The organism is Polyangium sp. 6x1, assembly GCF_029946515.1.
Lineage (GTDB): Bacteria > Myxococcota_A > Polyangia > Polyangiales > Polyangiaceae > Polyangium.
On record NZ_JARZHH010000060.1, the window covers coordinates 1 to 57,671 of the forward strand.

The 57,671-nt window shown below is 68.9% G+C and carries 44 protein-coding genes and 2 pseudogenes (1 of these 46 running past the window's edge); 20 read left to right on the forward strand and 26 right to left on the reverse strand.

The window, feature by feature from the left end:
• On the forward strand, positions 1 to 1,005 hold a 1,005-nt coding region (locus QHF85_RS37790), incomplete at its 5' end, for a hypothetical protein (protein WP_281332277.1).
• A gap of 355 nt (positions 1,006 to 1,360) precedes the next feature.
• On the opposite strand, the gene QHF85_RS37795 is transcribed toward QHF85_RS37790, so the two are convergent.
• Positions 1,361 to 2,542, reverse strand: coding sequence for a saccharopine dehydrogenase NADP-binding domain-containing protein (locus QHF85_RS37795; RefSeq protein WP_281332278.1), 1,182 nt, complete (start codon positions 2,540 to 2,542; stop codon positions 1,361 to 1,363).
• Positions 2,543 to 2,726: 184 nt separating this feature from the next.
• Here QHF85_RS37795 and QHF85_RS37800 point away from each other — a divergent pair, with 184 nt between their 5' ends.
• The gene (locus QHF85_RS37800) at positions 2,727 to 3,488 is read left to right on the forward strand and encodes an NAD-dependent deacylase (RefSeq protein ID WP_281332279.1); all 762 of its coding nucleotides are present in this window, start codon (positions 2,727 to 2,729) and stop codon (positions 3,486 to 3,488) included.
• Positions 3,489 to 3,871: 383 nt separating this feature from the next.
• Positions 3,872 to 4,681 carry a hypothetical protein gene (locus QHF85_RS37805; RefSeq protein WP_281332280.1) on the forward strand — a complete coding sequence of 270 codons (810 nt, stop codon included), beginning with the start codon at positions 3,872 to 3,874 and terminating at the stop codon, positions 4,679 to 4,681.
• A 9-nt stretch (positions 4,682 to 4,690) separates the two neighbouring features.
• Here QHF85_RS37805 and QHF85_RS37810 read toward each other — a convergent pair whose 3' ends face one another.
• The 10 genes from QHF85_RS37810 to QHF85_RS37855 form a co-directional block, all read right to left on the reverse strand.
• Complete coding sequence (locus QHF85_RS37810; RefSeq protein WP_281332281.1) at positions 4,691 to 6,361, reverse strand: protein kinase; 1,671 nt, start codon at positions 6,359 to 6,361, stop codon at positions 4,691 to 4,693.
• Between the two features lie 83 nt (positions 6,362 to 6,444).
• The gene (locus QHF85_RS37815; protein ID WP_281332282.1) at positions 6,445 to 7,149 is read right to left on the reverse strand and encodes an NAD(P)H-dependent oxidoreductase; all 705 of its coding nucleotides are present in this window, start codon (positions 7,147 to 7,149) and stop codon (positions 6,445 to 6,447) included.
• Between the two features lie 59 nt (positions 7,150 to 7,208).
• Complete coding sequence (locus tag QHF85_RS37820; protein ID WP_281332283.1) at positions 7,209 to 8,177, reverse strand: ornithine cyclodeaminase family protein; 969 nt, start codon at positions 8,175 to 8,177, stop codon at positions 7,209 to 7,211.
• 54 nt (positions 8,178 to 8,231) lie between these two features.
• Positions 8,232 to 8,813, reverse strand: a complete 582-nt coding sequence (locus QHF85_RS37825; RefSeq protein WP_281332284.1) for an NAD(P)H-dependent oxidoreductase — start codon at positions 8,811 to 8,813, stop codon at positions 8,232 to 8,234.
• 93 nt (positions 8,814 to 8,906) lie between these two features.
• Positions 8,907 to 9,632 (reverse strand): hypothetical protein, encoded by a 726-nt coding sequence (locus tag QHF85_RS37830; RefSeq protein WP_281332285.1) that lies wholly within the window; start codon positions 9,630 to 9,632, stop codon positions 8,907 to 8,909.
• Positions 9,629 to 10,576: a hypothetical protein gene (locus tag QHF85_RS37835; RefSeq protein WP_281332286.1), complete on the reverse strand. Its 948-nt coding sequence runs from the start codon at positions 10,574 to 10,576 to the stop codon at positions 9,629 to 9,631. Before QHF85_RS37835 ends, QHF85_RS37830 begins: the two co-directional genes overlap by 4 nt.
• A gap of 39 nt (positions 10,577 to 10,615) precedes the next feature.
• Entirely contained in the window at positions 10,616 to 11,605 is a 990-nt protein-coding gene (locus tag QHF85_RS37840) for a hypothetical protein (RefSeq protein WP_281332287.1), read from the reverse strand.
• 893 nt (positions 11,606 to 12,498) lie between these two features.
• A complete protein-coding gene (locus QHF85_RS37845) occupies positions 12,499 to 14,142 on the reverse strand; it encodes an NAD(P)/FAD-dependent oxidoreductase (RefSeq protein WP_281332288.1) in 1,644 nt (547 codons plus the stop codon).
• Positions 14,143 to 14,296: 154 nt separating this feature from the next.
• Positions 14,297 to 15,586, reverse strand: coding sequence for a hypothetical protein (locus tag QHF85_RS37850; protein WP_281332289.1), 1,290 nt, complete (start codon positions 15,584 to 15,586; stop codon positions 14,297 to 14,299).
• Between the two features lie 140 nt (positions 15,587 to 15,726).
• Positions 15,727 to 16,197, reverse strand: coding sequence for a glutathione peroxidase (locus QHF85_RS37855; protein WP_348652793.1), 471 nt, complete (start codon positions 16,195 to 16,197; stop codon positions 15,727 to 15,729).
• A 322-nt stretch (positions 16,198 to 16,519) separates the two neighbouring features.
• Between QHF85_RS37855 and QHF85_RS37860 the strand changes: the two genes are divergently transcribed.
• The 5 genes from QHF85_RS37860 to QHF85_RS37880 all read left to right on the forward strand — a co-directional run bounded on the left by QHF85_RS37860 (position 16,520) and on the right by QHF85_RS37880 (position 21,832).
• A complete protein-coding gene (locus tag QHF85_RS37860) occupies positions 16,520 to 16,837 on the forward strand; it encodes a hypothetical protein (protein ID WP_281332291.1) in 318 nt (105 codons plus the stop codon).
• A gap of 16 nt (positions 16,838 to 16,853) precedes the next feature.
• A complete protein-coding gene (locus QHF85_RS37865) occupies positions 16,854 to 18,296 on the forward strand; it encodes a TolC family protein (protein ID WP_281332292.1) in 1,443 nt (480 codons plus the stop codon).
• A gap of 18 nt (positions 18,297 to 18,314) precedes the next feature.
• Complete coding sequence (locus QHF85_RS37870) at positions 18,315 to 19,625, forward strand: copper oxidase (RefSeq protein ID WP_281332293.1); 1,311 nt, start codon at positions 18,315 to 18,317, stop codon at positions 19,623 to 19,625.
• An 81-nt stretch (positions 19,626 to 19,706) separates the two neighbouring features.
• Complete coding sequence (locus QHF85_RS37875) at positions 19,707 to 20,648, forward strand: hypothetical protein (protein WP_281332294.1); 942 nt, start codon at positions 19,707 to 19,709, stop codon at positions 20,646 to 20,648.
• Positions 20,648 to 21,832, forward strand: coding sequence for a hypothetical protein (locus tag QHF85_RS37880; protein ID WP_281332295.1), 1,185 nt, complete (start codon positions 20,648 to 20,650; stop codon positions 21,830 to 21,832). Before QHF85_RS37875 ends, QHF85_RS37880 begins: the two co-directional genes overlap by 1 nt.
• A gap of 445 nt (positions 21,833 to 22,277) precedes the next feature.
• Here QHF85_RS37880 and QHF85_RS37885 read toward each other — a convergent pair whose 3' ends face one another.
• Entirely contained in the window at positions 22,278 to 23,873 is a 1,596-nt protein-coding gene (locus tag QHF85_RS37885; RefSeq protein WP_281332296.1) for a molybdopterin dinucleotide binding domain-containing protein, read from the reverse strand.
• Positions 23,874 to 23,925: 52 nt separating this feature from the next.
• A pseudogene (locus QHF85_RS49850) lies at positions 23,926 to 24,765 on the reverse strand (molybdopterin-dependent oxidoreductase); the annotation flags it as partial.
• Positions 24,766 to 24,881: 116 nt separating this feature from the next.
• Here QHF85_RS49850 and QHF85_RS37890 point away from each other — a divergent pair.
• Positions 24,882 to 25,712, forward strand: coding sequence for a substrate-binding domain-containing protein (locus tag QHF85_RS37890; protein ID WP_281332297.1), 831 nt, complete (start codon positions 24,882 to 24,884; stop codon positions 25,710 to 25,712).
• Positions 25,713 to 26,479: 767 nt separating this feature from the next.
• Here the strand turns inward: QHF85_RS37890 and QHF85_RS37895 are convergent.
• The 4 genes from QHF85_RS37895 to QHF85_RS37910 form a co-directional block, all read right to left on the reverse strand.
• A complete protein-coding gene (locus QHF85_RS37895; RefSeq protein WP_281332298.1) occupies positions 26,480 to 27,463 on the reverse strand; it encodes an adenylate/guanylate cyclase domain-containing protein in 984 nt (327 codons plus the stop codon).
• Between the two features lie 39 nt (positions 27,464 to 27,502).
• Complete coding sequence (locus QHF85_RS37900) at positions 27,503 to 29,824, reverse strand: PAS domain S-box protein (protein WP_281332299.1); 2,322 nt, start codon at positions 29,822 to 29,824, stop codon at positions 27,503 to 27,505.
• An 86-nt stretch (positions 29,825 to 29,910) separates the two neighbouring features.
• On the reverse strand, positions 29,911 to 30,348 hold the full coding sequence (locus tag QHF85_RS37905) for a hypothetical protein (protein ID WP_281332300.1): 438 nt from the start codon (positions 30,346 to 30,348) through the stop codon (positions 29,911 to 29,913).
• Between the two features lie 34 nt (positions 30,349 to 30,382).
• The gene (locus QHF85_RS37910; protein WP_281332301.1) at positions 30,383 to 31,156 is read right to left on the reverse strand and encodes a YoaK family protein; all 774 of its coding nucleotides are present in this window, start codon (positions 31,154 to 31,156) and stop codon (positions 30,383 to 30,385) included.
• A 287-nt stretch (positions 31,157 to 31,443) separates the two neighbouring features.
• On the opposite strand from QHF85_RS37910, the gene QHF85_RS37915 reads away from it, so the two are divergent.
• The 4 genes from QHF85_RS37915 to QHF85_RS37930 all read left to right on the forward strand — a co-directional run bounded on the left by QHF85_RS37915 (position 31,444) and on the right by QHF85_RS37930 (position 36,875).
• Positions 31,444 to 32,937 (forward strand): HAMP domain-containing sensor histidine kinase, encoded by a 1,494-nt coding sequence (locus QHF85_RS37915; protein WP_281332302.1) that lies wholly within the window; start codon positions 31,444 to 31,446, stop codon positions 32,935 to 32,937.
• 26 nt (positions 32,938 to 32,963) lie between these two features.
• The gene (locus QHF85_RS37920; protein ID WP_281332303.1) at positions 32,964 to 34,436 is read left to right on the forward strand and encodes a sigma-54 dependent transcriptional regulator; all 1,473 of its coding nucleotides are present in this window, start codon (positions 32,964 to 32,966) and stop codon (positions 34,434 to 34,436) included.
• Between the two features lie 116 nt (positions 34,437 to 34,552).
• A complete protein-coding gene (locus QHF85_RS37925) occupies positions 34,553 to 35,518 on the forward strand; it encodes an MBL fold metallo-hydrolase (protein WP_281332304.1) in 966 nt (321 codons plus the stop codon).
• Positions 35,519 to 35,660: 142 nt separating this feature from the next.
• Positions 35,661 to 36,875, forward strand: a complete 1,215-nt coding sequence (locus QHF85_RS37930) for an ammonium transporter (RefSeq protein WP_281332305.1) — start codon at positions 35,661 to 35,663, stop codon at positions 36,873 to 36,875.
• Between the two features lie 377 nt (positions 36,876 to 37,252).
• Here QHF85_RS37930 and QHF85_RS37935 read toward each other — a convergent pair whose 3' ends face one another.
• The 4 genes from QHF85_RS37935 to QHF85_RS37950 form a co-directional block, all read right to left on the reverse strand.
• A complete protein-coding gene (locus QHF85_RS37935; RefSeq protein WP_281332306.1) occupies positions 37,253 to 39,871 on the reverse strand; it encodes a PAS domain-containing sensor histidine kinase in 2,619 nt (872 codons plus the stop codon).
• Positions 39,872 to 40,012: 141 nt separating this feature from the next.
• The gene (locus QHF85_RS37940) at positions 40,013 to 42,058 is read right to left on the reverse strand and encodes a cation:proton antiporter (RefSeq protein WP_281332307.1); all 2,046 of its coding nucleotides are present in this window, start codon (positions 42,056 to 42,058) and stop codon (positions 40,013 to 40,015) included.
• 15 nt (positions 42,059 to 42,073) lie between these two features.
• Positions 42,074 to 43,279 carry a protein translocase subunit SecF gene (gene secF / locus QHF85_RS37945; protein WP_281332308.1) on the reverse strand — a complete coding sequence of 402 codons (1,206 nt, stop codon included), beginning with the start codon at positions 43,277 to 43,279 and terminating at the stop codon, positions 42,074 to 42,076.
• Positions 43,280 to 43,678: 399 nt separating this feature from the next.
• Positions 43,679 to 44,191, reverse strand: a complete 513-nt coding sequence (locus QHF85_RS37950) for a hypothetical protein (protein ID WP_281332309.1) — start codon at positions 44,189 to 44,191, stop codon at positions 43,679 to 43,681.
• A gap of 156 nt (positions 44,192 to 44,347) precedes the next feature.
• On the opposite strand from QHF85_RS37950, the gene QHF85_RS37955 reads away from it, so the two are divergent.
• Together QHF85_RS37955 and QHF85_RS37960 are read left to right on the forward strand one after the other, a co-directional pair.
• A complete protein-coding gene (locus QHF85_RS37955) occupies positions 44,348 to 45,136 on the forward strand; it encodes an alpha/beta hydrolase (RefSeq protein ID WP_281332310.1) in 789 nt (262 codons plus the stop codon).
• Between the two features lie 31 nt (positions 45,137 to 45,167).
• Positions 45,168 to 47,291, forward strand: a complete 2,124-nt coding sequence (locus QHF85_RS37960; RefSeq protein WP_281332311.1) for a hypothetical protein — start codon at positions 45,168 to 45,170, stop codon at positions 47,289 to 47,291.
• 76 nt (positions 47,292 to 47,367) lie between these two features.
• Here QHF85_RS37960 and QHF85_RS49855 read toward each other — a convergent pair.
• From QHF85_RS49855 to QHF85_RS37975, 3 genes and pseudogenes are all read right to left on the reverse strand, one after another.
• Positions 47,368 to 47,463: pseudogene (locus QHF85_RS49855) on the reverse strand (heterocycloanthracin/sonorensin family bacteriocin); the annotation flags it as partial.
• Positions 47,464 to 47,964: 501 nt separating this feature from the next.
• On the reverse strand, positions 47,965 to 48,549 hold the full coding sequence (locus QHF85_RS37970; protein WP_281332313.1) for a TMEM175 family protein: 585 nt from the start codon (positions 48,547 to 48,549) through the stop codon (positions 47,965 to 47,967).
• A 15-nt stretch (positions 48,550 to 48,564) separates the two neighbouring features.
• A complete protein-coding gene (locus QHF85_RS37975; RefSeq protein ID WP_281332314.1) occupies positions 48,565 to 50,355 on the reverse strand; it encodes a S53 family peptidase in 1,791 nt (596 codons plus the stop codon).
• A gap of 100 nt (positions 50,356 to 50,455) precedes the next feature.
• On the opposite strand from QHF85_RS37975, the gene QHF85_RS37980 reads away from it, so the two are divergent.
• The 4 genes from QHF85_RS37980 to QHF85_RS37995 all read left to right on the forward strand — a co-directional run bounded on the left by QHF85_RS37980 (position 50,456) and on the right by QHF85_RS37995 (position 52,952).
• Positions 50,456 to 51,007: a YkgJ family cysteine cluster protein gene (locus QHF85_RS37980; protein ID WP_281332315.1), complete on the forward strand. Its 552-nt coding sequence runs from the start codon at positions 50,456 to 50,458 to the stop codon at positions 51,005 to 51,007.
• A 51-nt stretch (positions 51,008 to 51,058) separates the two neighbouring features.
• Complete coding sequence (locus tag QHF85_RS37985) at positions 51,059 to 51,448, forward strand: metalloregulator ArsR/SmtB family transcription factor (RefSeq protein WP_281332316.1); 390 nt, start codon at positions 51,059 to 51,061, stop codon at positions 51,446 to 51,448.
• On the forward strand, positions 51,445 to 52,089 hold the full coding sequence (locus tag QHF85_RS37990; protein WP_281332317.1) for an SRPBCC family protein: 645 nt from the start codon (positions 51,445 to 51,447) through the stop codon (positions 52,087 to 52,089). Before QHF85_RS37985 ends, QHF85_RS37990 begins: the two co-directional genes overlap by 4 nt.
• A 62-nt stretch (positions 52,090 to 52,151) precedes the next feature.
• On the forward strand, positions 52,152 to 52,952 hold the full coding sequence (locus tag QHF85_RS37995; RefSeq protein WP_281332318.1) for a sigma-70 family RNA polymerase sigma factor: 801 nt from the start codon (positions 52,152 to 52,154) through the stop codon (positions 52,950 to 52,952).
• A gap of 4 nt (positions 52,953 to 52,956) precedes the next feature.
• Here QHF85_RS37995 and QHF85_RS38000 read toward each other — a convergent pair whose 3' ends face one another.
• Together QHF85_RS38000 and QHF85_RS38005 are read right to left on the reverse strand one after the other, a co-directional pair.
• A complete protein-coding gene (locus tag QHF85_RS38000) occupies positions 52,957 to 55,944 on the reverse strand; it encodes a serine/threonine-protein kinase (protein ID WP_281332319.1) in 2,988 nt (995 codons plus the stop codon).
• Between the two features lie 96 nt (positions 55,945 to 56,040).
• Positions 56,041 to 57,192 carry an alpha/beta hydrolase gene (locus QHF85_RS38005; protein ID WP_281332320.1) on the reverse strand — a complete coding sequence of 384 codons (1,152 nt, stop codon included), beginning with the start codon at positions 57,190 to 57,192 and terminating at the stop codon, positions 56,041 to 56,043.
• Between the two features lie 243 nt (positions 57,193 to 57,435).
• Here QHF85_RS38005 and QHF85_RS38010 point away from each other — a divergent pair, with 243 nt between their 5' ends.
• A protein-coding gene (locus QHF85_RS38010; RefSeq protein WP_281332321.1) for a LysR family transcriptional regulator crosses the window boundary here: on the forward strand, positions 57,436 to 57,671 show its start. Its footprint extends 757 nt past the window's final position; 236 of the gene's 993 nt are visible here — the first part of the coding sequence; the start codon lies at positions 57,436 to 57,438; its stop codon lies off the right edge, out of view.

Below are 57,671 nucleotides of genomic sequence, written 5' to 3' on the forward strand. Positions count from 1 at the left end.
GGCGGCAGCGGCGGCGCAGGCGCAGGCGGCAGCGGCGGCGCAGGCGGCAGCGGCGGCGTGGGCGGCGGCGGCGGCGCAGGCGGGTCGGGGACGCCGGCGGGGCTCTTCGAGGCGCCGAACCCGTGGAACAAGGACGTCTCGGCCCTGCCGAAGAACGCGGAGTCGGACGCGATCACGGGCTGGCTCGCGGACAATGGCGGCTGGGGCGCAGGCGCGTTCCGGATCGATTTCAGCATCGAGCTGCTCCACGCCGACGCGAGCACCGAAATGCGCACGTTCGAGACGACGAACGATTTCTACTCGCCCGATTGCGAGCACGTCCCCTACCCCGTTCCGGCGGGCGGCGCACTCGAGGGCGAGCAAGGCTACGAGTGCACGACGGACGGCGATTGCCACCTGCTCGTGGTGCATCAGCCGACGAAGAAGCTTTACGAGATGTGGCGGGCAAACATCGTGGGCGGCACGTTCTACGGCGGCTGCGCGGTGACGTGGGACCTGACGAAGTCGTACCCGCCGAACCTGCGCGGCGAGGGCTGCACCTCGGCGGACGCGGGCGGCTTCCCCATCTCGGCGATGCTGTTCTCGGCCGACGAGGTGGCGGCCGGATCGATCGACCACGCGATCCGGTTCATCCTGCCGAACGCGCGCATTCGCGACAACGTATACGTGCATCCGGGCACGCACAGCACGGGCCCGACCTCCGGCGGCCCGAACGCGCCGCCCTACGGCGTGCGCTTCCGGCTGCGCGCGGATTACCCGCTCGACACGCTGCCGACCGAGGGCGCCCGCGTCGTCGCGCGAGGCCTGCAAAAATACGGCATGTTCCTGGCCGACGCGGGCAACATCGCGCTCACGGCGCAGAGCGATCGGTTCACGACCCACAAATGGGACGAGGTCGGCGTGGACTCATACGCGCTCGCGGACATCCAGCCCACGGACTTCGAAGTCGTCGACATGGGCGACCCGATCCAATGGAGCGGGGACTGCGAGCTGAACCCGCCGTGATCGGCGTCAGAGCATCTCGGGAAAAAGGCTGAAGCGATCCTCTCGGGAGGCGCCGCGCCGGGGCGCTGCCCCGAACCCCGCGGGGGCTGTTCGCCCCTCGACCCGAACCAGGGCCAGCCCTGGACCTTTCGTGGAAGAACTGCGCTGCGCGCAGTTCTTCCAACAGGCCGTTGATACCGCCTCGCCCGTTGAACCGTCAGCGCTGCCGTCTTGCTTGGCAGGATCACCCGCAGTCTTGACCTGGCCCGTTCGATGAACTGCGCATCGCGCAGTTCATCGACCCCGAGTCCAGCGCTTGCGCTGGTCCAGGTCCAGGAGCGGATAGCTCCTGGTGGGGCCTGGGGCAAAGCCCCAGCTACGCGCCTTCGAGCACCTCGAACCGAAGCCCCGCTGCCTTCAGCCGCTCGATCAGCGCGTCGCCCATGCCTGCGGCTGGGGTCACGACGCCGACGTGCGGCGGGAGGCGGTCCCGATCGAATGCGAGGCACAGTGCGCTCTCGGAGACCATCTTCGCGGTCTCCGTATAGCCGGGGTCTCCGCCGCTCACCCGCGTGAGCACGCGGCGGGTCGAGCTTCGGCCACGGAAGGTCACCTGGAACCAGCTTCGCGCTCGCTCCTCCGGGCTCGGGCCTTCGCCGGACGGGCGGAGGCGCGAGAGGAGCGCGCGTGTTGGGCCGAGCTGCGAGAGGGCCGCGACGGCGCCGATTCCGGCGGCCACGCCTGCGAGCTTGAGGGCCGAGGAGAACATGAGGTTGTGGCCATAGCGGAAGTCGGGGCCGTACGCGTCGAGCGCGCGGGCGCTGCGCAGCACGATCTGTGGGTCGATCGACGGCATGGGGCAGGCCCAGCCGCCGAGATCGGGCTCCTTGCGCACGCGGGGCCGGAGCTCCTCGACGACACGACCGCCGGGCAGCGGGTCCTTGGCCCACGGGCGCGCTTTTGCGGCGGCGGCGCCGGCGCCCATTTCGTTGAGCGCGGATTGCCATGTGCCGCCCGAGAACGTGCCGCCCATGCGGACGAACCCTTCGAGCGTGATGGGCTCGTCCTTGGGGAGCTTTTGCACCGTGAAGAGCGCGCCGAGGTCGTGCGGGATGCTGTCGAAGCCGCAGCAGCTCACGATGCGGAGGCCGGCCTTGCGGGCGTCCTCGTGGTAATGCTCGATCAGGCGGTTCACGAAGCGCGGCTCGCCCGTGATGTCGACGTAATCGGCGCCCTCGCGGACGCAGGCCTCGACGAGGGGCTCGCCGTAGAGGGCATAAGGCCCGACCGTGGTGAGAACGACCCGGGCGGATCGAGCCATGCGCGCGAGCGAGGCGGGATCGTCCGAGCTCGCCTCGATCACGGGTAGCCGGGAAGCGTCGGGCAGGACGCCTGCGAGCTCGCGCCGGACGCTGTCGAGCTTCTGGGCGCTGCGGCCCGCGAGGGCCCAGCGGAGGGGCGTTTTCCTCGACGTCTCGGCGAGGTAATGGGCGGCGAGGCGGCCGGTGAAGCCGGTCGCGCCGAAGAGGACCACGTCGTATTCGCGCTCGGTCGTCATGGGCGGCTCGATACCACGGCGAGCGCGCGGGCAGGAAGGGGCGTGCGAGCAGGCTGTTGAGAAACGCCGCGAGCGCCCTGGAGCTAGGGAGGAGGACGCAGGAATACAAGTGTATTCCGAGGACGACGACCGACGATCCAGGGCGCGCAGCAAGTTTCTCAACAGCCTGCTAGGCTTGCGCGCCATGAGCATCGAGCAGGCCGGAAAGCTCGTCGCGGAGGCGCGGTCGGCCCTGTTCATCACGGGCGCGGGCATCTCGGCGGCGTCGGGGATCCCCACGTACCGCGGCGTCGGCGGGCTCTACGGGGATCGCGCGACCGAGGAGGGGATGCCCATCGAAAAAGCGCTCTCCGGCCCGGTCTTCCGGCGCTCCCCGGAGCTCACGTGGAAGTACATCCACCAGATCGAACAAGCCTGCCGCGGCGCCTCGCCGAACGCCGCGCACGTGGCCCTCTCGCGCATCGAGGCGCGCCTGCCCCGAAGCTGGGTCCTCACGCAAAACGTCGACGGCTTCCACCGCGCCGCCGGCTCGCGCAACGTGATCGACATCCACGGCGACATCCACCGCCTGCTCTGCACCGGCTGCACATTCACCGAGGTCGTAGAGGACTACGCCCACCTCGCCCCCTGCCCTCGCTGCGCCGCCTGCGAAAAAGTGCTCCGCCCGGACGTCGTGCTCTTCGGCGAGATGCTGCCCATGGCAAAGCTCGAAGTCCTGCACCGCGAGCTCGATCGAGGCTTCGACGTCGTCATCTCGGTCGGCACGTCGAGCCTCTTCCCGTACATCGCCGAGCCCGTCCTCGAAGCGGCCAGGCGCGGCGTGCCTACGATCGAGGTGAACCCCGAACCAACGGTCATCTCGCACGCCGTGGCGCTTCGGCTCCCGATGGGCGCCGTGGAGGCGCTCGAAGGGATCTGGCGGGTCGTGGAGAGCAGGAAAGCGTAGCGCCGGGGTTTCACCCCGGACCCGACGAGGGGTTGTCCACCCCTCGACCCGGACCAGGGCCAGCCCTGGACCTCTGGGCATCGACTGCGCGAAGCGCAGTCGATGCGGGGAATTTTTTTGTAGCTGTCCGCCCCCCCTTTGCAGGGCCAGCCCTGGACCCCTGGTGCATCGACCGCGATGCGGTCGATGCAAGGGGCATCGGTGCCCCCTGAGGCGCCGCCGCATCGGCCTCCCGTCCTCAATCGAGGACCCGATCCCTCAGCCTTCCCGCACGTTTTCGTCCCCGACGCTGGCATGCCGGTTGCTCGATGCGCCGCGCTCGCCGACAATCGCGCGAGTTCTTGGAGCACCGCAAGTCGGTGCCGCGCTTGCGAGGAGAAGACATGCGAAACGTGAAGCAGATCCTGGTCGCTCTGGGGCTCGTGGCATTCCTGGCCGGCTGCAGCGACGGCGGCAACGAAAACACGGGCGGCGCAGGCGGCGACGGCGGAAGCGGCGCCGCAGGCGGCCAAGGCGGCGCAGGTGGCCAAGGCGGCGCAGGTGGCCAAGGCGGCGACGGCGGCAGCGTGGATCTGACGACGCTCTACAAGGCCGCCGTCGCCGACGCCGAGGTCGCAGAAGCCGACGAGATCTCCGACAAGCTGACCCCCATCCGCCCGGACAACGCAGACCTCGTCCTCGACGCAAACGGCCGCGTGAAGATGGTCACCTGGACCTCGTACAATGGCTACGACGCGCTCGTCGGCCAGGAGACGAACCTCGCCGTGGAAGTCTGGGTCTCGGCGGCGCCCCAGCTCGCCGACTTCTGCAAAGCGACCGGCCTCAAAGGCGCCGAGCTCGACCTGCGGATGGAGCAAAAGCTCGGCCTCCCGGCCGGCAACGGCAAGACCCGCGTCGTCGAGCTCTGGGTCCCGATGGACGGCATGTTCCGCCCCTCGCCCGACCCCGAGATCGACGACAACGTCGCCGATCTCGACTTCCCCGCCGGCACGCCGCAAGCGCACATCGACTGGATCGACAACCTGAAGATGACCTCGTACGGCGACCCCGGATACCCCTGGACGCGGCTCGGCTACACGTACGACTGGGCGCCGAGCGCGTCCGAAGTCGGCCTCAGCGAGTTCGTGATCCGCAAGGGCACGACCGTCGCGGTCGCGGCGGTGTCCGGGCAAGAGGAGTACTGCACGCCGTAACCGCCGGCGTCACCCCCACGTCCGCCACAGAAACAGCCCCACCACGATCACCACGAGCCCGACCGCGATCCCCCAGACGAGGCGCGCGCGGCTCTCGTCGTCCCGCTTCGGCTTGGACAGCGCGCGCTGTCCCTCACGCGGGGCGACCACCTCGATCTCCCGCCGTCCGGGTTTGTCCCCTGCCCGCGGCGGCAGCTCCTTCTTCTCCCCGAGCACCCGCAGCCACTCCGCGAGCGCGCCAATCTCCCGCGTGATCTGGTCGAGCTGCGTCTCGGTGTTGTCCGCGATCGTCCGCAGCACGGCCGGCTCGGCCTCGCCCCGCTGCTCCTGCGCCTCGCGCAGGATCGCCCCCAGGAGCGACAGCCGCTCCAGCACCTCGCGCATCGGCGTCATCTTGTCGCGCAGGCTCGTCACCTTCCGCGCCAGGCCGTCGATCCGCCCGAGCGCGTCTTCCAGATCGCGCAGCCGCTCCTGCTGGTAGGACGCGACGAACGCCTCGAGCGCCTTGCGCATGTCGTTCGCCGCCGAGAACCGCGCCTCCGTCTCGAACGAGAGCGCCTTGACGAGCACGTGGTAGAGCCCCTCCGGCATGTACGAAGGCCGCGCCGGCGGGTCGTACAGCGTCTTGGCGCGCCGCTCGATGATCTCGTGCACGCGCCCGTCGGTCGTCGCGGGGTACGGCACCGAGCCCGTCGCGAGCTCCCACAAAACCGAGCCGATCGAGTGCAGATCCGACGCGCCGCCCACCTTCTCGCCCGTCGACTGCTCCGGGCTCATGTACGCGGCCGTGCCCGCCGTGCCGGGCATGCCCACGAGCGAGAGCGAGTCGCTCTCGCCCTGCACCTGATCGAAGGCCCAGAGGCCGAGGTCGGTGATCTTGACGTCGTAGCCCTCGCGCTCGGGCACGTAGCGAACGAAGATGTTCGCCGGCGTGAGGTCGCGGTGGACGATGCGGTGGAAGTGCATCTTCGCCACGCCGCGCAGGACGGCGATGCCGATGCGCGCCACCTGCGCGGGCGGCAAGCGGCGCTCGATCGCAGGCAACGAGGCCACGACCTCGGCGAGCGTCTGCCAGGGGACGTACTCCAGCGCGAGGTAGGCCGGCGCGACGTCGTCGAAGCCGAGGACGTCCACGAAAAACTGCTTGTGCTGCGCGAGCATCTGCGCCGCGGCGACCTCGCGGCGGAACATCTCCTTGAGCGACGCCTCGAGCTCCGGGATGCCCTTCTGGATGACCTTCACCGCGACCCACGGCCGATCCTTCGAGGCCTGATCGTAGGCCCGGAAGACGGCGCCCATGCCGCCGCGGCCGAGCAGCTCGACGAAGAGATAACGGCCGCGCAGGACGTACGGCATCGCGGCCCAGCCCTCGGTGGGGCGAGGACGCTCGCAGGCGCAGGAGAGCTGCGAGCCATCCGTGAACGTCCGCCAGCACTCGTCGCAGACGAAGAGCAAGGGCGCGGCGGCGGCCGGGGTCGCGGTCGCGGAGGGTGGCGGGCCGTCGTAGAGGTGGGCGACGCCGGGGATGGCCTCGTTGCGGAAGAAGGGCGACGACGGGGCGCGCGGCGAGAGGGGCCGGGCGCGCATCGTGGGCCCGGGACGGCTCGGGGGTGGGCTCACGACCGCGGATCCGCCCTCGTCTGCCGGCCTTCGATCGTCCTCGCCCTTGTCGGTCGTCACGGGAAGAGCGCCTCGGCGAGCGAGTATCTCTTGCCCTAAGGCAGAAAGCACGGCCGTTTTTCCACGCGCGGCGCGCCTCCCGGTCAGGCGCGCGCGCGCCGGAACGAGCCGTCGTACGCGGAGAGCGGCGGGTAGCCGATCGGCGTCGTCGTGTCCCAGGCGAGCAGGCGCTCTCGGTAGGCGGCGAGCATGCGGACGCGATCCTCCTCGGTGGTGCGCGCGGGCGCCCAGGCGACGAAGGGCGGCAGCACGTCGAAGCCGACGTACCGGAAAATGCCCTGATTGACGGGCGCGAGCAGCATGTTCATGTCGCCGGCGAGGCCGGTCTCTTCGTACATCGTCGCGGGCCCGCCCGTGGTGATGGAGGCCATGGCCCGCTTGCCGCGCATCGTGCCGTGGTCGTACCACCGGCCCGCGCCGTAGATGCGCTGGAACGCGAACACCCGATCGACCCAGCCCTTCAGGATCGCGGGCATCGAGAACCACCACATCGGGAACTGAAAGATCAGCGCGTCGCAGCCGACGAGCTTTTCCATCTCGGCCTGCACCGCGGGCGAAAAACCGTTCGTCTCGACCGCGTGGGCCTCCTCGATCTGCTGCTTGAAGACGACGGGATCCTTGCGGCCCGTGAAGTTGTGCGGACCCGAGACGGGATCCCAGCCCATCGCGTAGAGATCCGACACGACGACGTCGTGCCCGCCGCCCTCGAACGTCTCGACGGCGAGGCGCGTCAGGGCGGCGTTGAAGCTCTTCGGCTCCGGGTGCGCGTGAACGATGAACACCTTCATGGCGTGGCGCTCCTTCAAGAAAGATGGCGACCCCCCCCGGGGGCGCCACGCGCATCGTATCAGCGGAAGAAGTCGAAGCTCGTCCCGAGCCCTCGTTCGCGCGCGGCCGCATGCACGACCCGCGCGAGCGCGACGTCTTGCACGGCGAGCCCCGTCGAATCGAACACCGTGATCCGCGCGCCCTCGCGTCCCGGTCGCTTGCCCGCGAGGACCTCGCCGAGCGTCGCGTGGATCTGCTCGCGGCGGAGCACGCCCGTTTCCAGGGGGACGTTCACCTCGCCGCTGTGCGTGGCCTGCTCCCAGTCGTCGATGACGACGCGCCCCTCGACGAGGATCGCGGGATCGAGCTCCTGCTTGCCGTGCGCATCCGCGCCGATCGCATTGACGTGCGCGCCGTCCTTCACCCAGGCGCGCATCACGACGGGCGCGCGCGCCGGCGTCGAGGCGTTCACCACGTCGGCGCCCGAGGCCTCCGCGATCGACACGACGCGCCCGCGCGCCTCCTCGGCGAACGCACGCGCGGCGTGCTCGGAGACGTCGGCGCAGAGCACCTCGAACGTGTCGCCGTAGACGGCGCGATGCGCTTCGAGCAGCGTGCGCGCCTGCACGCCGCACCCGACGAACCCCACGGTCTTCGGCGCACGCGGGGCGAGGTGCTTCGAGGCGATCGCGGCGGCGGCACCGGTGCGCACGGCCGTGAGGAGCGTGGCATCCATGACGGCGAGGGGCAGCGCGGTCGCGGGATCCGTGAGGATGTACATGCCCATGACGGCGGGCAGATCGAAGCGCGCGGGGTTCTCCGGGTGGGAGTTCACCCACTTGACGCCCGCGGCGCCGTCCACGTACGCGGGCATCGCGCGCAGGTCGCCGTGGTAGGCGTCGAGCTCGAGGTAGACCTTCGGCGGCATGAGCGCGCGGCCTTCGCCGTGCGCCGTGAAGGCGGCTTCGACCGCGGCGATGGCGGCCTCCATCGAGAGGAGCTGTCGGACGTCGGAGCGCGAGAGGAGGATGGTCTGGTGCGGAGGCATGGGAGGCCGGCGATATAGATCAGCGGGCGACCTGCTTCCATCACCCGGCGCGGATCAAGGGGCCGGCTTGGCGGCGCGGGAGGCGCGAAGGTTCGCGAGCGCCCCGCCCCAGGCAACAACCTGGTCGAGCATGCCGGAGACCACCTTCGCGTGATGATCGGCCGGCTTGAAAACGGAAAAGTTCTCGAAGTCGGTGCGAAGCGAGAGCGCGACCTGGTTGCGGACGTGGGCGACCTGGAGCTCGGACAGCACGAGGCGGAGCTGCTCGACGGCGCGGGTCCCGCCGGCGCTGCCATAAGCGACGAAGCCGGCGGCCTTGTCGTTCCATTCGCGGTAGAGGAAATCGATCGCGTTCTTCAGGGCGCCCGAGGGGCCGTGGTTGTATTCGGGCGTGACGAAGACGTACGCGTCGAAGGAGGCGATCTTCGCGCTCCAGGCCTTCGTATGATCCTTCGTGTATTTTCCGAGCGACGGGGGATGGGGTTCGTCGAGGAGCGGGAGGCCGTAGTCCGCGATGTCGACGAGCTCGAAGGTCGCGTCGGTGCGCTTGACGGCGAGGTCGTGGACCCAGCGGGCGACGGCCTCGGCTTTGCGTCCAGGGCGCGTGCTGCCGATGAGGATGGCGACTCGAATCATGAGGGTCGATCTCCAGGGATTGAGGAGGGGGAGGATGGCACGGAAGCGGCGGGGTTGCTGCAGTTGCCGCTTCCGTGGGGTCGACGGACGCCCTCACCTTGCTTCGGCGAGCGCGCCCTCGATCTCCGCCGCGCCATGACCCAGCGCGTAGAGGCCGTTCGAGTAGCCCTTCGCGAGATGCTCGTACACGTCTTGCCCTCGATGGCGGACGAGGTACGCCTTGGCTCCCTCCCCATCGATCTGCGTGTAGTACGCCATGAGCTCGATGCGGTCCCCCATCAGTGACTTCGCCTGGCGGAGTTCCTTCCCGGACAGCAGAAGCGGCATGTCGAGCAGCCGCAGGAGAAGCTGCCTGGCTTGTGTTTCATCCTCGAAGCTGAAACGGCCGAGCGCGGCATCTCCGACATAATCGACGAGCGTGATGCGCATGTCCTCGTCCTCGCTGACGTACGCCTCCTGCAGGGCGGAATCCGAAAGGAACCGCCCTGCAATCGCCAGCATGTCCTTCCCCGCGAAGATCGCCTCGAGCTTGCCGTCGAGATCGGCGGGGAAAAGCGTCCTTTTCTTGAGATCATTGTAGGCATGGAGCTGCTCCCGGAGGGCCGGGGAGAGCGACCTCTCTTCCTTCTCCGGAGGCGGGGTGAGCCTCGCCGCCGGCGCGGAGCGGGGAGCGGGTGCCGGAGGCGGAGGAGAGCCGACCTCGACGGTGTCCTTCGGCGCGACGCCGACCGGCGTGAGTTCGTCGTCGCCTTGGAGCCATGCCACGCCCACCGCGACGAGCCCGACGACGCCGAGAATGCGGGCACGACGGGGCTTCATGGTTCGCTCCTCGTGGACACCTCGGGCACGGCGCCTCCGAGATCCATCGTCTCCCGGAGCATCTTGCGGTAGTAAAGATCGACGAATGCCTGGTCGAACTGGTACCTGGCGGATCCATTCAGGTACCCCTCGGCGACCACGATGTTCTCGACCGGATCGTTCGAGGCCGGGGTGATGTTGTACACCTTGCCGAAGAAGAGATCGTCGTGGGTGCGTGCAATGGGATCGAACGCTCCGTCCTTCTTGACGAGCGACTCGCCCGCCTTCACCTCCAGCGCGGGTTTGACCACGCCCTCCGCGGTGACCATCGGGTGATTGAGCGTGACGCGCAGGCGGCCTCCGCTCTCCATGTCGAACGTCCGCACGACCTCGGAGGCGTCCCGCCAGGAGCGGCTATAGGATTCGACGGGGAGCGTTTGAAAGAGGAGCCCCTCGAGCGTGGAATCGCGCCGGAGCGTCACCACGTTCGAGAGCAGACGCTCGGTCGCGTCGACGATCGGGACGTACCCCTCCTCGAAAAGGATACGCTGCTCGGGCGTGTAGCAGGAGACCACGCAGAAAGCTTTGATCTCCCAGCCGTCGCAGGAGGGCATCTGCGTAGCGGAAGCGAGCGCGTGCCTGCTCACGGACCCGATCCCGAGGAATCCCAAATGGGCCAGGCTCAGGGACGGGGCGAGAGGTCCCTTCCAGCTATCCGTTGCCGCGTTGTGAACGAGCGCGTATTGGTTCATGCCCTCGAACACGTCGATCAGTGATTTCTTGTCAGGAAAGCACTGCCTGGCCCACTCGTTCCGCCGGTGCCCCTGCTCCGGGTCGAGGCTGTCTTCTCCGCACCTCTGCAGGATGACGGTGTAGGATTCGTCCCCGCGCGCTGGCCTCGCTTGCAGCAGCAGCGTCCCGGCCACCAGGACGAGCCCATGAATCGTCGCCACATTGCGTATCATTGCTCTCTCCTCTCGAACGGTGAGCGACTGCAGCCGCCATCAAGGGCTCGAAGGATCGCAGGGGAGGTACGCCATGACGCGGGACGACGGGTCGTCCTGCACGTTGTGGATCGGAACGTATCCGAAGCTTCGGAGCTTTCCGAGGGACTCCTGCGGCAAGGTCCCGGCGAAGAAAGCCGAGAGCCTGCGCTGCTCACAGCCGTCCGGAGTCACGAGCGAGGGGACCACGGCGGGCGGGATCTTCGCTTGCGCCTGAAAGCTGCCGACCTCCTGGTAGGTCCCATTCACGTGGACCTCGAATTCACGCGACGAGGCCGCGCCGCGCACCGCGAAGCTCCTGCCGGTGCCGACCGCGACCCGCGCCCGGCCAGGGTCCATGGTAAAACCCTCCTGCGCCACGAACTCCACCTCGATCGCAGGCGCAATTCCAGCGAAATTCCCGGGCGACCAGACGACCTGCACGTAGGCGTTCCCCGCGTCGTCCCGGCTGCCATAGGCGTAGAGGCCGGGCTCCGGCCGAGCCGTCACGCACTGCCGCCACGCTTCGATCGTGTTCGCGTCCCGGATGTACGAGGTGTACGCGCTCGTGAAGGAGGAGCTTTGGCTCCAGTCCGAAGAGCTCGCCGAAGCGTTCAGGCTACGCATGTGGCGATAGAGCTCTCCGAATTGCTGGCGCGTGAGCTTGCGCTCGTCGGCGCCACTACCGTTCACGTCGAAGAGGCCGAACACCGAGAGGCCCCCGCCGCCGCCCGCCCGGTGCGCCTCGTCGTGGTAATTCGAATACCTCTGGTAGGCGTCGTTTTCATTCATCGACAGGAAGGTTTGCCAGATGATCGTACGGGCATTGCTGGCGGAGGCATCTTGCGAGCTGATCCTGTTGAACAGGTCTCCTTCCAGGACGTTCGCGCAGTGGTCGTAGGCGCCCGCGAAAAGCTCCACCAGACCGGTCTCCTCGTCCGTCTCGGGGGCCGGTGCACATCCCGTGGAGGCGCAAAGCGCGGAGAGCCCGAGGCCTGCGATCCGGTTCATGTGCGCTGTCGACGGCTTGAATCGATTGTGGTGTGTCATGGCCACAGGGGGAGCAACGTCCGTACCCCCGCGCCGAGGCATGTTCACGACGACGATGCGCGCGGTTCGTCATGAAATGCCCCCGGACGATCTGTCCCGTACGACGCGCGCGCGACAAACGCTGTCGGGGGCATGCAAGAGCGACGCAGACATGGCGTCAATCTGCCCAGGACTCGCCCGCGCGTGCTCTGCATCCGCCGTCCGCGAAGGATCCACCGGGCGGCCGCGCATCCCGACCATGCTGCGGAGCACGGACTCCCCCATGAAGGTCGTCGGAACCATATTCAATCTTTCGCTCCTTCGGCGGACGCTCACCAAAACGTCGCCATTGGGAGGAGCGTGCGCGGCGTAACGATCCATGGGCGGAGGCCGTTGCGGCTCCCCGCCGCCCTCACCGTCGCGGCTCCAAACGCCCGGTCGCCCTCGCGTCACCGTCTCCCGCGCCCGTTCGCGCGTTCGAACACCCACGCGTCACCGTCGCCAGCGGCCGCTCGAAGGCTCGATCCCCCTCGCGCCCCCGTCACCAGCGGCCGACCGAACCTTCGATCACCCACGCGTCACCGTCGCCAGCGGCCGCTCGAATGCTCGATCCCGCTCGCGCCCCCGTCACCAGCGACCGACCAAGCCATCGATCACCCACGCGTCACGTTCACCCGACCCCGTTCGAACGTTCGATCACCCTCGCGCGCCAAAAACCTGCGCCTCGTGGCGGGTCGCGGGGGGCGGAGGCGGACGCGGCGGGCGCCCACGGGGCTCGCTGGAATCCTTCGAGCAGGGGCGCAGAATCGCGAATTGAGAGCGGTGTTTGACGAGATCGGTATCGCTCGGGGTGAGGGGCGCGCGCGGAGCCTCCCTCACCCTCCCTGGATGAGCCGCGCGAGCTCCTCCGCCGCGCGTGCGCCCTGGGAGGCGGCGCCCTCCATGTGCCCCTGGAAATCGAGCGATGTGTGCTCGCCGCAGAAGAGCACCCCGCCCTGGCGAGCCGCCTCGTAGCCGCCGAACAGGACCCGCTGCCCCACGCGATAATAAGAATACGACGCCTCGTAGAGCGGGTTCAAATGCGGAATCGATTGCGTCGCTCTCCCGTTCCAGTACGTAAAACTTCCTGGCAGGGCCTTTTCCAGCCAGCCGAGCCCCGCGCGCGTATCCGCGAGGACGCCCGCGTCCTTGACGGTGGCGAAAGGCATTCGCGTCGACATCGCGTCCGTCACGGCCCCGCCGGTGTACACGACGAGGAGCCCGGGCTCGCCCGGCTGGGCGCGGCTGACCTCCCAGGTGTTCTGGTAGCCGGTATCGGCATACGTGGATCCATCGCTCCGGCCTGGCCAGGCGCCCTCGTCGCGCCAGTAGCGGCGCGAAAACTGGAGGTGAAGCTTGCCATTGTGCCCCCGGCCGAGCTCCGCGATCGCGAGGCGCTTGCGCGCGTCGAAACCGGCGTCCCCGAGGTCGAGGGTGCGCAAGGCGGCAAACGGGAGAGCGAGGACGACCCAATCGGCCACGACGTCGATCGCGCCCGGCCCTCGTTGAAAGGTGAGGACCTGCCTCCCCGCCGGGCTCTCGCGCAGGCGGAGGAGCCGATGCCCGCGCTTCACGGCGTCTGGACCGAGCTCCTCGGCGATGGCCATGGGGATCTGCTGGTTGCCGCCTTGGATGTGATGCGATTCGTCGGATTCGCCGAACATGGAGAAATGGTCGGGCTCTGGCTGGTGGCCGAGCAGGTAAACGAGGTTCAGGGCGGACTGATCCCGTGAATCGGCGCCCCACTCGATGACGTAGGCCACGTCGAGGAGCTTCCCGAGCGGCGAGCCGTGCCCGCCCGGGACCCGCGAGGCGATCCAGTCGAACACGCTCATTTGATCGAGCGCGCGCCCCGCGGGTGTCGCGCGGTCGTAGGTGGTGATCTCGCCCGCGGCGCGCAGATCCGAAAGGAGAGCGGGGTAGACACGCGCGAAATCGCGCTCGGCCTCGGCGACGGGGTAATAACGGCCGCCGAAGAAATACGTATTCTCCAGGCCGGACGGCTTTGCGCCCTCCAGGCTGTCCACGGTCAGGCCGAATCGGCGCGCGAGGGCGAACAGGGTGCGGTTGTTGCTATCGATGAGCTCACCGCACCACTCGCTGACTTGATCCGCGTCCCAGGACGTGGTGTTGGAAAACATGCGCCCGCCGATGCGGCCGGAGGCCTCGTAGACCGTGGCCGAGAGGCCGCGATCGCGCAGCACGAGGGCGCACGTCAGGCCGGCGATGCCACCGCCGACGATGGCGATGGTTGGGTTGTCCGCGGCGCGCAGCGCGCGCGGGAGGGCGAGGGTCGAGGCCCCCGCGGCCGCGGCGCCGAGGAAGCGGCGGCGATCGAGAAAAATCCCACGGCCGGCATCCCGTTCGCGAGCTTCCGCGCGCGCCTCGCGCAGCGCGGCGGGCGTGAGCCCTCGCGCGCGCGCCGCGCGGAGCTCCGAGGCCAGCTTCTCCAGCGATCGTAAAAGTGGTGTCCGCGCCATGAGCGCCCTCCCAGCGGAATGGCTGGCGCCCAGGCGGGCTCATGTCACGCGCTTGCGCGCGACGGCGTGGAGACGCTAGCGTCATCGGCGCCGCGCGGCCCGTGAAGCGGCCGGAGATCCGTGATCGCACGGACGACCGGAGATTCCCGCTCCTTCAGGGCTGCGGGCCGCACGCGGCGGAAGGCTTGTAGAAGTGCACCGGCTCGCCGGCGCGATTGACCAGAATGAAGACGTTGTACGCCTTCAGGTAGCGCCATCGCCCGAAGGTCCCCTGCGGGCATGCAGCGCTCGGCGCGCCGTCGGCCGAGACGGGCGCCACGGTCTTCGTCGCGAGCGCAATGCGGAGCGGAGCCCCGCCCGACCAGACGTAAATCGCGTCCTCCGCAGGAACGATGTCGGCGCCCGGCCCCTGGGCCATCGGCACCACAAGCGGCCACTCCGACGTCACCTCCGGACCGCCGTCGGTCTTCACGTCGATGACGTTCACAATCGGGTCGCCCACCTGGTCGTAGGTGATGCCGAACGCGAAGAACAGCGAGCGACGCGCGTCGAAGACGCCACGCTTGTAGCCGCCGCGCTTGCCCAGGTTCTGATTCACCTTGGTCCACTTGTCCTCGGCGACCGAGTATTTCAAAAGGCCAAGATCATCGACCGTCCAGACCGTCCCCGTCGCCGGGTCGTAATCGGTTCCCATCCAGAAGTGGCCGGCCGCTTCCGCAGGGAGCGTGTCGCCAGGGTCGGCGAGGTGCCAGGCGGCCGCGCCGAGATCGAGCCGCCACGTGCGTTGCGAAGAGTTGCCCAGCGGCGCGGTCGAGCCGCCCCACGCCAAGATTTCATTCTTGTCGCCGAGAAACGCGAGCCCGTCGTACGTGTGGCGAGAATTCGGCTGACCGTCCTCGAGGGGATCGGTCCCCAGATCCGCCGCCGTCAACTTGCTCGGCTGCGTGACGAGGCTCCAGGTCATCGATGCCGGGTCGAAGACGTACACCTCGTTGCCACCGTAATCGTTGTGCCCGCCGCCCCACGCGAACAAGCGGCTCCCGTCGGTGACCGCGCCCCCCCAGCCCTCGACGACGGCGTCGCAGCCGGACGTGAGCTTCAGGTCCGGGTTCTGGACCGTATGACAATACGCGCTGAACGTCGTCGCCGTCGCGCCAGCGAGCGCTCCCTCGCCCGCCGTGGCCCACGAATCCGCGGGCATCTCGATGAGAGCTTTTTCGAATGCCGTCTTGTCGCCGCTCGCGCAGGACAGGTTCGGCGGCGGATCTGCGTCGCCAGGACCGGCGTCGTCCACCACTCCCCCGCCATTCCCGCCGCTCCCGCCGTTCCCGCCGTTCCCGCCCGAGCCCGGGTCGTTCGGCGATGACGGAGAGGACGTGCAGGCGCCCGTGGCGATGAGCAGGAGAGCAAAAAAGGAGAGCTTGTGGTTCAAAGATAAGCGCATTGGAATCTCCCGATGGAGGTGGAATGACGAGCGCACACGCGGATGGGCGTGCGTCGATATCGAGGCGATTTGGCCCCCCATCGGCTTCCAAAGTCAAGGTGGCGAGGAAGCGGGGCCGAGAGGATGGCTTTGTTTGCTTCTCAGAGCGCGGCTTCGATCGCCTGCACGACCTCGGGCGACTCGGGCGTCACGCGCGGCGAGAAGCGCGCGCGGACCGCGCCGTCGCGGCCGACGAGGAACTTTTCGAAGTTCCAGGAGACGTCCGAGCCTCCGCCCGCTTTGCTGCCGATGAGCCATTGATAGAGCGGGCTGCGCTCTGCGCCGTTCACGTCCTGCTTGGCGAGGAGCGGAAAATCGACGCCGTAGGTCGTCGAGCAGAACTGAGCGATCTCCGTGGCCGTCCCCGGCTCTTGCCCGAGGAACTGGTTGCAGGGCACGCCGACCACGAGGAAGCCGCGCTCGTGGTAACGCTCTTGCAGCTTCACCAGCCCCTCGTACTGCGGGGTGAGGCCGCAGCGGCTGGCGACGTTGACGAAGAGCACGACCTTGCCCGACAGCTCTTCGAGGGGGAGCGGCCCGCCGTCGAGCCTCTGGAGCGAGAGCTCCTGCATGGAGGTCGGCCCGCCTTCGGGGGCCTTGCCGTACACCGCGCGGTTCACCACGCCTACGAGTTTATTGAGCATGGGGATCGCAATACCCGAGGTCGGGCCGCGACGCCAGAGGCTCCCCATGGCAGCGGCGGAAGCGCGAGCGGACGCGGAAGCGGGAGCAAGGGCGGCCGCCGCCGCGACGGACGACCGGGGGGGTCGCTGTAATCCTTCGGGGGGGCGTGCGTCAGCGGAGGCGAAGGCTAGCGTGAACGCGGAGTCCGCGCGAAGAACCGATGCCACGCAACCATGTGAAACCGCAAGGAAAGGAGCTCGAAGTCGACGCATGAAGACCACCCTGGGCCTGCTCGCCCTGCTGTTCACGTCCGCTTGCAGCGGACCGGAGGTCCCTTCGGCCTTCCAGCCCGAGTCTCCCGCGTCTCCCGCGGCGTCCCCGGCCCCCCGGCCCCCCGTCGCGGCGGTCCTCGTGGCCTCGGATCCGCTGGAAGCCGACGTCTGCGCCCCCGGCAAGCCCTGCGTCCTCCCCGGCTCCCAGGGCGCCTCCCAGGGCGGCGACGGGCCTCCGCACGGCGGCCACCCGCACGGAAACCACGGGGGGCACGATCACGGCGGCCACAGCGGCCACAGCGGCCACCCGCATTGACCGAGGGAAACCTGCCATGACCACGAGGCCTTTCTTTTCGTTTTCCGCCCTGGCGCTCGCCCTGGGCCTGTCCGCCGGCTGCGCGAGCGGATCGCTTCCCCAGCACGTGGGCGAGGTGAACGACCTCTTCGCGGCGCGAAACAGGCGTGATCTCGCCGTGTCCGTGCCCGGACAGGACGAAGACTGGGAAACAACGGCGGCGGAGGTGCCGAAGCTCCTGTCGAAGCCGCTCGATGCCGAGGGCGCCGTGCGGATCGCGCTGGCGCAAAACCGCGAATTGCGAGCGGCCTTTTACGAGATCGGCATCGCGCGCGGTCGATTCGTGCAAGCCGGCCTGCCGCCGAACCCCGAGATCGATCTCGACGTCCGGCGACCGGACGATCCCGCACAGCCGCTCCAGCTCGACATCGGGATCGAATACGACCTCACCGGGCTCCTGATGCTCCCGCTCCGCAAAGGCGTCGCCGAAGCCGAGCTCGCGGCCGAGCGACTGCGCGTCGCGGGGCAGGTCCTCGACATGGCCTACGCCGCGCGGACCGCGTTTTACACGGTGCAAGCGCGGCAGCAAGAGCTCGACCTCCGCGCTCGCGCGCTGAAAGCTTTTCAGGCAGGGTTCGCCGCGGCGGAGGAGCTTCACCGGGTCGGCAATCTCCCCGACGTCGATCTCGCGACCCAGCGAGCCGCGGTGGAGTCGGCGCGCGTCGACGTCGCGGAGGCGGAAAACCGGCTTCTCGACGCGCGGGAAAACCTCAACGTGGCGCTGGGTTTGTCCGGTGAGCAGACACGCTGGAGCATCGAGGCCCCTCTCCCGGATCCGCCGGCCGAGGCGCTCGCGATCGAGCGGGTCGAAGAGCGCGCCGTCGCGTCGAGCTTCGAGCTCCAGGAGCTCGACGCGCGCATGCGTGTGGCCTCCAAGCGCGCAGGGCTCGCGCGAACCGAGGGCGCCCTCCCGCACATCTCGGGCGGCTTCCATGCCGAGCGGGACGCTTCCATCTGGGAGATCGGCGGTCACGTCACCGTGGGTTTGCCCGTGTTCAATCGCAACCAGGGCACGGTCCTCAGCGCTCGTTCGGAGTTCGGCGCCCAGCGCGAGCGCTACCTGGCGACCGCCACGGCGCTCCGCGCGACGACGCGCTCTGCGCTGAACCGCGTCGAGTCCGCCGGCCGACGCGCGCGCCATTACCGCGAAGTCGTCCTGCCTGCGCGAGAAAAAGCCCTCGCGGAGACGCTGCTCCAGTACAACGCCATGCAGGTCAGCGTCTTTCAGGTCCTCGACAGCCAGCAAAAGGTCACGCAGACCGGACTCACCTACGTCGAGACGCTGCTCGATTACTGGAATGCGCGCGCGGCGCTCGATCAGATCCTCGCCGGCCGCCACCGCGGCCTCGCGCTCGGCCCCGCCGGCGCGGCGAAAACATCCCTCCCCACCGGCGAAGGCAGCGCCGCGGCCGGGCACTGATTGCAAGAAAGAAACACCATGGATCGCCGCAAATTCGTTCAATTCGGAGTCGCCGCCGGGGGAGCCCTGCTCGCCTCGCAGGCCTTCGCCCAAAACGCCAAGCCCGCCGCCGCGCCTTCGCGCCCCTCCCCGAAACGCGCCGTTTTCCCCGGCGGACAGGTCGCCGTCACCACGCCGAACGGCGTGACGTTGCCGCTCCGAGAAAAGGACGGCGTGAAGATCGGCCACCTGGTCGCGATGCCCGTGAAGCACACGTTCGCGCCGGGGCTCGAGGGCGATTGCTGGGGCTACAATGGCAGGACCGTCGGGCCCACGATCGAGGTCGTCGAGGGCGATCACGTCCGGTTTTACGTGACGAACAAGCTCCCCGAGCCGACCACGGTGCACTGGCACGGGGTGATCTTGCCGAACGGAATGGACGGCGTGTCCGGCTTGAACCAGCGCCCGATCAAGCCCGGCGAGACGTTCGTCTACGACTTCACGTTCCGGCACGCCGGCACGTACATGTATCACCCCCATTACGACGAGATGACGCAGATGGCGCTCGGGATGATGGGGATGATCGTGGTGCACCCGAAGCGACCGAAGGGGCCGCCCGTCGATCGGGATTTCGTGCTGATGTCGCACGAGTGGAAGATCACGCCGGGCTCACGCCGCCCCGATCCGAACGAGATGACCGATTTCAACGTGCTCACGTTCAACTCGAAGGCATTCCCCGGGACCGAACCGCTCGTCGTGGGCCGCGGCGAGCGCGTGCGCATCCGGTTCGGCAACCTCTCGGCGATGGATCACCACCCGATCCATTTCCACGGCCTGACCTTCGAGACCACCTGGACCGACGGCGGCGAGATTCCGGCCGCCGCGCGTCATCCGGAGACCACCGTCCTCGTGCCCGTCGGCAGCACGCGCGTCATCGAGTTCGTCCCCGACGAGCTCGGCGACTGGGCCTTCCATTGCCACATGACCCATCACGTGATGAACCAGATGGGCCACGGAATGCCGGTCATGGTCGGCGCGGACGCGCGGAAGATCGATCCGAGGATGCAGAGCCTCGTGCCGAGCTACATGACGATGGGACAAACGGGCATGGGCGACATGGCCGAGATGGGAATGCCCGTGCCGAAAAACTCGATCCCCATGGGCGGCGGGCCCGGTCCGTTCGGGTCGATCGACATGGGCGGCATGTTCACGATCCTGAAGGTCCGCGACGATCCCGAGACCGCGGATCCCAAAGGCTGGTATCAGCACCCAAACGGGACCGTGGCGGATCGAGCGGATGCATCGCGCATGAAAGCGGACGGGATCGATCCGGACGCGACGTTCGGCTGAGCGCGCGGCGCCCCTCCACGACAAGCATCTTGCCCCTCCCCGCCCCGTGCTGTTCCATGGGGCAAGGGAGGACAAACATTCATGCACCATCCAATGTTCACGAGCCTCGCGGGCCTCGCGCTCCTCGGCATGGTCTCCGCGTGTGGGGGCGGCGGATCGCCCTCCGACGCGGGATCGGGCTCCGGCTCCGGCGCGAGCACGGGCGGCGGGAGCGGGGTCACCGTGAATCGCGGGCCCACGAGCATCGCGCTCGACGCCGACCCGAACGGGCTCTTCTGGGATGCGGACACGGCCACGCTCTTCATCGCCGACGACAATGGCAATCGGATCCTGTCGTGGACCGATACGGCAGGGCTCGGGCTCGCCGCGGAGCTACCGTCCGCGCCGCCCGACAGCGCAGGGCTCGGCCAGGTCGTCAAGATGAAGGACGGCACGCTCGTCGTGCCCAGGTTCGGCGGCGGCACCGCGGGCGACGTCGTGTACGCAAAGCCCGACGGGACGAACGGCGTGGTCCCGAACCTCGATCCGCTCCGCCGCCGCATCGGCCTCTCCGTGTCCGAGGAGGGCACGCTGTACGATACGTTCTTCGTCGCGATGAACGGCATCAAGCTCGGCAGCGTCGCGAAGCTCGATCTCGCGGGCACGGAGGCCGAGGTCATGACGGGATTGAAAAAGCCCGTGGGCGTGCTCGCGGTCGCCGGCGAATTCATCGTCACCGAGCAAGAGACGGGCAACGTGTATCGCGCGCCCATCGCAAACCCGGCCGAGCTCGCGGTCATCGCGCAGATCACGGGGCCCGATCTCTTGACCACGGGCCCCAATGGCACGTTCTTCACCGGCGGCAAGGACGGCAGCGTCCGCCAGATCATCGGCGGTGGGGACTGGAGCGAGTTCGCGAGCGGCTTCCAGGAGGTCCGCGGCGTCGCGTACGACGCGGAGAACAAGCGCCTCTTCCTCGCCGATCACGACGGCATCGAGGAGGACGGCGTGACCCATTTCCTGCGGATCCTGCCGGTCGATTGATGTGGTGTCGTGGATTCGCCCTCGCGGCACTCTTGCTCTCACCGGCCGTCGCCCGCGCCGAAGGGCCGCGGGTGCAGGCCCTCTTTCAGGGAGACATCGACGCGCGGCTCCACTCCGCCGAGCGCGTGGAGGGCGAAGACGGTTTTGCCGTTGCGCGCCTCCGCCTCGGCGCGCGCGCCGATTTCACGCCCTGGTTCCACGCGTTCGCGCAAGCCGAATGGGCCCAAGAAAAACCGGCGCTGCTCGACGCTTATGTCTCCGTTCGGCCCTCGTCGTCGTGGGAGCTGAGCCTCGGCGCGCGCAAAACGCCGCTCTTCTCGTCGGCGCGAGACGAGCCCGTGTGGATGCTCCCCGTCCCCGAGCGCGCCATGATCGTCCGCGCGCTCTGGCCCGGGCGCGACGTGGGATTCGAGGTGCACCGGCTACCCACGCCGCGCTTGCCACTCGAAGCATGGCTGCGCGTCGGCAATGGGTCGGGCAGCGTGCTCGGCAACGACAACAGCGATTTCGCGGTCGACGCGCGGCTCGACGTGGCCCTCGGGCGTGCCGATCCACGGGCGAAAGGCGCGCCGCCCCTCGGCTTGCGCGTGGGCGCAGGGTTTCACGCAGAGAGCGCCGAGGATCGGCTCGGCGTCCGGGGGACGACCGCCGACGGATTCATCTTTTATCGATCCGCCACGGTATATGGCCCGCGGTACGTCGCCGAGGCGCACACGGCCGCATATCTCGGGCCGGTGCGGATCCTCGGGGAAATCGGGTTCGCCAAGGAGAGCCGCGCCAAGGACACGGACGGCAATCCCAAAACGCCGCGCGTCCCGCAGGACGCCGTCCGGTCGCTCGGAGGGTTCGTCGAGGTCGCATGGATGCTCTCGGGGCAACGTCGCGCGCCGGGAATCTGGCCGACGGAGAGGCCGGGGCGCAAATGGGGCATCGGCGCGCTGGAGCTCGCAGGGCGATTCGAGCGGCTCTCGCTCGGAGAAGGCGCACGCGACGTCGAACCCGGCGGGGCGACGAGCGCGTCAGCAGCGATTCGCTGGTGGGCGACGCGGTTCTGCGCGGTCTCGGCCGCGGGTTATTTCACCGCGTACGATACGGCGCCGATCGAGGAGCCCGGCACGACGCAGTCGTGGCTGGGACTCCTGCGCGCGACGTTCCACGTGCCGGTGGAGAAACTCGCGCGATGACGGGCTGCGCTGCGCATGGGTTTCATCGGGGAGCGCTTCGCTGGGGCTTTGCCCCAGGCCCCAGCAGGGGTTGTCCACCCCTGCACCCGGACCAGCGCAAGCGCTGGACTCGGGGTCGATGAACTGCGCGATGCGCAGTTCATCGAACGGGCCAGGTCAAGACCGCAACCGACCCTGCCAACCGAGACAGCCGCGCTGAGGGTTCAACGGGCGACGCGGTACCAGCGGCGGCCTGTGGGAAGAACTGCGCATCGCGCAGTTCTTCCCCAAAAGGTCCAGGGCTGGCCCTGCAAAGAGGGGGCGAACAGCCTAAAAACTCTCCCCGCATCGACTGCGCGAAGCGCAGTCGATGCCCAGAGGTCCAGGGCTGGCCCTGGTCCGGGTCGAGGGGCGGACAGCCCCCGCGGGGCCCGGGGCAGCGCCCCGGCGAGGCGATCCAAAAACCTCAAACGCGGACGACACGGCACGCAAAACACTTGTACGCCTGCTGTCCCGACAGCGTGTCGAAATGCCGATCGTCGAGCAGCACGTTTGCGGGCTCGTACCGCGGCAGGCCGAGATCGTCGCCGACCTTCTGCGCGGGTCCGAAGAAGTTTGGGACGAAGATCGTGTCCTCGCGAATGCCGTCGAAGAGGAGTGCTGTCGCCCCGATCGCTCCCCGCGGGCTCTCCACCCGGATTGCGTCTCCGTCGCGGATACCTGCGCGCGCCGCTGCGCGGGGGTGAATTTGCACGAGCCGGATTCCGTTCATCAGCTTCCCGGTCTGCGTCCATTGCGTCATCGTCGCGAAATGGACGACGCTTGGCCGGCCGATCATCCCGAGCAGCGGAAACCCGGCGCGCGCGCCCTCGTTCGGCGGTACGCCGAGCTTGACGCGCGGCGTGGAGGAGCCGGGGTGGAGCGGGTTCGGGACCTTCTCGGCGAGGTGCTCCACCGTCGGGACGCCGGCGCCGACCTCGGGATGCGAATAAAAGGGCGGGAGCGCCGCGTGCCCGGCGCGGGCGAGTTTTTCGTGCATCTGCGGCGTGAAGATCTCGATTTTCCCGCTCGGCGTGAAGAAACGTTTTCCCGCGTGTCCGAGGGCGCTCGCCACGGACGCCCAGGAGGGATGGTCGAGGTACAGCGTGCTCGTGCCCGGGTGATCCTCGGAGGGGCAAGGCCAGCGGAGCGGCTCGGTGCGCTCGCGCAGGCGCTTCGAGGTCATCCCGCCCATGCCCGGCGTGTTCTTCACGAAAACCTCGTCCCAGAGCGTGCGGTAGTCTTTCCACGCCGCCGGGAGGTTGTCTTTCCAGTACGAAGGCGAATGCTTCTTGTCGACCTCGGCCATCGCGTGGGCGAGGTCGATCCAGAGGTGAATGTCGGGCCGCGCCTCGCCGATCGGGTCGACGGCCTTGTCTGACCAGCGAATGCCGCGGTCGTCGCGCCGCATGTAGACGCACTCCTGTTCGAGCACGCTCGGGACCGGGAGCACGTAATCGGCGAAGAGCGCGGGCTCCTCCAGGAAGAGGGCCGGATAGACGAGCAGCTCGAGTTTTTCGTAGGCCGCGCGCACCCGCGCCGCGTTCGCGCCGTCGACGAGGGGGTTTCCCATGAGGAACACGGCGCGCAGGCGGTAGGGATCCTCCTCGAGGATCGCGCGCGGGAACGTATCGGGCCCGAGCAGCCCGGGTCCCTTCTTCTCCGGGACCTCGCCGCGGATCGGGGGCAAACGGAGATCCCCCGGCCAGGTGTTGTGCATGAAATTGCACCCGCCGCCCGGCCTGCCGACGTTGCCCGTGATCGCCGCGAGGAACGCCATCGCCCGGTAGGTGTGAAACGCATTCATCTGATGCGAGATCCCCGCATTGCAGAAGATCGCCGCGGGGCGGGCCGAGGCATACGCCTCCGCGAGCGCGCGGATCGTGCTCGCGGGGACCGTCGTCATCCGCTCGCCCCACTCCGGGGAAAACCCTTGCGCCTCGACGTGCTTGACGAGCGCGTCGAACCCGACGACCCATTTTTCGACGAACGCCGCGTCGTAGACGCTTTTGCCGGATGACATGCGCAAGCATCGCGTACACGAGCGCCATGTCGGTGTGCGGGCGGATGGCGACGTGCTGGTCCGCGAACGCCGAGGTCGGGGTTTGCCGCGGGTCCACGACGACGAGCTTCGCGCCGGTGCGCGCGCGCGCACGGAGGAGGTGCTCGAACGTGACGGGGTGCGTCTCGGCCTGGTTCGTGCCGAAGAAGAGGAAAAACTTCGAGCTGCCGAGGTCCTCCTGGCCGGTGAGACCATCCTTGCCGTAGCCATTCGTGAAGTTGCCGAGGCCGAGGGTCCAGGCGAGCGCATCGCCGCCCGCGTCGTTGCAGACGGGGCCGACGTCGGTCGCATTGGGCGAGCCGTAGAGATCGAAGAACCGGCCAATGATGGAGCCGACGCCGCGCGCGAGCCGCCCCGACGTCTTGCTCGCGACGCCGGCAGCCCCGGTGGTGTCGCGAATCTCGACGAGCTTCTTCGCGATCTCGGCGAGGGCCTGATCCCAGCCGAGCGGCTCGAAGCGAGAATCGGCAGAGCCTTTCGCGCCGGAGACGCGCCGCAGCGGCGTGCGAATGCGGTGCGGGTTGTAGACGATCTGCGCCATCATCGGGCCCTTGACGCAGAGGTTGCCCTCCTGGACCGGATCGGCCGTCTCGCCCTTGATGTCGATGATACGCCCGCCCTTCTTGTGAACCCGAAGGCCACAAAGGGAGTTGCAAAACTGGCAAGCAGCGCGAACGACCTCGTCGGGCGCAAGCGCCCCGGAGTTTCGGGTGAGATCGAGGGCAGCGCGCGCAGGCTCGGGCGGAGGCAGAGGCGCAGTGGCCTCGCAGCCGGACACGAGCCCCGCCGCCGCGCTCGTCGCGGCCGACAGTTTCAGGAAACCCCGACGCGAAAAGTTCGAGTCGCTCCCCATGTTCAGGACGGGATCATGCGCCGGGGAGCGATCGAAAAACAAGGGCCTTGCGAGCAAGCCCGCCAGCGAACACGAGGGCAGACCGGGCAAACGCGAAGTGGTAGAGTCGCGGCGCCATGCACGCGCTGTCTCGACGCTCCTTCGGCTCGCTGTGGGTGTTCTTCTTGCTCGCCCTCATCTGCATTTCCTGCGGAAAGCAGCCCGCAGGAGGGCGCGCGCTCCAGCTCGCGACGACGACGAGCCTGAAAGACGCAGGCCTGCTCGACGAGCTGCTCCCCGCGTTCGAGGCGAAGACGGGCTACCGCGTCGAGGTAAATGCACTCGGGTCGGGCAAGGCGCTCCGCGCGCTCCGAGAAGGAACAGCCGACGTGGCCATCACGCACGCGCCGGCCGAGGAGCAAGCAGCGGTCGCCGCGGGCGAGGTGGGGCGGCGAAGCCCGTTCATGCACAACGAGTTCGTGCTCGTCGGGCCGGCCAATCAGGTGGGCATCGTGGCCGGCGCAGGGGACGTGCAGGAGGCGCTACGCCGCATTGCGTCGTCGGGCCGCTCGTTCGTGTCCCGCGGGGACGACTCCGGGACGAACCAGCGCGAAATGGCGCTGTGGAAGGCCACGGGGATCGGCACGAACAGCGCCTTCATCCTGCGGGCGAACGCCGGGATGGGCGAGACCTTGGAGCGCGCATCGGACGAGGGCGCGTTCGCGCTGAGCGATCGCGCGACGTTCGTAACCAAGCAAAAAGATTTGAAGCTAGCCATCGTGTTCCAGGGCGATGCGGCGCTCCGAAATACGTATGCGGTGATCGAGCCGAAGGCCAGCGCAGGGGGGAACGCAGACGGGGCGCGGGCATTCACGGAGTTTCTGCTTTCGAGCGAGGGACGCGCTATCATCGGCGCATTCGGCGTGAAGGCCAGCGGGGAGCCGCTGTTCACGCCCGAATCGCGCTGACGAGCTCGCGGAAGGAGCTCATCGCAGGCCGCCCCGCCGGGGCGCTGCCCCGAACCCCGCGGGGGCTGTTCGCCCCTCGACCCGAACCAGGGCCAGCCCTGGACCTTTTGGGGAAGAACTGCGCGATGCGCAGTTCTTCCCACAGGCCGGTGGCAAGACCAGGGACAACGTTGCCCGTCGAAGCCGTACCCCACCTGAGCGCGTCTCCAAGGTCGCGTGCGCGCGTCTCCAGGGTCGCGTGCGCACGTCTCCAAGTCGCGTGCGCACGTCTCCAAGTCGCGTGCGCGCGTCTCCAGGGTCGCGTGCGCGCGTCTCCAGGGTCGCGTGCGCGCGCCTTCCCCTCGTGCCCACGCGTCTCCAAGTCGCGTGCACGCGCCTTCAAGACACGCCAGCACAAGCTCCACGTCATGCACGCGCGTCTCGACCTCGCGCGCGCGCGCCTCGCCGCCTCCCACGCGCGCCTTTGCTCCCCGCCCACGCGTCATTTTCCTGCGCCCACACGCCTCGGAGACGTGCCCACGCGCCTCGCGCGCATCGACGTCGACCTCCCACGGACCCGTAACCAGACCTGGGACGAGCTTACCGATCGATCGAAGCCGCCTCCGTTGGCGGCCTCCCTCACCGATCTTGCCTCGGTGTTCGATGAACTGCGCACCGCGCAGTTCATCGACCCTCAGTCCAGCGCGGGCGCTGGTCCGGGTCCAGGGGCGGACAGCCCCTGGTGGGGCCTGGGGCAAAGCCCCAGCGAAGCGCCCTCGAGTTTTCCATTACCCTGATTTCGGCTCGATCGTCGGGGAAGCGTTCCCGAGGCTCGCCTCTGGCCTCGCCTTGAACTCGAGCGTCACGGCCTTGGAGAGCCGCACGACCGAGCCGGGTAGGATCGGTGCTTCTTGGTCCATTCCGATCAGCCGCCCGTCGACCTCCGTCGGCTGCCGCGAGACGGGCCGCAGCACGTATCCCTCGGGCTTGCGCCGAAGCTCGAAATGAAAGCGGCTCACGAGCTGCTCGAGCTGCTTGTCACGGAGCGAAAGGACGACGTCGTTCGCCCGCGTCCCCTCCTCCCCGCGGAGCCGGCCGAAGCTGAGGAGGTCCTGCCGTGGCAAAACGAAGGTGTCGCCGGTTTCGCGCACGAGCACGCTTCCTGGGAGGCGGTGTTCGTCGCGCCAATCGAAGCGGAAGAGCACGAGTGGCCCTTCGTGCCCCCGGACGACCACGGGGGGCACGGGCCAGACGCGCATGCGCAGGCCGGGCGGCGACTCGCGCAGGGCTGGCGCCGAGAGGCGCAGCTCGTCGGGCTCTGCCGTCGAGGCGATGCGCGCGCACAGGTTCACCGCGTCGCCCGACACGATCACGCCGTCGGTCAGCACCGGCCCGAAGTGCACGCCGAGCCGCACCACGAGCCGATGATCCCGCGCCCGCGTCTCGTTCTCCCGCAATGCGCGCTCCAGGAACACGACGAGCCCGCTCACGGCCTTCTCGACGTCCGGAAAACAGGTGAACGCGCCGTCGCCCGCGACGTCGACGATCCGCCCGCCGAATGGCTGGATCGACTCCCCGAGGAGATCGTGATGGAGCTGCTGCAGCGCCCTGCCCGCCTCGTCCCCGAAGCGCGCGAAATATGCCGTGGACCCGACGATGTCGGTGAAGCCGAGGGCGAGCGGCTTCTCGAACCGCCGCGTGAGGACCTGCGAGAGCTGGGTCTGGAGCCGGATGATTTCCGTCAGGCTCATCGCATCGAAGTCGAGCTTCATCGTGGGCGGAAGCAGGGTAGCCCGAAAGATCCGTCCCGCCTAGCTCTTTGCGCGCTGGGGTTGCGAAGACGCCTCGGCTGACGCGAGCACGCCCTCCAGCGTGGCGAGATCGACGGGTTTCACCAGATGGGCGGTAAAACCGGCCTCCTTCGCTTGCCGACGAACCTCCTCGTGGCCGTAGCCCGTCAATGCGACGAGAATGGTCTCGCGCAGGGCGGGGTCCTGCCGGAGCCGGCGGGCGACCTCGTATCCGTTCATCCCGGGCAAACCGATATCGAGCAAGATGACCTCGGGCTGAAAGGCACGCGCCGCCTCCAGGGCGGCACTCCCGTCGTGGGCCGTGACCACCTCGTGCCCCGCGATTCCAAGGAGCATCGAGAGGCTCTCCGCGACGTCGACGTTGTCGTCCACGACCAAAATGCGGCGCGGCCCCGTGGGGCGGCTGCTCGCCGAGGGCGCCGGCTCCGACGGCGGCTCCGCGTCCGGCAAGACTGGCAGCCGGACGATGAACTCGCTGCCCTTCCCTCGCCCCTCGCTGCGGGCTTCGACCGTACCGCCGTGCATTTCGGCGATGTTTTTCACGAGCGTCAGCCCGATTCCGAGCCCGCCCTCCGACCGGGCGAGCGAGCGCTCGACCTGCGTGAAGAGGTCGAAGACCCGGGTCAGCATTTCCAGAGGAATGCCGACGCCGGTGTCCCGCACCCGGATGGATACGACGTCCCCCGTACGCTCGACGGTGACCGTGATTCGCCCGCGCTCCTCGGTGTACTTGGCCGCGTTCGTCAGGAGGTTCTCGACCATCTGCGTGAGCCGCGTCGGATCGGCGTGGACACAGACAGGCTCGGCCGGCGTTTCGACCGAGACCTCGTGCTTGCGGGCGTCGAGGAGCGGCCGCGCCGTCTCGAGGGCCCGCCCCACGACCGCGGCGACGTCCACGCGCGCCTTTTGCAGCTTGATCTTTCCGCTCCGGATTCGGCTGACGTCGAGCAGGTCGTCGACGAGCCTCGCCATGTGCTGGACCTGGCGCTCGATGATCGCCGTCGACCGCTCGATCCGCGGCTCGGCATTGCCGACGAGCTGCAAGATCTGGGCGGCGTTCCGGATCGGCGCCAGGGGATTGCGGAGCTCGTGAGCCAGCATTGCCAAAAACTCGTCCTTGCGGCGATCGGCGTCGCGGAGCGCCTGCTCGGCCTCCTTGCGGGTCGTCACGTCCAGGAACATGCCTTCCCATATGATCTGGCCGGTCGGAAGCCGGCGGACACCCGAGCGGCAATGAATCCATACGATGCTGCCCCAGCGCGTCCACAATCGATACTCCATGTCGAATGGGATGAGGCCCTTCACGACGGCGGCCTCCTGCTCCAGCATGCGGGCGCGATCGTCCTCGTGGACCAGATTGTAGAGGGCCGAGGCGTCCGCCAGGATCTCGGCAGGCGTGACGCCGAGGAGCGCCTCGACGCCGGCGCTGACATAAAGAAATCGCCGTTGCCCCGTCGGCTCGGCGAGCAGTTGATAAATCGCTCCCCGCGGCAGGTTGTCGCTGAGGGTCCGCAGCCGCTCCTCGGTCTCGCGCAGGGCCCTCCTCGCCCGCTGGGACTCGGTCACGTTGACGATGGCCGCGACGAACCCCGTCACGTGGCCTTCCTCGTCGAACTCGGGATCGTACGCGCACCGCATGATCTGCGGCCCCAGGCATTGATAAAGGAGCTCGACCTCGAACTCGACCCGCTCGCCGCGGAGGACGGCCTCCACGTGCGGCTCGATGGTCGCGTACGCGGCGTCGCCGAGGACGTCGCGGATGGTTCGGCCTTCGACTTCGCTCGGCGAGAGCTTGAAGCGGGCGGCATAAGGCCTGTTGACGTACTTGTAACGGAGGTCCTTGTCGCAATGGGCGATCAAGACGGGGACGTGGTTGGTCAGGAGCTCGAGCTGCCGCTCCCGCTCGCGGTCCGCTTCCTGGAGCCGCCGGAGGTCGGTGCGGTCCCGCAGGATCTTCGCGAAGCCGTGGAGGCTCCCATCCTCGGCCCGGAGCGGCTTGGTGACGCCGGACGACCAGAATCGCGTGCCGTCCTTGCGGACGTGCCAGCGGTCATCGTCCCCGCGGCCGGTCGCCTGGGCCTGGTCGCGCTCGAGCTGGGGTGTGCCGCTCTGGATGTCCGAAGGCGTGAAGAAGAGGTCGGACGACCGGCCGACGACCTCGTCCTCGGGATAACCGAGGAGCCGCTCGGCGCCCTTGCTCCAGCTGAGGACGACGCCGCGCGGATCCGTGACGAAAACGGCGTAATCGACGACGTTCTCGGCGAGGAGCCGGAACATCTCGCCTTCCCACGCCCTCCGGTCCGCTCGCTCGCGTTCGGTCACCTCGCCCCGCAAGGAATCTAGGCGGAGCTCCGGATACCGTCAGGACGCGCGGCGAGAAAGGAGCGCGCGGGCGGGCGCGCGCGCTTCTACGAATCGACGCCGAACGCGTCCGGCTCTCCACGCTTCGCGCGGAACGCCGCGGTGCTCTTCGCCGCCACGACGAGCGCGGCGTCCTCTGCCAAACCCTGCGCGCGCGCCGTTCGCTCGATCTCGCCTCGGAACGCGCGCAAGGCCAGGATCCGGCTCGCCAAGGACACGACCACGGCGAGCGCGAGGAAGACGATCATGAAGGTCGTCGAGAGGTCCCAGACGGCGAGGGCCGACGCGACGAAGAAGCACACGGCCGAGAGCAGGCGCGATTGCTGGATGATCTGGGCGTGGATGCCCTCGGCGCGCGCCACCACGAGCTCGGCATTCGCGAGCGCGGCCGGTTTCTCGCTCTTCGCCGCTCTTTCCGTTCGCGCGAACGGGACAGCGTCCCGCGACTGGAAATTCGGCAACGTCGTCACGGCTTCGTCGTTCATGGGATCGTGGCCCTCGTCAATCGATGGCTGGTTGCTAAGCGATGCGGTGGTCCCGGCTGAGCGAGGGCTCCCGCGAAGGGGGAGCCTCGACGCTCAGGCCCGGGATGAAGCTCAAGACGGTGGCGGTCAGGATGAACGCCCCCGGGATCAGGAACGCGAGATAACCGGCGGCGCGCACGGCGGGGACCATCAAGGCCGCGCCGAGCGCGAATGCGATGATCTTTCCCGCGCGCAGCATCGCGCCCTGCAGCGCCGTGCGCCGGGCCTCGCCGAGCGTGAAAAACGAGCTCGCGAGCTGCACGCCGAGATCCGTCGCCGGGCCCGTCACGTGGGTCGTGCGGACAGCGAGCCCCGTGGCGGTGGAGACCGTCGCATTCTGCAGCCCCATGGCGAAGCTGAGCAGCGACAGCAGCAAAAAGTCCGAGGGCTCCTCGACCGACGCGCCGAAGGGCCCGAAGAGCCCCGCGTGACCCGCGACCGCGACGCCTGCGAGCATCAGCGACACGAAGAGCAGCGGCGCGGCGTGGAGTGGCTGCTTGCCGCGCTGGCGGCGCCCCTGCAGCGCGAGCACCGACGACGCGGCGCCCGCGATGAAGCAGAGCACCACGACGCCGTATTCGGCCATCAGCTCCCATAACCCCGCGTCGATGCCGAGCTGGGTCGTGAGCCCCGTGATGTGCGTGACGAACCTCTGGCAAGCCAGAAACGCGCCCGCATTGACGCTCCCCGCGGCGAGCGCGAGCAAGATCCAGCTCGGCACGTGGCGCATCGAGAAAATCGTGGAACTCGTGTGAAGCGCGACGGACATCAACATCCCTTCGTCGAGAGTTCGATGGAGGGTCACTCCCTCGGGCCGACGCTGCATTTTCACGGAACGTGCCAGGGGCGGATCGCCGCAGAATGCAGGGGCGCCGCCCTTGAACCGGCCTCGCTCGTCGGGCTCCACCGACGCCGCATCGACGGTCGTCTCCGACAGTGTCGGGGATCAGCGACAATGGCGCCGGGCCGAGCGCCGTGTCAGCTCATGTCCGGCACGCTCCACGATCCACGGATCCACGAATTTCCGGCTCTCGCCTTCTCTCGGAGCTCTCCTCGATGCGGCTCGTCTCGCGGCTCGTCCTCTCGCACGCGCTCCCCGTCGGACTCATGGTCTGCGCGCTCGTCGTCATGCTCGGCTCGCTCGCGCAGATCAGCTCGTCGCTGAAGGAAGTGCGCGACGCCGAGCTCGGGTCGCTGAACACGGAAGAGGCCGTCCACCGCGCCGCGTGGGCCGTCGAGATCGCCGTGCGGCACGGCGCCGTGGACTGCGAGCACGGGCGCTCCTCCGACGACGCGGCGCGCGTCATCCGGCAACGATCGGCAAATCTCGACGCGGTGCTCGCGGCGGCAGGCAAACCCGTGCGCGAATCCATGCTGGAGCCGGTCCGCGGCTACCAGGCGCTCGCCTCCCGCGTCTCGTCGGGCGACACCTGCGCCCACCTGCTCACGACCACCACGCGCCTCGAGCGCGAGCGGCTCGACGAGATGCTCACAGACGCCTGGATCTCGCGCATGTTCGAGCTCCACTCCGCGCTCCTCCGCAAGGACGAGGAGTCGGGCCGCGCCGCCGGCTCGGCGCTGTCGGGCGGCATCGTGCTCGCGCTCGTCGCGTGCGTCGTGTCCGTCCTGCTCGCGCATCGACTCGCGCGCACGGTGACGCAGCCCCTCGCCTCGCTCTCGTCGAGCGTGCGCAGCGTGGGGCGCGGCGACTTCACCGTCACGATCGAGGCGCAAGGTCCGCGCGAGGTCTACGAGCTCGCCGAGGAGATGGAGGTGATGCGACGCCGCCTCGCCGAGCTCGAATCGCTGAAACAAGGGTTTCTCGCGTCGGTCTCGCACGAGATGCGCACGCCGCTCACGAAGATCCGCGAGGCGCTCGCGCTCCTCGCCGACGGCGCGGGCGGCAAGCTGAACGAGCGGCAGGGGCGTATCGTGGAGATCGCGCAGGTCGCCTGCGAGCGCGAGATCCGCACCGTGACGACGTTGCTCGATCTCTCGCGCCTCCGCGCCGGCGTGCCCTTGCAACGCAAGCCCGGCGCCTCCGTCGACGAGGTCCTCTGGAGCGCCGTGCGCGACGAGGACGACGAGGCCCGCGAGCGCGGCGTCACCGTCGACGTCGAGACGCCCGGCGAGGCGGCCAAGGCCTTGCTCGACACGGTGCTCGTCGAGCGCGCCATCGCGAACATCGTGCGCAACGCCGTCGCCGTCTCGAAAAAAGGCCAGCACGTGCGGGTCCGCCGCGACCTCGTGCCCGAGGGACCCGGCGGGATCACCGGCTCCTGGGCGCAGATCAGCGTCGTCGATCAAGGACCGGGCATCCCGCCCGAGATCCGCTCCGTCATCTTCGACGCGTTCGTGACGCACAGCGTGGACAGCTCGCCGAAGCGCGTGGGCATCGGGCTCGGCCTCGCGCTCGCCCGGGAAATCGCGCGGGCGCACGGCGGCGACATCGAAGCCGCCGACGACCCGGCGGGCGGCGCGGTGTTCCGCATGTGGCTGCCCCTCGACGACGTCGAGCCACCGTCGCGCGCCCTTCCCGCGCACGTGTGATAAAACCAGACGCGCCGAGGCAAACCATGCGGAAGGACGAGCTCGACACCCACCCGCGCCCGCACATCCTCGTCATCGACGACGAGCCTCACCTCTGCGAGCTGCTCGCCTACCGCCTGGAGCACCACGGATATCGCGTCAGCACGGAGCTGTCGGCCCGGGGCGGGCTCGAAGCGCTGGAGCAAGCGAACATCGACGCGATCATCCTCGACCTGCGCCTCGAGGACGCCGACGGCATCGAGGTGCTCGGCGAGCTGCAGAAACGTTCGCCCGATCTGCCGGTCATCATCCTGACGGCGCACGGCACGATCGAGACCGCGGTGCTCGCGATCCAGCGCGGCGCGTACGGATTTCTGACCAAACCTTTCCAGGACTACGAGCTGCTCCAGAAGCTCGCGCACGCCATCGAGAGCGGGCGGCTCAAGCGCGAGGTGGCGGGCCTGCGGCGCATCATGGGGGACACGTCGAGCGACAACCGGCTGCTCGGCACGAGCGAGAACATCGCGGCCGTGCGCGAGCGGATCGCCCGCGTGGCGCCCGCGGACGCGACCGTGCTCCTGCTCGGCGAGTCGGGCACGGGCAAAGAGCTCGCGGCGCGGTCGATCCACGCGCTCTCGGCGCGCAAAGCGCGGCCGTTCGTCGCCGTGAACTGCGGGGCGCTGCCGGCGGAGCTCTTGGAGAGCGAGCTCTTCGGGCACGTGCGCGGCGCGTTCACGGGCGCGAGCCGCGACAAAGACGGCCTGTTTGCCGCGGCGCGCGGCGGGACGCTCCTGCTCGACGAGATCGGCGAGGCCCCGGCGCCGGTCCAGGTCAAGCTCCTCCGGGTGCTCCAGGAGAAGCGTTTTTCGAAGGTCGGCTCGGCGACCGAGGAGGACGCGGACGTGCGCATCGTGGCCGCGACGAACCGCGATCTGCGCGCCGAGGTCGCCGCCGGGCGCTTCCGGGAGGATCTCTTTTATCGCCTGCACGTGGTGCCGATCGTCCTGCCGCCGCTGCGCGAGCGAAAAGACGACATCCCGCTGCTCGCCGAGCTCTTCTTGCGCCGCTCGGCCGCGCGGTACAGCCTGCCCGAGCCTTACCTCTCGCCCGACGCGATGCGCGTGCTGCTCGCCCATTCCTGGCCGGGCAACGTCCGCGAGCTCGCGAACGTCATGGAGGGCGCCATCCTGCTTTGCCAGGAAGAACGCATTCGCCCGCAGCACATCCTCGCCACGCTCGCGACGCCCGTCCGCCCGCCCGCGACGCTCTCCGCGGAAACGCCGATCGAGCCAACCGAGGAGGATCCGCCGCTCGGGCTCGCGAGCCTCGGCGATCCCGAAGCCCCGCTGCCGCCGCTGCGCGCCGCGCGGGACTCCTTCGAGCGCGCCTATCTGGTCGAGGCCCTCCGCCGCGCCAGCGGCAACGTCAGCGCCGCGGCCAAGCTCGCCGGGCGCAACCGCACCGACTTCCACGACCTGCTCCGCAAGCACGGACTCTCGGGCGCCGATTTCAAGGCATGACGTTCGCGCGCCGGTGAACGCCGGACGACGCGGAAGGTCAACGGGGATACCCTTGCGGATCGCCGAAAGACATTCCGTCTTGCACGGCATCCCCTGATGGCGGATACCCTCGGCCCATGCGTCTTTCCCGTTTCACGTCGCGCGTCCTCGGCGTGCTGCTCCTCGGCGCGTCCCTTCTGGCCTGCGGCGGCGCCGCCTCGACGTCCCCCGACGCGGCCACGTCGGCCCGACCCCGGAAAACCGGCACGTCCGCGCGCATCGAGGCCGACCCGCGCATCGGCGTCTACACCTCGATTCCGTGGGGCTTCGATACGAACTCGTTCTGGATCGAGGGCCCGAAGGGGCTCATCGTCATCGATACCCAGTTTTTGCCCTCCGCCTCGGAGGAGCTCCTCCAGCAGGCCGAATCCCTCACGGGCAAGAAGGTCGAGCTCGCGATCGTCCTGCACCCCAATCCGGACAAATTCAATGGCACGGCGACGTTCCAGGCGCGGGGCATCCGGGTGGTGACGTCAGCGCAAGTGCTCGCAAAGATCCCGCACGTGCACGAGATCCGGACGCGCTCGTTCGCGGCGCGGTACGCGCCCGATTACCCGAAGGACCCGCCCAAGCCGGAGAGCTTCGGCGACGCGACGCAAGAGCTCTCGGCCGGCGGGGTGACGGTGAAGGCGCACGTGCTCGGCGCGGGTTGCTCCGAGGCGCACGTGGTGATCGAATACGACGGGCACGTGTTCGTGGGGGATCTCGTGGGGCAAGGGACACACGCCTGGGTCGAGATCGGCGAGACGGAGGCCTGGATCGATCGGCTCGGGGAAATCGCGGCGATGAAGCCCCGCTTCGTGCATCCGGGCCGTGGCAAGACGGGCGGTGCAGACCTCCTCGCATGGGAGACGGGCTATCTGCGGCGATTGCTCGACGAAGTGGCAAAGGAAAAACCCACGATGCCGCCGCCGGCAGGAGCGATCGATCGAGTGAAGGATCGCATGATGAAGGCATATCCCGGGCTCGATTACGACGTTTTCCTGGACGTCGGCCTCGAAGAGGTCTGGCGAAAGCAAGCCGCGAAGGCAGCCCCGAAGTAGCCATCCGCGCCCCCCGCAAACGGCAGGGCCCTCCTACAGGGACATACACGCGCCGCGCGTTTCCTCTGTCCGGACCGGAAAGCGCGTCGCGTGACGCACTGCGGAAACCTTCACGAAACATGGAGGGGTGTATCGATCGAGCATGAAGGTCGATACGGGCGACACCGCCTGGCTCCTCGTCTCCACGGCCCTCGTACTTTTCATGACGCCGGGCCTCGCCCTCTTCTACGGCGGGATGGTGCGGCGCAAGAACGTGCTGTCCACGCTGATGCACGCCTTCGCCGCGCTGCCCATCGTGACGCTCCAGTGGGTGCTCTTCGGGTACTCACTCGCATTCGGTCCCTCGATCGGCGGGCTCGTCGGCGGTCTCGGTTATGCCGGGCTCACGCCACTCGCAACAGAGGCCCGAGGGACCGTGCCGCACCTCGCATTCTGCGCATTCCAGATGATGTTCGCCGTCATCACCCCGGCCCTCGTCGCCGGCGCCTTCGCCGAGCGCATGCGTTTTCCCGCATATGCCGCATTCGTCCTGCTCTGGTCGACGCTCGTCTACGACCCCGTCGCGCACTGGGTCTGGAGCGAGAGCGGCTGGCTCTACAAGATGGGCGCCCTCGATTTCGCAGGCGGCACCGTGGTGCACCTGTCGGCCGGCGCCTCAGCGCTCGTCTGCGCCGTGGTCCTCGGCAAACGCGTCGGCTATCCGCACGAGCGCCACCAGCCCCACAACCTGACGATGACGCTCACAGGCGCAGGCATCCTCTGGTTCGGCTGGTTCGGCTTCAACGCAGGCAGCGCCCTCGGCTCCGGCGCCCTCGCCGCACTCTCCCTCGTCACGACACACGTCGGCGCAGCCGCAGGCGCACTCGGCTGGCTCGCCGTGGAATGGTGGCAACGCGGCAAACCCACAGCACTCGGCGTCGCCTCAGGTCTCGTCGCAGGCCTCGTCGGAATCACCCCCGCCGCCGGCTTCGTCTCACCAGCCGCAGCCGCCATCATCGGCGTAACCGCAGGCGCAGCATGTTACTTCGCCGTCGTAGGAAAAGAGCGACTCGGCTACGACGACGCCCTCGACGCCTTCGGCGTGCACGGCGTAGGCGGCGCCATCGGCGCACTCCTCACAGGCGTCTTCGCACAAAAAGCCCTGAACGACGCCGGCCGAGACGGCGCACTCGCAGGCAACGTCGCACAACTCTGGCCCCAGCTCGCCGGCATCGTCGTCGTCGGCCTCTATGCGTCGATCGTCACATGGCTCCTGCTCAAAGGAATCGACAAGCTGATCGGTCTGCGCGTCGCCGCAGACGAGGAGCGCGAAGGCCTCGACGCTACCGAGCACGGCGAGACAGGGTATGCGTCGTGAGGGCGCATCGCTGGGGCTTTGCCCCAGGCCCCACCAGGAGCTGTCCGCTCCTGGACCTGGACCAGCGCCCGCGCTGGACTGGGGGTCGATGAACTGCGCAATGCGCAGTTCATCGAACAGCCGGGTCAAGACCACAGGCGATCCTGCCAGCCAAGACCGCCGCGCTGACGGTTCAGCCGGCAAGGCGGTCCCACCGCAAAACAGCAGCGCTGCCGTTTCAACGGGCAGCGCGGTCCCACCGGCCTGTGGGAAGAACTGCGCTTCGCGCAGTTCTTCCCCCTGAGGTCCAGGGCTGGCCCTGGTTCGGGTCGAGGGGCGAACAGCCCCCGCGGGGCCCGGGGCAGAGCCCCGGCGCGGCGCCCCCGATGAACCCACGCTCAACGTGAAAGCGGCAACGTGAACATGAACGTGCTGCCTCTGCCGACTTCGCTCTCGACCCAGATGCGGCCGCCGTGGGCCTCGACGAACTGGCGGGCGATGAAGAGACCGAGCCCGAGGCCATCGATCTTTTTGCCTGTCCGTGCGCGGTAATAGCGCTCGAAGAGGTGGGGGAGCTCCTCGGGTGGCACGCCGTAGCCTCGATCTCGTACGGCGACTGCGATCTCCGTGTTCCGTGCCTCGATGTCGATCGTCACGGGCTCCTCGGGGGGGGAGTATTTGAGTGCATTGCCGACGAGGTTGACGAAGATGCGCTCGAAGCGCGCTGCGTCGAGGATCACGGGGGGCAGCGCGTCGGGCGGGCGGGCGAGCCGCAGGCGCGCCTGGTCTTGCGTTGTCCATGCGCGCGAGACGATGTCTTCGACGAGGCGCAGGAAATCGCACGGCTCGGTGTGGAGGATGAGCTGGCCCGAGTCGAGCCGCGCCGAGTCGACGAGGTCGTCGATCATCGAGGCCATTCGCCTGGCGCTGCCGACGACGCGGTCGGCGACGTGCACCTCGCGCTCCATCCCGGCGCGCGAGAGCGTGCGCTGGAGCAACAGCGCGGCGGACATCATCACCGTGATGGGCTGGCGCAGGTCGTGCGAAATGGCGTGTAGCACGTCTTCCTTTGCCTGTTCTAGCTGCCGGAGCTCGGTGATGTCGCGCGAGACGACGATGCCGAGGGCGATCGAGCCGTCTGCGTCCTGCACCGCGCTCGTGCTCGCGAGGATGTGGCGGCGGGATCCGTCCCGGAATTCGACCAGGTATTCGACGTCGGTGATGGTATCGCCTCGGAGCAGCCTCTGGGAGGGGTATTCCTCCCAGAGCAAGGGCACGCCGGCGGGCGAGAGCAAGCGCATGTAGGCGAGGATCTCGCGTACATGGGTCGTCACGTCGCCGCCGATCACGCGGCTCGCCTGGTTTTGCACGATCACGTTGCCCTGGCCGTCGATGACGAGCACGGCTTCGGCCATGCTCCGCAGGAGCGCGCGCAGCTCGGCTGCCTTGCGCTCGGCTTGCGCGCGCGCGGTCGCGAGCGCGTGCTCCATTCGATTTCGCTCGGTGACGTCGGAGAACACCCCCACGGCTGCGACGATGCGCCCCTCGCGATCCACGACGGGCGCCGCGCTGATGCTGACCTCGATCGGGTCGTCGGGGTGCCGCTCGAATGTGTACTCCTCGTCTTGCATGACCTCGCCTCGGAGCGCGCGCGCGAGCGGGAAGTCCTCGAGGGAGCATCGCTTTCCATCGCGGAAAAAAGGAGCGCCTTCGCATTCGGTGAGGCTCGAGGCAAGCTGGGGGGCCCCGGCGATGCGTGTGCTCTGTTCGTTCGTCAGGAGGAACTTGCCCGTCGCGTCGACGATGTTCACGCCGGAGGGCATTTGCCGCAGCACCGCTTCGAGCAGCCCGCGTTCGGTCTCGATCCGCTGGAGCAGCCGCTCGCGCTCTGCCGCCGCTTGCCGTTCGGCCGTGATGTTTCGGACGACCGCGATCACCTGGTCCTCGACGAGGGGCAACATCCGCGCTTCGAACGAGAGCGTTCGGTCGGCCCACGTGAGATCGTAATCGAAGGTGGCGAGGCCTCGGGTGGTGAGCACATCGGCGATCGCTGCTTCGAGTCGATGGGCGAGCGCCGGCGGTAGCACGTCGCGAAGACGTTTGCCGAGGAGCTGCTCGGCGGGCTGGTACAGGTCCGTCACGCGCCCCGCCCTGCAATCGAGGTAGGTCCCCGCGGCGTCGAGCCGGAAATAGAGATCGGGCAACGCCGCAAAGACGGCCTCGAGCTCCCGGGTCTTCTGCCGGAGCGCCTCCTCGACCCTCTTGCGCTCCGTGACCTCCCGGGCGAACGCCGCGACCCCGATGATCTGCCCCTCGGCGTCGCGGTGGGGCTCGAAAACCGTGTCGAAGCAGCGCCGCTCGCCGCCGATCGGGAGCCAGGACTCGATTCGCGTCCCCTTCCCCGTCGCGAGGACCGCCTTCTTGAGCGCCGTGAGCACCTCGGCCGATTCCCGCGGGAAAACGTCGAAATCGGTCCGGCCGATCACGTCCTCCCGGCGAATGGGCGGATAGGGGTTGTAGACCTCGACATACCGGAGATCGAGGTCCTGGTAAAACACCACGTCCGGCAGCGCCTCTACGACGTGTCGGAATCGCGCTTCGCTCGCGCGCAGCGCCTCCTCGGCGCGCACGCGGCTCGTGACGTCGCGGAGCAGGGCGTACGCGCCGGAGAGCCCGCCCTCGTCGTCCCGGATGGGGCTCGCCGTCACGGCGACCAGCCGATCGGCGGCGCCCGGGACGTCGCACGAGATGACCTCGTCCACGACCGAGGCGCCGCCGAGCGCCCGTGCGAGGGGGGTCTCGCCGAAGGCCAGGATGCGACCGTCCTTCCGGCGCACGGTCGCTCCCGCCATCAGCGGCCGGATGTCTTCGCCGGTCGCGACGGGGCGCCCCGCGAGCGTCTGTGCGGGGCCGCTGTCGAACGCGAGGCGGTACTCGGCGTCGACCACGAGCACCCCATCGGCGATGGGCGCCAGCGTGGCCCCCAGGGAAACGAGGTGTTCAATGGATCGCGGCAAGGCCCCCCCGTCCCGCGAGGTCCCTCGGGCACGCCCGCACGAAGGCCCGCGTGGGCCCCAGAACCTACCAGGAAAACCTCACGGAGAGTAGGGGGATTGGGGGGACGTCCCCGGAGAGCCGAGCGCTCGCAAACGATTTGTTCAGGGCGAGAGCTCGCCTCCGGCGGTTGGGGCCGGCTGCGTCGAGGGAGAGAGCGGGCGCGTCAGCATATCGATCGCGTTCTTCACCGAGCCGACCGCGCCCGCGAGATACACGACGTCGCCGACCACGAAGGGCTCGTTCGGGTCCGCCTGTTCGAGGAGGTTTCCCCCTCGCCGCACGGCCACGATGAGGGCACCCGTTTGCCTTCGCACCCCGAGCGCGGCCGCGGATCGGCCGACGGCTGCGCTCGCCTCGGTCACGAGTGCGCTCTCGATTTTCAGCTCGGCGAGGTCCGCGCGCTCGCCGAGCGAGCGCCGCGGGATGACCTTGGCCCGCTCGGTCGTCTGCGTCGAGGCGCGCACGTCGTCGATCCGCTCCTCGATGACGTTGCGGGGGATGTCGAGCCAGCGGAGCAGCCGCGCGAGGATCTCCACGCCGCCCTCGACCTCCTCGGCGACCACGTCGGTCGCGCCCATCGAAAGGAGCGGCTCCTTTTCGAGCATGTACCGCGCGCGCATCAGGATCGGCACGTCCTTCGCGACGCGCCTCGCCGTGTCCACCACGCGCTGGGCGGCTTGTGGATCATTCATGAGGAGCAGGAGCGCGCGGGCCTTTTCGAGGTGCGCGTGCCCGAGCGCCTCCTCGCTCGTCGCGTCGCCATAATAAACGGGCTCGCCGGCCGCGCGCGCGACGCGCACCGTCTCGGCGTTGAGCTCGAGCACCACATACTTCGCGCCGCACGCCGCGAGCGCGCGCGCGACGAGCTTGCCTGCGACGCCGTACCCCACGATCACCACGTGCCCCGAGAGCGCGTGCTCGTCGCCTCCGTCGGCCTCGTCGATGCTGCGCACGCCGATGAGCCGCTCGAGCGGCAAGAGCAGGCGCTCACCTGCCGTCAAATGCGGCGCCACGCGCACGACGACGGGCGTGAGGAACATGCTCGTGATGCCTGCCGCGAGCAGCGGGCGCATGGCGTTCGCATCGACGACGCCCGCGCTCTCGCCGAGCCGCGCGAGGACGAACCCGAACTCGCCGAACTGCGCGAGCCCGACGCCCGCGAGCCACGCGACCCGCGCCGGGAAACGCATGGCGAAGGCCGCGATCGTCGCGAGGAACCCCTTCGCCGCGAGGAAGCCCGCGAGAAGGAGCAGCACGAGGAGCGGCTGCTCCAGCACCACCCGCACGTCGAAGAGCATGCCGAGCGAGACGAAAAAGACGCTCACGAATGCGTCCCGGAGCGGCAGCATGTCGCCCATCGCCCGGTGCCCGTATTCGGTGTCGGCGACGACCATGCCGCCGAGGAAAGCGCCGAGCGCGAGGGACAGCCCCGCCTTCGCCGTGAGCCACGCCGTGCCCACGCAGAGCGCGAGGACGGCCAGCAGGAAGACTTCGCGGCTCCGCGCCGCGGCGACCCACCGGAGCGCGCGCGGGACGACGAGGCGCGCGACGACGACGGTCGCGATCACGAGGGCCGCGGCTTTGCCGAGCGCCACGCCGATTTCGCGGGCCATGTCGCCGCCCTGCCCGGCCGTGCCCAGCATCGGGACGATGAGGACCATCGGCACGACGCAGAGGTCCTGGAAGATCAGCGTGCCGACGATGAAGCGGCCGTGCGGCGCGTCGAGCTCGCGCCGCTCGGCGAGCGCTCGGAGCACGATCGCCGTGCTGGAGAGCGCGAAGACGAACCCATAAAACACGCTGCGCCCCGCGGGTTGTCCGAGCGCCGAGGCGACGCCGGCCACGACGGCCGTGGTCAAACCCACCTGGAGGATCCCGCCGAGCGCGACCTGCCGGAAGATGCTCTTCAGGCGCGCGAGCGAGAACTCGAGGCCAATCGTGAAGAGCAAAAGGACGACACCCACCTCGGCGAGGATCTCGATCGAGTGAATCGAATGGACGAGCTTGAAGCCGAACGGCCCGACGAGGGCGCCCGAGAAGAGCAGGCCCGCCACGGTCGGCAAGCGCAGGCGCGAGAGGATGACCGTGACGAGCACCCCGAGCGCGGCAATGACGGCGATTTCATCGAGGAGGGGGATGTGTCCCATGCTTCCGTCTTCCTTTCATACGACCGCGTGAGGACGTTTCTCGATCTTCTTTCGCGAAGGCGCGCGCCGCTTCACCGCGCTCCCGCCGAAGAACCGCTTGTCGATCCACTCCGTGAGCGGGGCGGCGATGTAGATCGACGAGTACGTGCCGACTCCGATGCCGACGAGCAGCGCGAAGGCGAAGTCCTTGATCATGCCCGTGCCCCACCAGAGAAACGCGAACATCGAGAGGGCCGTCACGCCCGACGTGATGATCGTGCGGCCGAGCATCTCCGAAATGGAGAGGTTGATGATCGCCGAGAACGAGAGCCCGCGGTGCCGCGGCAGGTTCTCGCGGATGCGGTCGTAGACGATCACGGTGTCGTTGATGGAGTAGCCGACGATCGTGAGCATCGCGGCGACCGTGGAGATCGTGATCTCGCGCTGCGTGATCGCCATGGCCCCGAGCGCGATGCCGACGTCGTGGACCAATGCGACGATCCCGCCCGGCGCGAAGCGCAGATCGAAGCGCAAGGCGATGTACGCCATGATGAAGACGATCGCGATGAGGACGCTCTTGATCGCCGCGTCCCGGAGCTGCGCGCCCGCCTTCGGGCCGATCCACTCGACGCGCAGCGCCTGCGCGGGGACCTTGTCCGCGCCGAGCTCCTGGCGCAGCCCGTCGAGGAGCAGATCGCCCTTCGATCGGAGGTGGATCTCGACCTTGTGATCCCGGTCGTTCGCCAGGACCACGCCCCGCTCGCGCGATTGCAGCGTGATTCCCTCGATGCCCTCGATTTGCTTTTCGATCGCGGCGAGGTCGGGGGCGCTCTCGTAGCGGAGCGAGATCTTGTCGCCGCCCGGGCTGAAGCGGATTTCCGTGGGGACGAGCGCGTTCGCGCAGCGCGGATCCGCGATCGGCTCGCCCTCCTCCGCGAGGCAGAGGTGGTGCCGCACCGCCCGCTTTTGATCCTCCGAGAGCGCGTTGACCTCGAGGACACGAATCATCACCCGGTTCGGCGTCCCGGGGCTCGTGATTTCGATCACCTCGGGAGACTCGAATCCCGCGCGCTCCACGGCGGCCCGGATCTCGGTCGTGGGGACGTTCTGCAAGAGCGCGACCTCGATCTCGGTGCCTCCGCGGAAATCCGTGCCGAGCCGGAGGCCCGGGACGAAATAGGTGACGATGGAGAGGAGGAGCAAGAGGACACTTCCGCCGATGAAGTATCGGCGCTTGCTCATGAAATCGAACTGACGTCCGGGCTTGATGAACTCCATGGATCAAGCCCCCGCCGGGGGCTCGGCCCCTCGATGCTCGAACAGCGCGCGGCAAAGATTGCCGGCGAGGAGACGGATCCCCGCACCGACGAACACGGGGACCGACGCAAGGACAAGGAGCAAGAGCTCCGAGCGCAAAACGACCGCATACAATGTCGACATCTTTTCCTCGACCCGAGCCTTTGGGCATAGGAAGCCCCATGCACGCCTGGGCCACGCGTCCCGGGGGCGTGCGTCATCGAAGGAGCCAAGGCAAAACGCCGCCCGATCCACGTAAAGGATGGCGCGACAACCCCTGGTTCCGCAGCGACGAACGAAGAAGGCGGAGCCGTGGCGACGCGAGGAATCGCGCGAATTCGCCGTCTAGCTCCGGCCTTCGGGCCGGGGAGGACCTCGGGCCGGGTTGACGGCCAGATAATCGGACGAACGGAGGGCCCGCTCGGGGAGCTCCTGGAATCTGCGCCGCTCGACCGGCGAACCCGCGCTCTCGCGCGCGGCCGCGACGCGAACGACGCCCGCGTGCCCGCCGCTCCAGCCGGGATCCAGCGGCGTATCCCACCGCATCGGGCCGCGAGGCTTGGCCCAGGAGGACGGGGGTTGCCGGGAGGGGCGATCCGCCTGATCGCCCGGGCCCTCGGGCACGGGGCGCACCCGCGCCTGCACGGGGACGGGAGCCGCGGCTTGCTGCAGGAGCTCGACGACCGCGCCCACGGTCCGCATCGCGGAAGGCGCGCCCGCGCCGCCACGCGCCTGCGTGAACCCGAGCGAGCTCAGCACCAGCGAGACGAGGACGAGCAGGCCCGCGACGACGCCGCGCGGAAGAGCGTGGCCTTCGTGTGGCCTTCGGTCTCGGCGCCCTGTCGGGTCGTATGCCATCGGGGGGCGCGTCATGGAAGCTCGCGGGAGGGTTTCTTTTCCCTCGGATCGCCCAGAAACTCAAGCGCAAAGATCGAGCGGCATGATTTGAGCACGAACGACCTCGGGGGGCGAGCCTCGACAACCCGGGGACGTCGGATATCCTCACGCACCCCGATGCCTGCATCGAAAACCGCACCGATCCACGGCGCCCGCCTCGAATACGTCCGCTTGCCCTCGGCCGCGCCACGCGCGGGGGCCCCTGCCCTCGTGTTCCTGCACGAAGGGATCGGCTCGGTCGCGATGTGGAAGGATTTCCCGCAAAAGGTGGCGGACGCCACCGGAGGCGAGGCCATCGTGTACTCCCGCGCCGGGTATGGCGGATCCGATCCGGCGAGGCTGCCGCGCCAACCGACGTACATGCACGACGAGGGGTTTTTCGTGTTGCCCACGCTGCTCGAATCGCTCGGAATCGAGCGTCCGATCCTGCTCGGCCATTCGGACGGCGGCTCGATCGCGCTGATCTGCGCCGGCGGCACCGAGACCCCGCTCACCGGCCTCGTCGTGATGGCGCCGCACGTGCTCGTGGAGGACATCTCCATCCAGAGCATCGAGAAGGCCAAGATCGCGTATACGACGACCGATCTGCCGGCGCGGCTCGGCAAATACCACGACGACGTGGACGCGGCGTTCTGGGGCTGGAACGACATCTGGCTCCACCCGGATTTCCGCGCCTGGAACATCGAGGAATACCTGCCGCGCATTCGCTGCCCAATCCTCGCGATCCAGGGCGTGGACGACGAATACGGCACGATGGACCAGATCCACCGCATCGCCCGGCAGGCGAAGGACGTGACGCGCGTCGAGCTCGAATCCTGCCGCCATTCGCCCCACAAGGACCAGCCGCAGGCGGTGATCGACGCAGTGCAGGTCTTTGCCTCGCGGCTGTGCACCGAATCGGCTTGACGGTGCGCGGCCGCCCACGTAGCGAGAGGCAATGCGCACGCTGCGGCCCACGGCAGTCCTCCTCGCCTCCGCGTCGGTCGTTTCCTGCGGAGGCGCCGAGCCGCCTGTGACGAGCGCCCCACCTGCGCGGAGCGCCGTGGCGACGGCCTCGGCCGCGCCGCCCAAGCCCCCGAAGCCAGTCGCGGATTTGTGCGCGCTGCCGACCACGCCGATCGAGGAAATCACGACGGCCGAAGGCGCCAAGGTGTTCACGACCGACGGCGCATATCTCGTCTGGTCCGACGGGCACGCCGTCGTGCGCGCCGCGATGAACGGGGGCGATCGCAGGACACTCGTCGCCGACGTGACGAAACACGCGGACGTCGCGGGGCTCGCCCTGTCGAACGGAGAGGTGTGGTTCCGGGCAGCGAAGCGGTACGATCAGGGCTGCGCGGGGCTCGTCGGGTTCGTCGGGCAAAACGGCGGGCCGGTCACGTCGGTCACGCCGGAAGGATGCATCACAGGGTTTGCCCTGACGCCCGATCGGGTCGTGTTCGCGCGGGAAGAATCGGTCCCGACGATCACGGGCATCTCGAGCGGGCTTTACGTGGCGCCGCGGAAAGGCGGGCCGGGAAAAACCCTCCTGCGCCCGTTCGGCGGATACAACGGAATCGCGACGGACGGCGAGTTCGCCTATTTCCAGGGGGGTTACGACAGGCTTCACCGCATCCCCCTCGGCGGCGGCGAGGGCGTGGAGATCGCCGACGGCAAGATCGGCGATGCATTCGGCGGCTACGACGGGCGGCGCTTCACGGTCGACGGCGGCGACATCTACGCCTTGCACGGGCACCCGAACCTCAACGGGATGAAAATCGCGCGGCTCTCGAAGGAGGGCAAGGACCCGCGGCACCTCGGCCCCGCAGTCCCCCCGCACCCGAGCGGCGGGACACTTCCCACGAGCCCGCTCGTCACGGACGCGCAATTCGTGTACTGGGCGTCCCCTCTCCGCGGCGAGATCTTGCGGGTCCCCAAGGATGGCTCCTGCCTGCCGTACGTCATTGCCACAGAGCGCGAAAAGCCGGACTGGGTGGCAGTGGCAGGCTCGTACGTGTACTGGATGGAGCTCGACGCCAAACCCCCGCGTATCGCCCGACGCAAGCTGTACGAGGATCCCGAGCCGTCTCTCGCCCCGGTCGCAAACGCAGCGCCGCCGAGCGCCGCGCCCACGCCGCCGCCCACGCCGCCCGAGCCAAAGCTCGCCCCATCCGAGCGGCCGTTCGTCCTCGCGGGCGAATTCGCGGAGCCGACGACGCTCGCCTTCGCCGGCGGGAAGGTGTTTGCGTTGCTCGCGGATCGCAGGGCGACGATTCGCAACAACGAGGTCGAGTACCATCCGTACTGGATTCACGTCCTGGAGCTTCGCGGGACGAAGTTCCATCCCCTCAAAAAGCACAAGCTCGAAGGTCACCTCGTCGCCGAGCGGGTGGCCGAGAAAAATGGAAACCTTTATCTCGTCGTGCGAAACCCCGACGCGCGCGGCGAGGCGCATTATTACGAGCCGCTCGGAGCGGGGAAACAACTCGCGGGATACGACAGCGAGTGGGAAGAGCCAACCGGCCCGCACATGCCGCCCTCCTGCGAAGCCGCGCCCCCGGGAGCCACGAAGCTCGCCCCGATGCGGGATCTCTACGGCTGGCCGAAGCACGAAGGAGCGCGCTTCTTCATCGGTACGTCGTGCGATGGAAAACCCACGATACAGGTCCTCTACCAAGACAAACCGCAGATCATCCCGATCGAGCCCGCCGACGAGCTCATGAACACCCAGCTCGGAATCGTATGGAAGGGCGCAGCCGGCGTCTCCCTCTTCGACAAGGGGTCCTTCCGTCGCATCGCGCCAAACCTGCCAAAGCGCACACGGGACCTCCTCCGCGCGCCCGACGGCACGATCGTCGCCCGCGGCGACGAAAATTTCGCCCTCCGCGGCGAGGAATGGGCCCCCTGGCGGCTCGAATCCGGCAGCGCCCGACTCACGGTCGTATCCGACGGCGCAGCGCTCTGGGCTTATGTCGGAGATTCCTACGTCGCAGTCACCGAGCTGCATCGATACGCGCCCAGCAGCGCAAAGGACGGAGAGCGCATCGACACGAGCACAGCGCAGCTCCCCAAGAAGCGCTGACGAGACGTCGCGCGCTCGCCCAGCTCAGAACCGGATCCCGTTCTCCGCCCGGTGCTTCCACCACTTCCAGCCAAGCACAGCCGCCGGGACCGCAGCAGCCGCCGCAAGGACGGGCATGCCCGCCGCAGCCAGAGCCACCGTGCCAGCCGTCACAACCCCCGCCTTGACAGCGTTCTTCTTGGACTCCTTGAGGACCTCGTTCCGGGACTTGCTCATGCAGGAACCATGACACGCGCCAGGCAGGACAGGTAGCCCCAGCGAGGCTCATCGGGGAGCGTCGCGCCGGGGCGCTGCCCCGGGCCCCGCGGGGGCTGTTCGCCCCTCGACCCGAACCAGGGCCAGCCCTGGACCTTTGGGCATCGACTGCGCGAAGCGCAGTCGATGCGGGGAAAGTTTTTTAAGCTGTCAGCCCCCCTCTTTGCAGGGCCAGCCCTGGACCTTTCGGGGAAGAACTGCGCGATGCGCAGTCGATGCGGGGAAAGTTTTTTAAGCTGTCAGCCCCCCTCTTGGCAGGGCCAGCCCTGGACCTTTCGGGGAAGAACTGCGCGATGCGCAGTCGATGCGGGGAAAGTTTTTCAAGCTGTCCGCCCCCTCTTGGCAGGGCCAGCCCTGGACCTTTCGGGGAAGAACTGCGCGATGCGCAGTTCTTCCCACAGGTCAGCACGTGCTGTCGTCAGGCGTCATTGCGGGGCAAGGACCGTTCAATCCTGCGATCGGGCACCAGCCACAGAAGCGCCACGAGCACATACAGTGTCAGCGCCATCCACCGCCAAAAGATGGTGGAAACCATGCCGAGGGCATACAGAACGGGCGAGAGCTTGCCCTTCCAGTCACTGCCGATCGCGGCCCGGAGAGGTGACTCCGAGCCCTGCGTAGCGATGATCGTCCGCTGAAGGATCGAATAGGCCATCGCCGCCGCCAAGAGCACGCCGCCGTAGAGCGCGCAAGGAACGGCCGCGAAGTGATTCTCACCCATCCAGCCAGTGACGAACGGAAACAGAGACAACCAAAAAAGCAGATGCAGGTTCGCCCAGAGAATGCCTCCCGTCACACGGGTGACGGTATGCAGCATGTGGTGGTGATTGTTCCAGTAGATGCCGACATAGACGAAGCTGAGCACATAACTCGAGAACACCGGAACGAGCGGCACGAGCGTTTTCAGGTCGTCGCCGTGGGGAACCTTCATCTCGAGCACCATGATCGTGATGATGATCGCGATGACGCCGTCGCTGAACGCCTCGAGTCTGCTCTTCCCCATGTTCGAACCCCACGCTCAACCTTCGGAGGACGTTCCCAGCGCGACGAGGTGCTCGACGAGATTTTTCACGTGCGGCACACCGAGGCCCGTCACCGGATCCCAGTCGGCGCACGCGCTATAGCCGTCGACGCGCTGCACGACGGCCTTGCCCACGCTGTTCGCGACGCGCACGCAGACGTCGGTTTGTCCGATCGTGATGTCGCGGAACGCCGGGGGATCAGCTTTGCGCAGCGAATACAGCGCCGGGTTCGCGAAGCCGACCCGGCCCTTTCCCGTCCGGCGCCGCGCCTCGTTCGCGAGCGCGATGATCGCAGCCCAGATGGGCGCGGCCATGCTCGTTCCACCCGCGTAATCAATCCAGTTGCGGCCGATCACCGCCTGATACCCGAGCGCGGAGAGCACCTCCCCGCGCTGCACCGAGGGGCCCGAGGCCATCAAGGCGACGTCGGGAAAACCGCGGCCATACGGGACGACCGCAGGCGTGTTCGCGCCGCGCGCATACCATTTGCGCAGGCTGTCCGTCTGCCACGCAGGAATGGGGACGTCCTGGCTGAAGCCCCCGCTCGAAGCGAGCTGCGTGAACTGGACCATCTTGGCCACGGCCACCGGCGGCGGGCCGCTCCAGGCGAGCTCGGTCAGCGGATCCAGGCACGTGATCATCGTCCCGCCCACGCTGAGCACGCGCTCCTCGACCGCAGGAAACACGCCGTGCGGCCAGGGCGCGTCACTCACGGCATAACCGTCGACCATACGGCGCGGAATGCCGTCGAGCGCGCCCCAATCGCCCGCCGCGCTGACCACAGTGATCCCGAGCGCCGCCGCTTGGTCGAGCAGGCCCGTGACGACGCTCGATCCAAAGATGCGATAATACCTCCGCTCGGGGGTGATCCAGCTCGTCGAGGCCACCGTGACGTCGCGCGCCTCGTCGCCGATGACCGCGAGCAGGAACATCGACCAGGGATCGGCGATCACCTCGGGGTCGACGAAATACACGACGAGCCGCGCCCCGGGCGCCATCGCGCCCGCCCACGCGACGGTCATCGTGGCCTCCAGCCGGTGCAACGGATCGACGAGCCTGCCGCCGCGCGTGGGCCCGAGGTCGATCATCTCCACCGAGGGCGGCGTGATGCCGTGCGCGCGCCAGAAGAGGTGCAAATCGCCGATGTCGATCGAGCCGCCGAGCATGAGGAGCGCAATCGTCTCGCCCGCGCCCGTGAGGTCGTCCGGGAACGAATAAATTCTGCGAATGTCGGCGGGCGTGACGCCGGCGAGGTTCGGCGGGGGTTTGCCCGGGTCGCTGCGGACCGAAAACGGAAATCCCTCGCGCAGCTCGACAGGGACCTCCTCCTGCCGCGCGCGGGAGACCATGGAGCTGCGGGCCTCGGGGGCGTTGCGCAGGCCGTGGACGGCCTGGATGTAGCCGGCGAGCTCGCGGGGCACGGCGGTGTCGACGCGCGGGGCGCGGTGTCCGCCGGGCTCGCGGAGCCAATCGGCGAGCTGGCGGCCGAAGGCGCGGCGGATCGGCTCCTCGGGCGCGCGCACGACGATGAGCTGCCGACCGACGGGCCCGGACGGCATGGGTTCGAGGCCAGCGCGCCGGAGCCAGGCGTGCACGGCCTCGATCTGCGTGTCGTCGAGCGCGACGAGGCCCGCGAGCTCGGCGCGCGAGAGGTGTTTTCCGTAGCGCGGGCTCGCCGGATCGGAGCACTCGATCACGAAGTCCATGAGCTCCGCGCGCGAGCGATCGTGGAGGATCACGGTGATGTCGATCGGCTCATGCGGGCCCGGCGGCGGCGTCATGGACATGGGGCGAGCGTACCCGAGCGGGCTCGCGTGAGGCAAACGGGGGGCTCGGGCGCGCGCGCCGCGGCTCGTGTTTGGCGCGGGCGGATGCTAGAGAGCCGGGATGTCCGAGGTCCAAACGCCCTCCCCCCGCGAGCGCTTGAACGAGCTCTTCCTCAAGCTCGACGCATTCTTCGCACGCGGAAAAGGCCGGCATGGCGAGGCCATCACGTGCCGCGCGGGCTGCGACGACTGCTGCCGGCGGCGCTTCTCGGTGACGACGATCGAGGCGGCGGCGGTAGAGGAGGCGCTCGATCGCCTGTCCGCCGAGGAGCGGCAGAAGGTCGCGGCGCGGGCCGCCGATCCCGCGGGGACGGTTTGCCCGGCCCTCGGCGAGGACGGGCGCTGCGCCGTGTACGAGGCACGCCCCACGATCTGCCGGACGCACGGCTTGCCGATTCGTTTCACGGAGCGAAAGGGCGGGCGGTCGCTCCCGATCATCGACGCGTGCCCGAAGAACTTCGTCGGGCAGGATCTCGCCTCGGTCGATCCTGCAAGCGTGCTCGATCAAACGACGCTCTCCACGGTGCTCGCGGCGCTCGACGCGGCGCACGCGGACGCGGCGGGGCTGCCGCGCGGGCAGCGGATCGAGATGACGACGCTCTGCTCGTCCTGACGAACAACTTCAGCCTTGACTAATATAAGCTGACGGTGATACTCCTCCGTCGTGGAAGCGTTCGACGTCCTCGGGGACCCGGTCCGCCGCCGGATCCTCGAGCTGCTCGCCGACGGGGAGCAAACTTCGGGGGCGATCGCCGAGGTCATTCAGCGTGAGTTCGGCATTTCGCAGCCGGCGGTGTCGCTGCACCTCAAGGTGCTGCGGGACCATGGGTTTGCCACGGTCCGGGCGGAGGGCACACGGAGGCTTTATGCGGTCGACGTCCGGCCCTTGCAGGAGGTCGACGTTTGGCTCGATCGCTTCCGCCGATTCTGGGACCAGCGCCTCGACGCGCTCGCCACCGAACTCGCGCGAGGCAAACGAGAACGCCGCCTGAAGGCGGAAGCGGGCTCGTCGACGAACGACACGACGAACACGAGGGAGAGGAAAGAACCATGATCGACATCATGAAAGAGCTCACCGCCGTCCACCGCGAGACCGGCCCGAAAATGATGCCCGGCGGGGAAGGCCGCACGGTGAAGCTACGGCGGAGCTACGACGCGGCGATCGAGGACGTCTGGGATGCGATCACGAATCCCGACCGCGTGAAGCGCTGGTTTCTCCCGCTCGAGGGCGAGTTGCGCCTCGGCGGGCATTACCAGCTGAAAGGCAATGCCGGCGGCAAGATCCTGCGCTGTGAGCCGCCCCGGCTGCTCGAAGTGACGTGGTCGATGGCCTCGAAGGACGACGAGAACAGCAAGGTCTTCGTGCAGCTCTCGGTCGGCGAGGACGAACAGACGATCCTCGAGCTCGAGCACGCGGCCATCGTCCCCCCGGGCATGTGGCCCGAATACGGTCCGGGCGCCGTGGGCGTCGGCTGGGATCTCACGCTCCTCGGCCTGGTCTACGAGCTCCGCTCGCTCTTCATCGAAGACAAGAACGCCTGGGGGATGACGCCGGAGGCGCGGCAATTCATCACCGGGAGCAGCGTCGGCTGGGGCGCCGCGAACCAGGCCGCCGGCGCATCGGCCGCCGACGCGCAAAAGGCCGTCGAAAACACGACCAAGTTTTACGCGCCAGACCCGACGCCCGCGACCTGAACGGCGCCGGGACGCAGCCCACGAGAGCGCGACGCACGAGCCGTCGTCGTGCACGGAGACCGATGAAAGCCGCTTTCGAGGATGCATTCGTGGCCGCGCGGGCGGCCTGGCCCGGCGTCACGCTGGATCGGGAGGCGTTCATGGCGTACCTGCAGGAGCGCGCCGGGGAGGACGGCGCCGCGATGGAGCACGCGTCCGATCTGTTCCTCGCGTGCGCCTGCCTGCGCGGCGATCCGAGGGCGCTCGCGTTCTTGGAAGCGCATTTCCTCGCCCAGGCCCCGGCGTTCCTCTCCCGCGTGGAGAGCGACAAAGCCGCGATCCCCGAGCTCTTGCAGGCGCTGCGCGAAAAACTCCTGCTGCCCTCGGCAGGAGGGAGGCCCAAGCTCGCCGAGTACACCGGGCAAGGGCCGCTCGGCGCGTGGCTGCGCGTGGTCGCCGTGCGCGTCGCGCTCGATCGCAAACGCGCGCAGCCGCGGGAGGTTCTTCGAGAGGAGATCCCCGACACGCTGCTCGCCCCCTCAAACGATCCGGAGCTCGACTACCTGCGCGTGCGGTACGCGGCCGAGTTCCGCGCCGCGTTCCAGGACGCGTTGCTCTCCCTCGAACCGAAGGGTCGCACCGTGCTCCGGCTCCATGTCCTCGACGGGCTCAACATCGAGCGGATCGGGGTCATCTACGGCGTGCACCGCGCGACCGTGGCCCGGTGGATCGCCGACACGCGCGCGTGGCTGTTCGAGCGGACGCGCGGCATCCTGAGCGAGCGGCTCTCGCTCGAGCCGCGCGAGTTCGAGAGCGTGCTCCGGCTCGTGGGCCACGACCTCGACGCGAGCGTGCGCCGGATCCTGGAGGACGAGAGCGGCTGACGGCTCAGCGTCCGCGGCGCTCCGCGAGCCAGGCGTCGACGTCGGCGAGGTCCGCGGCCCTCCGGCGAGGCTCTTCCGCGAAGCGACGGCGCGCCTCCTCGGCGAGCGCGAGCGCGCGCGGCTTCGTGCCCACCAACCAGAGCGCACGCGCCAGGGTGAACGAGGCGCGCGCGTGCTCGGCAGGAGCGCCGGGGTGGGACGAGAGGATCGAGACGGCGCGCTCGAGCGGCGGGAGCGCCTCATGCGCGCGCCCGAGCTTCGACAGGCAGCGGCCGAGCCCCACGAGGATGTCGGCGAACTCGGCGTTGCGCTCGCCCAGGGCTTTTTCATGGATCGCGAGCGCGCGCCGGGAATGCGGCAGGGCCTCGGCGCAGCGCCCTTGCTCCTCGATCGCATGAGCCATCGTGCCCTCGATGAGCGCGACGTTGGGGTGCGTCGGCCCGAGCTTCGCCTCGACGATCACGAGCGATCGTTCGAGGGTCACGAGCGCCTCCTTCGGCCGGCCCTGCGCGATGAGCGCGAGGGCGACGTTCATGCGGCACATGCCGACGTCGGGGTGGCTCTCGCCGAGGGTCTTTTCGCCCATTACACACGCGCGCTCGTACAGCGGGAGCGCCTTGTCGGGCGCGCCGCTGTCGAGGTGCGCGTTGGCGAGCGCGTTTTGCGTGTAGGCGACGTCGAGGTGCGCGGGACCGAGCGCCCGCTCCTGGATCACGAGCGTCCGCGTGAGCCGGGTGATCGCGTCGTCGAAGTGCCCTTCGCGCCCGTCGAGGTCCGCGAGGAAGCGCAACGTCGTGGCGACCTGCGGGTGATCGGGGCCGAGGCTCCGCTCCTGGATCGCGAGCGCACGCTCGAAGGTCGATCGGGCCCGTGCGCGCTCGCCGCGCTCGCGCAGCACCCTGCCCGCGTCCGCGAGCGCCGCGGCCAGCTCGAAATGATCCGGGCCGAGCTCCTGCTCGCGCAACGCGATGACCCGCGCGAGATCGGCCTCCGCCTCGGCGAGCATGCCCGCCGCGTGCTTCGTGACGCCGGCCCGATGCAGCACGGCCGCCTCGAGCAGCGGCGGCGCGCCGGCGCGCTTCACCGTCGCGATGGCCAGGCGCTCCCACGAGAGCCCGGCCTGGATCTGCGCCTTTCGGCTCCCCACGACGTAAATCAGCGCGCCCATGGCACGCGCGCCGAGCGCGTCCATGCGACCCTCGACCGCGACGGCCGCGGCCTCCTCGAGCAGCCGCGCCCCCTCGTCGATGCGGCCGAGCCGATCGGTCATCTCTCCCGCGATGAGGAGCGCCTCGGCCTCGTGCCCGCGGCTCGCCTTCGCCCGCGCCCCCGCGAGGGCGGCGCGCGCCGCGTCGAGCGCATCGGCGTACTTGCCCGCGTCGCGCAGCGATCGCGCCCGCGCGAGGTCCGCGTCGAGCGCCGCGCGCGCCTCGTCCTGCAGCGGCGAGCCCTCCTCCCCGTCGAGCACCTGGGCCGCGCCGCACACGGTCACGGGCGTCAGGCCGGAGACCACTTGGAGCGCGTTTTCGATGACCTTCGCGTCGCCCGACACGAGGAGCCCTGCCGCCGCGTCCACCTCGCGCAGGCGCCGCGACAGGCATTGCATGCGTACGTCGAGCAGATGCTCGGATTGCTCGCCCCGGATCCGCGTCGCCTCGCAGGCGTCGCGGTGCATCCCGGCCCACGCGCGGCCATAGGCGGAGATCGCCTCGTCCACGCCCTCGGATGCGCGCTCGGCGAAGGGCAGCCCCGACGCGCCGAAGTGCTCACGCAAGAGCCGGCTTCGTTCGTCCTGCCAGACCGCGGCGAAATGGGCCTCGCCGCCCGTGCAGAGCTGCTCGGGCCCGGCGCGCGAGCCTCGCGAGGCCGAGACGGCCGCCGCTGCCGCGCCCGCGACAAGGAGCACGAGCGCCGCCGCGGCGCCCCGACGCAGCGTGGCCCGCGGATCCCGCGACAGATCCGCGAGCAGCGCTTCCATCGTCGGGTATCGATCCTCCGGCCGCGCGCTCATCCCGCGCAGAAGGATCTTCCGGAGCCGCGGCGGGATCCGGGACGTGCGCGGCTCACGGACGCGCCCCGCGGTCCGCGCTTCGAGCAGCGCCTCCACCGTGTCCCCCTCGAAGGGCCGCTCGCCGCTGAGCGCCTCGTAGGCCGTGGCGCAGAAGCTCCAGATGTCGGCCCGCGCGTCGATCGGCTCGCCTCGCATCTGCTCGGGGGCCATGTACGCGGGGGTCCCGACGAACGCCCTCGTCTGCGAGAGCTCGGGGAGCGGCGCGCCCGCCTCGCCCCGCGTGGCCACCTCCTCCACGAGGGAGCTCCGCGCAAGCCCGAAGTCCGTCACGCGCACGCGACCGTCGCGGCCCACGAGGACGTTGTCGGGCTTGAAGTCACGATGGACGAGCCCGGCTTCGTGCGCGGCGGCGAGCCCACGGCCCGCGTGCAAGAGCGCCCGGAGCACCTCGGGAAAGGACCGCGGGGCCTCGCGCAGCCACGCGCCGAGGGTCGTCCCCGTGACGAACTCCATCGCGATGAAGACCCGATCGTCCACCGTACCGACGTCGTAAATCGCGACCACGTTCGGGTGCGACAGCCGCGCCAGCGCCTTCGCCTCCCGCAGGAGCCGCGCCTGCATCTCCGCGGCCGATCGCCCCGACTCCCGGCGGAGGAGCTTCAGCGCCACCTTGCGATCGAGGTCCGGATCGTACGCCGCGTACACCACCCCCATCGCGCCTGCCCCGATGGGCTGCAGCGTCACGTACCGCCCGAGCTTCGTGCTCGGCCCGAGGCCCTCCTCCCCTGGCGCGTGGGCGTCGGAGCGTGACGCCGACAGGGCCGTCGAGAGAAGCAGCTCGGTCGTCTGCGCGAGCAGCACCCGACACGCCTCGCAGTCGTCCACGTGCGCCTCGATCGCGGCGCGGCGATCGGACGGCAGCGCGCGGCCGAGGAGGGCCACGATCGTGTTCTCGTCGAGGCACTCTTGCCCCTCGGCCATGCGGGGGCAATCGTGAGGGCGCTCCGCTCGCTGGGCCAAATCGATCGACGTTCTAGCAGGGTCGGTTCGGGCGGCCATCGAAGGGCCGCAGCGGTGTCACTTCAGCTTGCCGAGGAGGAACGTCCATTCGTCCTGGCCCATGGTGGTGTCCACGCCGAGGGCCTCGATCTTGGCCACCACCGGGACTCCCGCAGCCTGCGCGGCCGTAAGGACCGCGCGCGCATGGTAGGCGTGGTGGAAAAGCTCGTTCGTGTTCTTGGGGGCCTCCTGCGTCGCGAGCTGGTTGTGCACGTAGACGGGCGGATCGTCGGCGCTGAGGAGCCCGAGCATGTCGACGTCGGCGCGATAGGCCTGGATGGGCGGCGTGTCGAGCGCATCGATCGACGCCATTCCGTAAAACGACGCGAAGCGCTGCTCGAGGCCCAGGGCGGTGGCGGTCTCGACCATCGAGAGGCCGAAGTCCTTGAAGACGACCGTCTCCCATTTGATCAAATCGTACGTCGCCTGCGTGGCGTTCGCGGCGACGGCGGTCACGCGTGTCGATTGCGTGGCCACGGGGTCGATGTTGTCGACGGCCATCTCGTCGTGGAACGCGAGCCACAGGCTGGTGCCCGCGCCCGCGGATCCGCCCGAGAGCGCGACCTTGCTCGCGTCGAGGTTCAGCTCGCTCGCGTGATACCGGAGGAACTGCAATGCACGCCGGCAGTCTCCCAAGGGTTTTGCGACGCCCTCGGTATCCACGGGCTCGATCAGCCGATAATTCAGGCTCGCGAAGGCGACGCCTTGGGCGAGCACGCCCGCGATCTTCGCGTTGTAATTCTGGGCCTTGTCCCCGCCGGTGAAACCACCGCCGTGGATGAAGATCAAAAGCGGCGTGGGCCCGGCGCTCTTCGGCACGAAGATGTCGAAGCGATGGAGCGGGTCCGAGCCATAAGCGACGTCGGCGTAAAACGTCACATCGAGGCCGTCCGTGGCAATCGGCGGCGTGGAGGCCGCCGGCAAATCGAGGTCGACGAAGTACAGGCCCGGATCCGCTCCGCCCGCGCCTCCGGCACCACCCGTGCCGCCGGCGCCACCTTCTCCCGCGCCTCCGCCCACACCTCCGGCCCCGCCGGCGCCGCCTCCGCCGGTGCCCGGTGCGCCGCCCGCCGCGGCGCTGCCTCCGGAGCCGTCGCCCGGATTCTCCACGGCCTGTCCGCACGCGAGGAGCGGAACGAACACGAGCATCCAAGCAAGGGAAGTACGCATGGGGCTGCTCCTTGGGGATAGGAGAAGGTAAACGAACGTCCGTTCAGCAACGAATACGGGATTCCTTACGAGGGGGTCAACACGATTCGCCAGCGTGTTCAAGACGACGCCCTCGCCGCGCGAGCAGCTTGCGCCACGTGCCGTACATCGCGCCGCTCGCTTCGAGCCGAATTATGGATGTACTTCCATAAGTGCCAGGGGGATTGGCGCCTCCGCGGGGATCGTGTAGCCATGTTCGGGGCGATGAATCTTGCAGGCATCGACGTGAACCTCGTCGTCGCCCTCGACGCCCTTCTCCAGGAGCGCAGCGTCACGGAGGCCGCCAGGCGGATCGGGATCAGCCAGCCGGCGATGAGCCACGCGCTCGCCCGCCTCCGCGACACGCTCGGCGATCCGCTGCTCGTGCGCGTGGGGCGCGCCATGACGCTCACGCCGCGCGCCGAGGCCCTCGTGCCCCGCGCCCGGGCCGTCGTCGAGGA

Bases quoted from the DNA above. Each gene is read 5' to 3' on its own strand.
- QHF85_RS37980 (WP_281332315.1), top strand. From the start codon at position 50,456: ATGTCCGAGGTCCAAACGCCCTCCCCCCGCGAGCGCTTGAACGAGCTC.
- QHF85_RS37915 (WP_281332302.1), top strand. From the start codon at position 31,444: ATGCGGCTCGTCTCGCGGCTCGTCCTCTCGCACGCGCTCCCCGTCGGA.
- QHF85_RS37995 (WP_281332318.1), top strand. From the start codon at position 52,152: ATGAAAGCCGCTTTCGAGGATGCATTCGTGGCCGCGCGGGCGGCCTGG.
- QHF85_RS37865 (WP_281332292.1), top strand. From the start codon at position 16,854: ATGACCACGAGGCCTTTCTTTTCGTTTTCCGCCCTGGCGCTCGCCCTG.
- QHF85_RS37920 (WP_281332303.1), top strand. From the start codon at position 32,964: ATGCGGAAGGACGAGCTCGACACCCACCCGCGCCCGCACATCCTCGTC.
- QHF85_RS37875 (WP_281332294.1), top strand. From the start codon at position 19,707: ATGCACCATCCAATGTTCACGAGCCTCGCGGGCCTCGCGCTCCTCGGC.
- QHF85_RS37925 (WP_281332304.1), top strand. From the start codon at position 34,553: ATGCGTCTTTCCCGTTTCACGTCGCGCGTCCTCGGCGTGCTGCTCCTC.
- QHF85_RS37870 (WP_281332293.1), top strand. From the start codon at position 18,315: ATGGATCGCCGCAAATTCGTTCAATTCGGAGTCGCCGCCGGGGGAGCC.
- QHF85_RS37840 (WP_281332287.1), bottom strand. From the start codon at position 11,605: ATGAACCGGATCGCAGGCCTCGGGCTCTCCGCGCTTTGCGCCTCCACG.
- QHF85_RS37940 (WP_281332307.1), bottom strand. From the start codon at position 42,058: ATGGGACACATCCCCCTCCTCGATGAAATCGCCGTCATTGCCGCGCTC.
- QHF85_RS37815 (WP_281332282.1), bottom strand. From the start codon at position 7,149: ATGAAGGTGTTCATCGTTCACGCGCACCCGGAGCCGAAGAGCTTCAAC.
- QHF85_RS37960 (WP_281332311.1), top strand. From the start codon at position 45,168: ATGCGCACGCTGCGGCCCACGGCAGTCCTCCTCGCCTCCGCGTCGGTC.
- QHF85_RS37910 (WP_281332301.1), bottom strand. From the start codon at position 31,156: ATGTCCGTCGCGCTTCACACGAGTTCCACGATTTTCTCGATGCGCCAC.
- QHF85_RS38005 (WP_281332320.1), bottom strand. From the start codon at position 57,192: ATGCGTACTTCCCTTGCTTGGATGCTCGTGTTCGTTCCGCTCCTCGCG.
- QHF85_RS37955 (WP_281332310.1), top strand. From the start codon at position 44,348: ATGCCTGCATCGAAAACCGCACCGATCCACGGCGCCCGCCTCGAATAC.
- QHF85_RS37800 (WP_281332279.1), top strand. From the start codon at position 2,727: ATGAGCATCGAGCAGGCCGGAAAGCTCGTCGCGGAGGCGCGGTCGGCC.
- QHF85_RS37825 (WP_281332284.1), bottom strand. From the start codon at position 8,813: ATGATTCGAGTCGCCATCCTCATCGGCAGCACGCGCCCTGGACGCAAA.
- QHF85_RS37970 (WP_281332313.1), bottom strand. From the start codon at position 48,549: ATGGGGAAGAGCAGACTCGAGGCGTTCAGCGACGGCGTCATCGCGATC.
- QHF85_RS37820 (WP_281332283.1), bottom strand. From the start codon at position 8,177: ATGCCTCCGCACCAGACCATCCTCCTCTCGCGCTCCGACGTCCGACAG.
- QHF85_RS37805 (WP_281332280.1), top strand. From the start codon at position 3,872: ATGCGAAACGTGAAGCAGATCCTGGTCGCTCTGGGGCTCGTGGCATTC.
- QHF85_RS38000 (WP_281332319.1), bottom strand. From the start codon at position 55,944: ATGGCCGAGGGGCAAGAGTGCCTCGACGAGAACACGATCGTGGCCCTC.
- QHF85_RS37895 (WP_281332298.1), bottom strand. From the start codon at position 27,463: ATGAAGCTCGACTTCGATGCGATGAGCCTGACGGAAATCATCCGGCTC.
- QHF85_RS37860 (WP_281332291.1), top strand. From the start codon at position 16,520: ATGAAGACCACCCTGGGCCTGCTCGCCCTGCTGTTCACGTCCGCTTGC.
- QHF85_RS37830 (WP_281332285.1), bottom strand. From the start codon at position 9,632: ATGAAGCCCCGTCGTGCCCGCATTCTCGGCGTCGTCGGGCTCGTCGCG.
- secF (WP_281332308.1), bottom strand. From the start codon at position 43,279: ATGAGCAAGCGCCGATACTTCATCGGCGGAAGTGTCCTCTTGCTCCTC.
- QHF85_RS37845 (WP_281332288.1), bottom strand. From the start codon at position 14,142: ATGGCGCGGACACCACTTTTACGATCGCTGGAGAAGCTGGCCTCGGAG.
- QHF85_RS37930 (WP_281332305.1), top strand. From the start codon at position 35,661: ATGAAGGTCGATACGGGCGACACCGCCTGGCTCCTCGTCTCCACGGCC.
- QHF85_RS37795 (WP_281332278.1), bottom strand. From the start codon at position 2,542: ATGACGACCGAGCGCGAATACGACGTGGTCCTCTTCGGCGCGACCGGC.
- QHF85_RS37885 (WP_281332296.1), bottom strand. From the start codon at position 23,873: ATGTCATCCGGCAAAAGCGTCTACGACGCGGCGTTCGTCGAAAAATGG.
- QHF85_RS37880 (WP_281332295.1), top strand. From the start codon at position 20,648: ATGTGGTGTCGTGGATTCGCCCTCGCGGCACTCTTGCTCTCACCGGCC.
- QHF85_RS37835 (WP_281332286.1), bottom strand. From the start codon at position 10,576: ATGATACGCAATGTGGCGACGATTCATGGGCTCGTCCTGGTGGCCGGG.
- QHF85_RS37975 (WP_281332314.1), bottom strand. From the start codon at position 50,355: ATGTCCATGACGCCGCCGCCGGGCCCGCATGAGCCGATCGACATCACC.
- QHF85_RS37990 (WP_281332317.1), top strand. From the start codon at position 51,445: ATGATCGACATCATGAAAGAGCTCACCGCCGTCCACCGCGAGACCGGC.
- QHF85_RS37850 (WP_281332289.1), bottom strand. From the start codon at position 15,586: ATGCGCTTATCTTTGAACCACAAGCTCTCCTTTTTTGCTCTCCTGCTC.
- QHF85_RS37905 (WP_281332300.1), bottom strand. From the start codon at position 30,348: ATGAACGACGAAGCCGTGACGACGTTGCCGAATTTCCAGTCGCGGGAC.
- QHF85_RS37890 (WP_281332297.1), top strand. From the start codon at position 24,882: ATGCACGCGCTGTCTCGACGCTCCTTCGGCTCGCTGTGGGTGTTCTTC.
- QHF85_RS37855 (WP_348652793.1), bottom strand. From the start codon at position 16,197: ATGCAGGAGCTCTCGCTCCAGAGGCTCGACGGCGGGCCGCTCCCCCTC.
- QHF85_RS37950 (WP_281332309.1), bottom strand. From the start codon at position 44,191: ATGGCATACGACCCGACAGGGCGCCGAGACCGAAGGCCACACGAAGGC.